Annotated in this window: 47 protein-coding genes and 1 pseudogene (2 of these 48 running past the window's edge); 32 read left to right on the top strand and 16 right to left on the bottom strand. The window is 69.5% G+C overall.

The annotated features are described in order from the left end of the window. The 3 genes in view from OG329_RS23895 to OG329_RS23885 are tightly spaced (at most 11 nt apart) and all read left to right on the top strand, a layout consistent with a single transcriptional unit that may run on beyond the window. On the top strand, window positions 1-72 hold the end of the coding sequence (locus OG329_RS23895) for a hypothetical protein (protein ID WP_405797930.1). The gene continues 1,137 nt to the left of window position 1, outside the view; 72 of the gene's 1,209 nt are visible here — the last part of the coding sequence; its start codon lies beyond the left edge, outside the window; it ends in the stop codon at window positions 70-72. A gap of 11 nt (window positions 73-83) precedes the next feature. Beyond that, window positions 84-974 (top strand): lactate/malate family dehydrogenase, encoded by an 891-nt coding sequence (locus OG329_RS23890; RefSeq protein ID WP_405797929.1) that lies wholly within the window; start codon window positions 84-86, stop codon window positions 972-974. Further along, window positions 971-2,158, top strand: a complete 1,188-nt coding sequence (locus OG329_RS23885; RefSeq protein WP_405797927.1) for a hypothetical protein — start codon at window positions 971-973, stop codon at window positions 2,156-2,158. The genes OG329_RS23890 and OG329_RS23885 overlap by 4 nt, the downstream gene beginning before the upstream one ends. Here the strand turns inward: OG329_RS23885 and OG329_RS23880 are convergent. Then, window positions 2,117-2,635, bottom strand: a complete 519-nt coding sequence (locus tag OG329_RS23880; protein WP_405797926.1) for an Imm21 family immunity protein — start codon at window positions 2,633-2,635, stop codon at window positions 2,117-2,119. The genes OG329_RS23885 and OG329_RS23880 overlap by 42 nt on opposite strands. Window positions 2,636-2,793: 158 nt before the next feature. Between OG329_RS23880 and OG329_RS23875 the strand changes: the two genes are divergently transcribed. The 11 genes from OG329_RS23875 (at window position 2,794) to OG329_RS23825 (ending at window position 22,956) form a co-directional block, all read left to right on the top strand. Further along, a complete protein-coding gene (locus OG329_RS23875) occupies window positions 2,794-4,176 on the top strand; it encodes a hypothetical protein (protein ID WP_405797924.1) in 1,383 nt (460 codons plus the stop codon). A 333-nt stretch (window positions 4,177-4,509) separates the two neighbouring features. After that, a complete protein-coding gene (locus OG329_RS23870; protein WP_405797923.1) occupies window positions 4,510-5,334 on the top strand; it encodes an IclR family transcriptional regulator in 825 nt (274 codons plus the stop codon). An 89-nt stretch (window positions 5,335-5,423) separates the two neighbouring features. Next, entirely contained in the window at window positions 5,424-6,017 is a 594-nt protein-coding gene (locus tag OG329_RS23865; protein ID WP_405797921.1) for a LuxR C-terminal-related transcriptional regulator, read from the top strand. A gap of 160 nt (window positions 6,018-6,177) precedes the next feature. Beyond that, the gene (locus OG329_RS23860) at window positions 6,178-7,722 is read left to right on the top strand and encodes an acyl-CoA carboxylase subunit beta (protein ID WP_405801985.1); all 1,545 of its coding nucleotides are present in this window, start codon (window positions 6,178-6,180) and stop codon (window positions 7,720-7,722) included. Then, window positions 7,719-9,086, top strand: a complete 1,368-nt coding sequence (locus OG329_RS23855; RefSeq protein ID WP_405797919.1) for a wax ester/triacylglycerol synthase domain-containing protein — start codon at window positions 7,719-7,721, stop codon at window positions 9,084-9,086. The genes OG329_RS23860 and OG329_RS23855 overlap by 4 nt, the downstream gene beginning before the upstream one ends. A 153-nt stretch (window positions 9,087-9,239) precedes the next feature. Continuing rightward, complete coding sequence (locus tag OG329_RS23850; RefSeq protein ID WP_405797917.1) at window positions 9,240-10,703, top strand: MFS transporter; 1,464 nt, start codon at window positions 9,240-9,242, stop codon at window positions 10,701-10,703. A gap of 66 nt (window positions 10,704-10,769) precedes the next feature. Next, complete coding sequence (locus OG329_RS23845) at window positions 10,770-12,119, top strand: NAD(P)/FAD-dependent oxidoreductase (protein ID WP_405797915.1); 1,350 nt, start codon at window positions 10,770-10,772, stop codon at window positions 12,117-12,119. Window positions 12,120-12,231: 112 nt separating this feature from the next. Continuing rightward, window positions 12,232-13,788: an acyltransferase domain-containing protein gene (locus OG329_RS23840; protein WP_405797914.1), complete on the top strand. Its 1,557-nt coding sequence runs from the start codon at window positions 12,232-12,234 to the stop codon at window positions 13,786-13,788. 168 nt (window positions 13,789-13,956) lie between these two features. Then, entirely contained in the window at window positions 13,957-20,040 is a 6,084-nt protein-coding gene (locus OG329_RS23835) for an SDR family oxidoreductase (protein ID WP_405797913.1), read from the top strand. Next, window positions 20,037-22,478: a KR domain-containing protein gene (locus tag OG329_RS23830; RefSeq protein WP_405797912.1), complete on the top strand. Its 2,442-nt coding sequence runs from the start codon at window positions 20,037-20,039 to the stop codon at window positions 22,476-22,478. Before OG329_RS23835 ends, OG329_RS23830 begins: the two co-directional genes overlap by 4 nt. A 58-nt stretch (window positions 22,479-22,536) precedes the next feature. Further along, complete coding sequence (locus OG329_RS23825; protein ID WP_405797911.1) at window positions 22,537-22,956, top strand: ester cyclase; 420 nt, start codon at window positions 22,537-22,539, stop codon at window positions 22,954-22,956. A gap of 51 nt (window positions 22,957-23,007) precedes the next feature. On the opposite strand, the gene OG329_RS23820 is transcribed toward OG329_RS23825, so the two are convergent. After that, complete coding sequence (locus tag OG329_RS23820; RefSeq protein WP_405797909.1) at window positions 23,008-23,487, bottom strand: nuclear transport factor 2 family protein; 480 nt, start codon at window positions 23,485-23,487, stop codon at window positions 23,008-23,010. Between the two features lie 133 nt (window positions 23,488-23,620). Between OG329_RS23820 and OG329_RS23815 the strand changes: the two genes are divergently transcribed. Together OG329_RS23815 and OG329_RS23810 are read left to right on the top strand one after the other, a co-directional pair. Beyond that, a complete protein-coding gene (locus OG329_RS23815) occupies window positions 23,621-24,550 on the top strand; it encodes an SDR family NAD(P)-dependent oxidoreductase (protein ID WP_405797908.1) in 930 nt (309 codons plus the stop codon). Continuing rightward, window positions 24,547-26,025, top strand: a complete 1,479-nt coding sequence (locus OG329_RS23810) for a cytochrome P450 (protein ID WP_405797907.1) — start codon at window positions 24,547-24,549, stop codon at window positions 26,023-26,025. Before OG329_RS23815 ends, OG329_RS23810 begins: the two co-directional genes overlap by 4 nt. Here the strand turns inward: OG329_RS23810 and OG329_RS23805 are convergent. Both OG329_RS23805 and OG329_RS23800 read right to left on the bottom strand, forming a co-directional pair. After that, window positions 26,010-27,110: a methyltransferase domain-containing protein gene (locus OG329_RS23805; protein WP_405797905.1), complete on the bottom strand. Its 1,101-nt coding sequence runs from the start codon at window positions 27,108-27,110 to the stop codon at window positions 26,010-26,012. The genes OG329_RS23810 and OG329_RS23805 overlap by 16 nt on opposite strands. Window positions 27,111-27,207: 97 nt before the next feature. Then, window positions 27,208-30,078 carry an FAD-binding and (Fe-S)-binding domain-containing protein gene (locus OG329_RS23800; RefSeq protein ID WP_405797904.1) on the bottom strand — a complete coding sequence of 957 codons (2,871 nt, stop codon included), beginning with the start codon at window positions 30,076-30,078 and terminating at the stop codon, window positions 27,208-27,210. A gap of 82 nt (window positions 30,079-30,160) precedes the next feature. On the opposite strand from OG329_RS23800, the gene serC reads away from it, so the two are divergent. Then, window positions 30,161-31,279, top strand: a complete 1,119-nt coding sequence (serC, locus tag OG329_RS23795) for a phosphoserine transaminase (RefSeq protein WP_405797903.1) — start codon at window positions 30,161-30,163, stop codon at window positions 31,277-31,279. A gap of 176 nt (window positions 31,280-31,455) precedes the next feature. Then, window positions 31,456-32,073, top strand: coding sequence for a Uma2 family endonuclease (locus OG329_RS23790; RefSeq protein WP_405797901.1), 618 nt, complete (start codon window positions 31,456-31,458; stop codon window positions 32,071-32,073). Between the two features lie 3 nt (window positions 32,074-32,076). On the opposite strand, the gene OG329_RS23785 is transcribed toward OG329_RS23790, so the two are convergent. Continuing rightward, window positions 32,077-32,922 carry an ABC transporter permease gene (locus OG329_RS23785; protein WP_405797899.1) on the bottom strand — a complete coding sequence of 282 codons (846 nt, stop codon included), beginning with the start codon at window positions 32,920-32,922 and terminating at the stop codon, window positions 32,077-32,079. Continuing rightward, window positions 32,919-33,917, bottom strand: a complete 999-nt coding sequence (locus tag OG329_RS23780; RefSeq protein ID WP_405797897.1) for an ATP-binding cassette domain-containing protein — start codon at window positions 33,915-33,917, stop codon at window positions 32,919-32,921. Before OG329_RS23780 ends, OG329_RS23785 begins: the two co-directional genes overlap by 4 nt. A 92-nt stretch (window positions 33,918-34,009) precedes the next feature. On the opposite strand from OG329_RS23780, the gene OG329_RS23775 reads away from it, so the two are divergent. Beyond that, complete coding sequence (locus OG329_RS23775) at window positions 34,010-34,795, top strand: TetR/AcrR family transcriptional regulator (RefSeq protein WP_405797896.1); 786 nt, start codon at window positions 34,010-34,012, stop codon at window positions 34,793-34,795. 35 nt (window positions 34,796-34,830) lie between these two features. Here the strand turns inward: OG329_RS23775 and OG329_RS23770 are convergent, their stop codons facing one another. After that, window positions 34,831-35,814 (bottom strand): WD40 repeat domain-containing protein, encoded by a 984-nt coding sequence (locus OG329_RS23770; RefSeq protein WP_405797894.1) that lies wholly within the window; start codon window positions 35,812-35,814, stop codon window positions 34,831-34,833. A 65-nt stretch (window positions 35,815-35,879) separates the two neighbouring features. Between OG329_RS23770 and OG329_RS23765 the strand changes: the two genes are divergently transcribed. Then, window positions 35,880-36,614, top strand: coding sequence for a GDSL-type esterase/lipase family protein (locus OG329_RS23765; RefSeq protein ID WP_405797893.1), 735 nt, complete (start codon window positions 35,880-35,882; stop codon window positions 36,612-36,614). On the opposite strand, the gene OG329_RS23760 is transcribed toward OG329_RS23765, so the two are convergent. Continuing rightward, window positions 36,550-37,152, bottom strand: coding sequence for a carboxymuconolactone decarboxylase family protein (locus OG329_RS23760; RefSeq protein ID WP_405797891.1), 603 nt, complete (start codon window positions 37,150-37,152; stop codon window positions 36,550-36,552). The genes OG329_RS23765 and OG329_RS23760 overlap by 65 nt on opposite strands. A gap of 62 nt (window positions 37,153-37,214) precedes the next feature. Here OG329_RS23760 and OG329_RS23755 point away from each other — a divergent pair, with 62 nt between their 5' ends. From OG329_RS23755 to OG329_RS23745, 3 genes are all read left to right on the top strand, one after another. Continuing rightward, window positions 37,215-37,694, top strand: a complete 480-nt coding sequence (locus tag OG329_RS23755) for a MarR family winged helix-turn-helix transcriptional regulator (RefSeq protein ID WP_405801984.1) — start codon at window positions 37,215-37,217, stop codon at window positions 37,692-37,694. 191 nt (window positions 37,695-37,885) lie between these two features. Further along, window positions 37,886-38,878, top strand: a complete 993-nt coding sequence (gene pip, locus OG329_RS23750) for a prolyl aminopeptidase (RefSeq protein ID WP_405801983.1) — start codon at window positions 37,886-37,888, stop codon at window positions 38,876-38,878. A gap of 88 nt (window positions 38,879-38,966) precedes the next feature. Further along, window positions 38,967-39,950: an aldo/keto reductase gene (locus OG329_RS23745; protein WP_405797890.1), complete on the top strand. Its 984-nt coding sequence runs from the start codon at window positions 38,967-38,969 to the stop codon at window positions 39,948-39,950. 144 nt (window positions 39,951-40,094) lie between these two features. On the opposite strand, the gene thpR is transcribed toward OG329_RS23745, so the two are convergent. After that, the gene (gene thpR, locus OG329_RS23740; protein WP_405797888.1) at window positions 40,095-40,685 is read right to left on the bottom strand and encodes an RNA 2',3'-cyclic phosphodiesterase; all 591 of its coding nucleotides are present in this window, start codon (window positions 40,683-40,685) and stop codon (window positions 40,095-40,097) included. A 98-nt stretch (window positions 40,686-40,783) separates the two neighbouring features. On the opposite strand from thpR, the gene OG329_RS23735 reads away from it, so the two are divergent. Next, window positions 40,784-41,386 carry a Uma2 family endonuclease gene (locus OG329_RS23735; protein ID WP_405797887.1) on the top strand — a complete coding sequence of 201 codons (603 nt, stop codon included), beginning with the start codon at window positions 40,784-40,786 and terminating at the stop codon, window positions 41,384-41,386. A gap of 82 nt (window positions 41,387-41,468) precedes the next feature. Beyond that, window positions 41,469-42,071, top strand: coding sequence for a Uma2 family endonuclease (locus OG329_RS23730; RefSeq protein ID WP_405797886.1), 603 nt, complete (start codon window positions 41,469-41,471; stop codon window positions 42,069-42,071). Between the two features lie 16 nt (window positions 42,072-42,087). Here OG329_RS23730 and OG329_RS23725 read toward each other — a convergent pair whose 3' ends face one another. Beyond that, on the bottom strand, window positions 42,088-43,422 hold the full coding sequence (locus OG329_RS23725) for an MFS transporter (RefSeq protein WP_405797884.1): 1,335 nt from the start codon (window positions 43,420-43,422) through the stop codon (window positions 42,088-42,090). 87 nt (window positions 43,423-43,509) lie between these two features. Continuing rightward, complete coding sequence (locus OG329_RS23720; RefSeq protein WP_405797883.1) at window positions 43,510-43,965, bottom strand: MarR family winged helix-turn-helix transcriptional regulator; 456 nt, start codon at window positions 43,963-43,965, stop codon at window positions 43,510-43,512. A gap of 165 nt (window positions 43,966-44,130) precedes the next feature. On the opposite strand from OG329_RS23720, the gene OG329_RS23715 reads away from it, so the two are divergent. Next, window positions 44,131-44,313 (top strand): ribbon-helix-helix protein, CopG family, encoded by a 183-nt coding sequence (locus tag OG329_RS23715; RefSeq protein WP_405797882.1) that lies wholly within the window; start codon window positions 44,131-44,133, stop codon window positions 44,311-44,313. A gap of 28 nt (window positions 44,314-44,341) precedes the next feature. Here the strand turns inward: OG329_RS23715 and OG329_RS23710 are convergent, their stop codons facing one another. Next, window positions 44,342-45,760 (bottom strand): NCS2 family permease, encoded by a 1,419-nt coding sequence (locus OG329_RS23710; RefSeq protein ID WP_405797881.1) that lies wholly within the window; start codon window positions 45,758-45,760, stop codon window positions 44,342-44,344. Window positions 45,761-45,940: 180 nt separating this feature from the next. On the opposite strand from OG329_RS23710, the gene OG329_RS23705 reads away from it, so the two are divergent. Together OG329_RS23705 and OG329_RS23700 are read left to right on the top strand one after the other, a co-directional pair. Next, on the top strand, window positions 45,941-46,222 hold the full coding sequence (locus tag OG329_RS23705; protein WP_405797879.1) for a DUF2530 domain-containing protein: 282 nt from the start codon (window positions 45,941-45,943) through the stop codon (window positions 46,220-46,222). A 99-nt stretch (window positions 46,223-46,321) separates the two neighbouring features. Then, the gene (locus tag OG329_RS23700; protein ID WP_405797878.1) at window positions 46,322-48,778 is read left to right on the top strand and encodes a cation-translocating P-type ATPase; all 2,457 of its coding nucleotides are present in this window, start codon (window positions 46,322-46,324) and stop codon (window positions 48,776-48,778) included. A 282-nt stretch (window positions 48,779-49,060) separates the two neighbouring features. Here the strand turns inward: OG329_RS23700 and OG329_RS23695 are convergent, their stop codons facing one another. After that, a complete protein-coding gene (locus OG329_RS23695; RefSeq protein WP_405797877.1) occupies window positions 49,061-49,300 on the bottom strand; it encodes a helix-turn-helix domain-containing protein in 240 nt (79 codons plus the stop codon). A 63-nt stretch (window positions 49,301-49,363) separates the two neighbouring features. Here OG329_RS23695 and OG329_RS23690 point away from each other — a divergent pair, with 63 nt between their 5' ends. Both OG329_RS23690 and OG329_RS23685 read left to right on the top strand, forming a co-directional pair. Further along, complete coding sequence (locus OG329_RS23690) at window positions 49,364-51,082, top strand: DNA methyltransferase (RefSeq protein ID WP_405797876.1); 1,719 nt, start codon at window positions 49,364-49,366, stop codon at window positions 51,080-51,082. 114 nt (window positions 51,083-51,196) lie between these two features. After that, window positions 51,197-51,790, top strand: a complete 594-nt coding sequence (locus OG329_RS23685) for a hypothetical protein (protein WP_405797874.1) — start codon at window positions 51,197-51,199, stop codon at window positions 51,788-51,790. A gap of 128 nt (window positions 51,791-51,918) precedes the next feature. Here OG329_RS23685 and OG329_RS23680 read toward each other — a convergent pair whose 3' ends face one another. Further along, window positions 51,919-52,323 carry a type II toxin-antitoxin system PemK/MazF family toxin gene (locus OG329_RS23680; RefSeq protein ID WP_405797873.1) on the bottom strand — a complete coding sequence of 135 codons (405 nt, stop codon included), beginning with the start codon at window positions 52,321-52,323 and terminating at the stop codon, window positions 51,919-51,921. A 186-nt stretch (window positions 52,324-52,509) separates the two neighbouring features. Between OG329_RS23680 and OG329_RS23675 the strand changes: the two are divergent. After that, window positions 52,510-53,517 (top strand): annotated as a pseudogene (locus OG329_RS23675) (IS701 family transposase); the annotation flags it as partial. A 432-nt stretch (window positions 53,518-53,949) separates the two neighbouring features. Next, window positions 53,950-54,768 (top strand): class I SAM-dependent methyltransferase, encoded by an 819-nt coding sequence (locus OG329_RS23670; protein WP_405797871.1) that lies wholly within the window; start codon window positions 53,950-53,952, stop codon window positions 54,766-54,768. 108 nt (window positions 54,769-54,876) lie between these two features. On the opposite strand, the gene OG329_RS23665 is transcribed toward OG329_RS23670, so the two are convergent. After that, complete coding sequence (locus OG329_RS23665; RefSeq protein WP_405797869.1) at window positions 54,877-55,725, bottom strand: DUF5707 domain-containing protein; 849 nt, start codon at window positions 55,723-55,725, stop codon at window positions 54,877-54,879. Window positions 55,726-55,863: 138 nt separating this feature from the next. After that, window positions 55,864-57,671 carry the 3' portion of a sacsin N-terminal ATP-binding-like domain-containing protein gene (locus tag OG329_RS23660; RefSeq protein WP_405797868.1) on the bottom strand. It continues 1,303 nt past the right edge of the window, so the window shows 1,808 of its 3,111 coding nt (coding positions 1,304-3,111); its start codon lies off the right edge, out of view; it ends in the stop codon at window positions 55,864-55,866.

Raw genomic sequence — 57,671 nt, 5'->3', positions numbered from 1 at the left:
ACAATGGCAGGACCCCGGCTCCTGGACGTCGTGTTCTCCGAGGTCGAGCAATCCACCGGCGGCGTCCGGTGACCGCCGCTGTCATGGGGATCGTCGGTGCGGGCACCATCGGGCAGACCCTCGCCGCCGGCCTCGTCGCCGCCGCGCTCCCGGACCGGCTCCTGGTCGTGTCCCGGCAGCCGGACCAGGTCCGTGCCCTGACCGCCGATCTCCAGGACCTCGCCCACGCCGCCCGCTCCCGTACGGCGGTTGAGCCCGGCGAAGTGGATGACCTCCAAGGGTGCGACGCGGTGATCGTCACTCTCCGGACGTCCTTCACGAACACGGCCGAGCGTGACATACGGCGTGGCGGTGCCACCGCCAACGCCCCCGCCCTCGGCACCCTGGCCCGGCAGTTGCGAGGCTTCGGGGGCACCGTTCTGGTCGTCACCAACCCCGTGGACCTGATGGCCCGTCGCTTCGCCGAAGTGTCCGGCTGCGCCCAAGTCTTCGGGATCGGGTCGAACCTCGACTCGGCCCGGTACCGGATCCTGCTGGCCCGGTACGCCGGCGTGCTTCCCGACCGCGTGCACGGCCACGTGATCGGCGAGCACGGCGACCGCGCCGTCATCTGCGCCTCAACGACGACCATCGATGGCCGGCCCGTCCACGTACGGACAAGGGCGGTCGTGGACGAACTTCAGCGGCGGCCGGCGCTGATCCGTGCCGGCATCGGCCGTACCCGCTGCGGGCCCGTCGGCGCGGTGCTCTCCACGCTCCGTAAGAGCCTTGGTCTGGCCGACGGCGTCGAGGAGTTGTCGGTGCCGTACGGGGATGTCTGGCTCGGAATTCCGATGCGCTTCACAAGCGGTACGGCCCTACCGTGCCTGCCCCGGCTCTCCCCCTCCGAACGTCTGTGTCTGGACTCTGCGGCCAGCGGTCTCCGCGACGCCTACACCCATCTCCCCGCTCCTACCGAGAGGACCGCTCCATGATCAGCGCCACCCGACTCGACGCCGCCACGGCGGCCGTCACCGTGCTCAGCAACCGCGCCGAGGTCACGGACTGGGCCCTGCGGTACTTCGGCCCGTGGTGGAACGCCACGTCAGCGGACGCCGCCGCCCTCCGCGTCGGACCCGTCGTGATCGCGGACGTCGAACCTGCCGACTACGAGGAGATCACCCGACTCGTCCACGACGGCCGGCCCACCGAGGAGGTGGACTACGCGAAGCACACCATGCTCGTGGCGCACGACGGCGAGGACATCATCGCCACGTCGCCCGAGGAGGGGATCGCGTACCGCAGCACGCCGGTGTCCGGTCGGCTCGTCCTCGCCGGTGCCGACGCGCGGGCGCTCGCCCTGGCCGCCGCGCGACTCGCGCGCGAGTCGATCCGTGGTCAGCTCCTGCGGGACGGCTGGGCCGTCCTCCACGCCTCGGCCGTTGTGCGGGAGGGCGACAGTGCGACGGTCCTCACGTTCGGCGACAAGGGCGCGGGCAAGACCACCACGGCTCTGCTGCTCGCCTCGCACGGCTGGCAACTCCTCGCCAACGACCGGGTCCTGGTCCGGCCGGCCGGCGCGCGGGACGTCCAGGTCCTTCCCTGGCCGTCCGCCGCCGCGCTCGGCCTCGGGCTGCTGCACTCGCTCGGCTGGGATGTCAGGGCGCGGGAGTACCTGCGGGCCGGGGCCGGCTTCCATCCGACTCAGCACGAGTCCGTGACCGAGGCGCTGCTCGCCGGCGATCACACGCCGCTGTGGGACGGCAAGGGCAAGGAGCGGAAGGTCCAGGTCTGCCCGGACCAGTTCCCGGCACTGTTCGAGGTTCCGCTGGCCACCGGAGGGCGGGCCGCCGCCCTGCTGTTCCCCCAGGTCGACGCCGACGCGGCGCCCGGCGTGGTTGACGCAGTACGCGCCCTCGGAGAGGCGGACTTCATGTCCGGGGCCACCGAGGACCGCTACCCGGACGTCTTCGGGCTGGCCCAGGGTGTCGACGGCGGCGGCCGGGACAGCGTCCGTACGGAGGTGGCCCTGCGTCTCGCCGCGCTGCCGCATCACGCGGTCCGCCTCAACCACGACATCCCGGCCGGCGCCGCCCTGTTGGGCAAGGTCGCCGACACGGCAACGCGACCGGGCGCGTCACCGCTGCGGGAGACGTCGCATCCGTACAAGGACCGATGAGGTCAGCGGATCGGGCTCCACGTACGCCCAGCTCACCGCGTACCGGCCGGACTCCAGGTCCACGCGCGCCTGGTCCTGCCCCGCCAACTCCCTTCCCGACCAGACCGGATCGAAAAGGAGCACGGCTCCTGAGAGGTCCCAGTAGATCTCGGGCTCCCACGCGGCCGCGTCCAGAGCGGGGCCGATGCTCTCAAGGAACTCAGCTTCGGACTCACCGGCGCACCAGCGCACGAAGAGGCCCGGCCCAGGAAGGAATGCGGTCGAGGCGGGCTCACCACCGAGGACCAGGGCAACCTCCGATCCGACAGCGATGAGGCCAACCCACCCGTCGACCTCGCACGCTCTGTCGTAGTCGGTTTCCTGCTCGTCGCTGTCCGACCCGAGCCAGGACGGCAATGCCCCCGCCGGGACCATGACCAGCGGCCCGCCACTGGATTCCACCCACTCGACCGCACCCGGATCCGCGTACCTGACCATGCGGGCAAGCTACACACCGGCAGTGACAGGCGCCCGCCCGCGCCCACCGGTCGGGGTCGCCCACGGGCCGCTCCGGGAGGGGGAACCGTTCCGCCGGATTTCGCGTGGTGTCCTGACGTGTTGTCGGTTGGTGGTGGCGTGCGACCGAAGGGGGAGCGGTGAGCAGCGTTCGGGTGCGGGCGATGGCGGGGGTGGGGGTGGCGGTGTCGGCCTCTTTGGCCCTCGTCGCGTGTGGGCCGGAGAAGCCGAAGGAGTACACGGGCGCGGACCCTTCGGAGGCGTCCGCGACCGCGGCGGCCCAGTTCGCGCCGCTCGTGCGGCTCCACGAGAAGGAGTCGCTGATGCCGATGGACGCGACTCGGTTCATCGAGCGGTCGGTGCTGCGCTTCGACCACGACGGCTTCTGCCGTGAGGAGGAGCCGGTGGCCGATCCCGTCGACCCACGGCGATTGGGCACGCGTGCCGCCGCCCCCTACCGACACCAGGATGTCGAGCCGGGGAAACCGTCGTCCAAGCCGGTGAGCTGCCCCGGGCACGCGTCGGACAAGGAGCACGCCGCGACCGATGTCGGCGCGGGCTTCTATCTCGACCCGCCCGAGGAGGTGCGCGAGGGGGAGGGCCCCGGCGCGCCCGCCTACTGGGAGTACCACAAGCACAAGAGCGATCCGGCGCGCTCGGCGTACGTGTACTGGTTCTTCTACCCGTACAACAACCTGCTCGTGGGCAACAGGCACGAGGGCGACTGGGAGCGCGTCGCGGTCCAACTGCGCGACGGCAAGCCGCGGGCCGTGACGTTCGCGAAGCACGGCGACACTCCGTGCAGCGTGAAGTGGGCGGACCTGAACCCGAGCGACGGGCATCCGACGGTGTACTCGGCGCTCGGTTCGCACGGTTCCTACCCGGCCTCCGGAGTCCACCGGGTGTCACACACGGTCGACCGGACGTCCGACAAGGGCGCCGAGTGGCGCACGTGGGACAACGTCCGCCCCGTCGACGGACAGCCCTGGTGGGGGTACGGCGGGTGGTGGGGCGCGCAGGAACACGTGAAGGGGTTCAACGGACCGATGGGCCCGTACCCGAACCGTCAACTGCCGGGCGTGTTCAGCGACGAGCCTTGCGGGGACGCCGACAAGCCGCCGGCGGACCCGCCCGCCGACCCGCCCGAGGAGCAGCCCGAGGAGCAGCCCGCGCCCAGGACGAAGGAGGGGGCGATCAAGCGTTACGAGCAGTTCCTCCACGCCGTGGGCCGCGAGGACATCGACACGGTCTGCGAGGTGGCCGGGCCCGCGGCGAAGCAGGCCGAGGACCAGGGGTTCGGGCCGTGCGAGGTGACGTTCCGCATCACGTTCCAGATGATCCCGCCCACGCAGAAGAAGGCTCTGCAGACGGCGACGGTCGACCCGCAGGGCGTCATCGAGCTGGCGCCGGACCGGTTCGAGATGCCGACCGCGGCGGTCAGGGCCTCCGTGACGTTCTCCGACGACGAACTCGGCGACTCCACCATGGAGTACATGAAGGACGAGTGGTACGTGGTCGACTGACCGGTCCTGTTCCCCGGGCAGTTGGCCGCTGATCAAACGCTCAAGACCCACCACAGGCAGGCCGCCGGCTCAACCTCCGGCCGGTGGCCCCCGGTCAGCGAAACACGCGAACTCGACAGTGGGGGATTGCGTGATCGTTCGCGCGACCCGGCATATGCGGCCGTAGGCTGACAGGGCGGCCCGCTGAGTGACGGTGGGGCGCCCCGCATGCGAGCGCGGCGACCGTACTGACCATGCGGAACGGCAACCAGTCATCTGCCACCCACTCCGATGCCGGGCTTGTAGCAACCCCGTGTCGGGCGTGGCAGGACGTCTTACGGAGGAACGGGGATCATGACCAAGAGCGGTCATCGAGGGGGAAGCAATCACGCCGTCCGGGTCTTCCGGGTCCAGAGAGCCTTCACCGAGCTGGAAGGACAGGTGCACGGTCCCGGGGAGTTGGCCGAGGCGACCGGGCTGGACGACTCGACCGTCCATCGCATTCTCCAGTCCGGTATCCACGACGGCATGTTCGTACGCGAGGGGCGCGGGCTTTACCGGCTCGGTCCCGGCGCCGCGCGGCTGGGGCTGAAATCGCTCAGCCACGCGCCCAACACCGAAGTGGCGCACGGGGTGTTGGAGGAGTTGCGGGAGGCCACCGACGGAGGGCTCGTGTTCCTCTTCGCGCTGGCCCCGTTCGGCGGTGCCCGCAAGCAGTGTCTGGACATGGCCGTGGGCGATTCTGACCTGGCGGAGCTGGGCATCAGCCGGCGCGCGCTGCTGACGGTCTTTCAGTCGCTGCGTACGGGCGCGGGCGGGCGGGCGATCCTCGCCCATCTGCCGGAGGTCATCCAGGAGGCCGTGCTGGCCGAGCCGCCGCCGGTGGAGGCGGGGCCGGGGGTGTTCCGGGACAAGGGAACCCTGCTCGCCTCCCTCAAGGCCGTACGCGAGCAGGGCATGGCCGTCGAGTCCGAGGAGTGTGCCGCAGGCTGGAACGGCCTTGCCGTGCCCATCCGTTGGGACGGCCTGATCATGGGGTCGCTGGCGGTGCTCACACCGAAGGACGGTGTGCCGCACTGGCCCAGCAGGGTCCTCAGAGCCTTCGAACTGGCCGCGGAGGCGTTCTCCGAGGCGGGCGGGCACGGCGCCTGGTCGTCGGAGACCACCAGCTCCTTCTGACGCCGGACCCCTGCCCCTGACGCGCGCGGTTCTCACGCAATCAAGGTGTCACCGCGCCGTCACATAAACCGCCGGGCGGTGCGCCGGAGGTGACCGGCGTTCACGGGGTCTTCACTCCCGGTATATGCGAAACCGCAGCCGTTTCTCATGTGCCGGGAGTGGGTCCGCTCGAATTCTCATCCTGCGGGAGAGCATTTTATTTTCTTGACAGACCCCGGTGCCGGTACTCAATACTCAAGACAGGGAGAGCCGGAGTTCTTGCGCTTCGGATTTACTGTCACGGGGAGTTTGCCTTGGTCCGCGCCGTCGTTTCCCGTTCATACACTTCGGAAGAGAGTCGGGCGCGCTGCGCGCCGGACGCCCTCGCCGCAGGCTGTTCCACAGGCCAGGCTGCGAGTATCGCCTGTTCGGCAGCGACCGAACCGCCCTCCTGGGAGGCGGAGTTGGATCGCGTGCCGTTACTCTCCGCGCGTGAGGCCGACGTATTCGAACTGCTCGGCGAGGGCTATTCGAACCGCAGTATCGCACGGAGACTTTCCATCACCGAACGCACAGTCAAGTTTCATGTGGCGCAGGTGCTTTGTAAATTACGCGTTGAATCCAGGTTACAGGCCGGGCTGGTCGCGCACTCTTATCGGCGACTGTACCAAAGTACAGTTCCCCGCCGAATGAATGCTCGATAGTTTATTGCCGGAAGGAAAGACCAGAGGCCATGGGCCCGGTTTTTCTTTGAGGACTTTTCCGGGAAAGGACGAGCCCATGCCGGCCCAGCCCGCCGCTGTCGCCGAGAGCCCGGCGCCGCCCCGTACGGCACCCGCCGCCTCCCATCCCGCCCCGCCCGGCATGCGGGAGAGCGTCGAGACCCTGCACGCCACCCGACTGGCCGCCGAAGAGGGCCCCGGTCCGCACGCCACCGAGCAGCAGCACGCACGGGGCAAGCTGACCGCCCGTGAACGACTCGACCTGCTTTTCGACCAGGGTTCGTTCACCGAGGTCGAGCAGTTGCGCCGGCACCGGGCCACCGGATTCGGTCTGGAGGCCAAGCGGCCCTACACGGACGGTGTGATCACCGGGTGGGGGACCGTGCACGGCCGTACCGTCTTCGCGTACGCCCACGACTTCCGTATCTTCGGCGGCTCGCTCGGCGAGGCGCACGCCACGAAGATCCACAAGATCATGGACATGGCCGTCCAGGCGGGCGCGCCGCTGGTGTCGCTCAACGACGGCGCGGGCGCCCGTATCCAGGAGGGTGTCTCCGCGCTCGCCGGATACGGCGGGATCTTCCAGCGCAACACCAGGGCTTCGGGGATGATCCCGCAGATCTCGGTGATGCTCGGCCCGTGCGCGGGCGGCGCCGCCTACTCGCCCGCCCTGACGGACTTCGTCTTCATGGTCCGCGAGACCTCGCAGATGTTCATCACCGGACCGGACGTCGTCCAGGCGGTGACGGGCGAGGAGATCACCCAGAACGGCCTGGGCGGCGCCGACGTCCATGGCACGGTCTCCGGCGTCGCCGGGTTCGTGTACGACGACGAGGCCGAGTGCCTGGACGAAGTGCGCTTCCTGCTGTCGCTGCTGCCCTCCAACAACCGGGAGCTGCCACCGGCCCTGGAACCGGACGACCCGGCCGACCGCCGGACCGACGCGCTCGTCGACCTGGTCCCCGCCGAGGGCAACCGGCCGTACGACATGCGCGCGGTGATCCAGGAGATCGTGGACGACGGCGAGCTGCTGGAGATACACGCGGGCTGGGCCGGCAACATCATCTGCGCGCTGGCCAGGCTGGACGGGCGGACCGTCGGCGTGGTCGCCAACCAGCCAGCCCAGTTGGCCGGAGCGCTGGACATCCACGCCTCCGAGAAGGCCGCCCGGTTCATCTCCATCTGCGACGCCTTCAACATCCCGCTGGTCACCCTGGTCGACGTGCCGGGCTTCCTGCCCGGCGTGGACCAGGAGCACAACGGCATCATCCGGCACGGCGCGAAGCTGCTGTACGCGTACTGCAACGCCACCGTGCCGCGTATCTCCCTCGTGCTGCGCAAAGCGTACGGAGGCGCGTACATCGTCATGGACTCCCGCTCCATCGGCGCCGACCTGGCCTACGCCTGGCCGACGAACGAGATCGCGGTGATGGGTGCCGAGGGCGCGGCGAACGTCGTCTTCCGGCGGGAGATCGCCGCGTCCGACGACCCGGAGGCGACGCGGGCCCAGTTGGTCAAGGAGTACCGAACAGAGCTGATGCACCCCTACTACGCCGCCGAACGCGGGCTCGTCGACGACGTCATCGACCCCGCCCGGACCCGCTCGGCGCTCATCGAGGCGCTGCGGGTGCTGCGTACCAAGGACGTCAGCCTGCCGTCGCGCAAGCACGGCAACCCGCCGACGTGACGGCCGCCCAGGACACCGCGCGCACGGTGCCGGGCGGACGTACCGCCGCCCTCGATTCGGAGCCGTCAGTGAACCTTCCGCTCAACCCGATCGATGAGGTCTTCCTCGCCATGGACGGGGAACAGACCCTGGTGCAGGGCCAGTTCCTGCGATTTCACGGGAAGGCACCGTCGCTCGACCAGCTTCACGACCATCTGGCGGAGCGGCTGCCGAGACTGCCCAGGCTCACCCACCGGCCCGTGACCGACCGACGCGGCGCCTTCCGGGTGCCCAGCTCCGGCTTCGACCTGCGCGACCACGTACGGCTGATGAGACTCCCGGCGGGCACCGAGCTGGACGACGTGCTCACCGCCCTGGTGCGCCGGCCGCTGGGCGACAACGGCCCCCTGTGGTCGATCGATCTCGTCCACGGATACGCCCCCGGTGAGTACGCCGTCTGCTACCGGGTCCACCACTGTCTGGAGGACGGACTGGGAGCGGCCCACGTCGCCACCGTCCTGTTCGGCGACACCCCGCATCCGGGGCGGACTCCCGCGAGCGGGGAGCGCGAAGGGCGGCGGCGCGGACCGCTGTTCACCGCCGGGCCCGGTGAACTGCTGCACGGCGTGGCCAGCGTGGGCAGGGGCATGGTGCGCGGGCTGCTGCCCGGCCGGCTCTGGCCACGGGCACAGTGTCCGGCCCCGGAGAACCTGGCCATGTGCAGCACCAGCGCGACGCGGCGTGAACTGGTCAAGCTGGGAAGGGAGTTCGGCGGCACCGTCAACGACGCCTTCCTCATGGCGCTGTGGGGCGCGCTGGCCGCCTGGAGCACCACGGACGACGGGTGCCACGACGTGCGCTCGGTGTTCCGCGCGTCGCCCGTGCCGGTACGGATGCCGTTGAGCACCCGGCACATCGGCGAGGAGGACGCAGTCGGCAACCACCTCACCACCGTCGTCGTCACACTGCCCCGGCGGGAACTGCCGCCCGCCCAAGCCTTCGCGCAGTTGGTCGACAGCACCCAGCGGATGCGCCGCAACGGTCTGCGCCCGGCGAGCAGGGCGCTGCTCGCCCTGCTGCCCGGCGGTCTGATCCGGTGGACGGTCAAACGGCTGCTCAGCCCCCGCGCGTCACCGCTGTACGCCTCCAACTACTCCCTGCCCACCTCCCTCTCCTTCCGCGGCGACCCGGTGGTCGACGCGATACCGCTCGGTGTGCTGCTGCCGGGCAACGCCCTGTCGGTGACCCTGCTGTCCTGCGGCTCCCGGGTCCAGGTCAGCTTCCTGTACGACCGCAGACTGCCGGGCGCGCAGCGACTCGCCGCCCTGTGGCGCAAGACCCTGGACGACGAACTCCACGCACTGGGCGCCCTGCCGGCCGTGTAGGCGGCGGTTCGCCGCTCGCCTCGGCCGGCCCCGCCACTCGTACTCCCTCTTCTCCCTCTTCTCCCTCTTCTCCCTCTTCTCCACCTTCTCCACCTTCTCCACCTTTCTGTCGGCGCACCCCCGCCACCACCCACCCCCCTCGGAGGGTTTTCGATGTCAAGTCGGTCCAGTTCACGCGGACATTCCGTATGGACCCTGATCGTGACCGGACTCGCGGTCTTCATGGCGGCGCTGGACAACCTCGTCGTCATCACCGCGCTGCCCGCCATCCAGAAGTCGCTCGACACGAGCCTCCAGGACCTGGAATGGACGGTGAACGCCTACACCCTGTCCTTCGCCGTCTTCCTGATGGCCGGTGCGGCGGCCGGCGACCGTTTCGGCCGCCGCCGGATGTTCCTGATCGGGCTGGTCGTCTTCACGGCGGCATCGGCGGCGTGCGCCCTCGCCGACACCTCCCAGCAACTCATCGTCGCCCGCGCGGTGCAGGGCTTCGGCGCCGCCATCGTCATGCCGCTGACCCTGACCCTGCTGACCGTCGCCGTACCGGCCCGCCGCCGTGCCCTCGCCCTGGGCGTCTGGGGCGCGCTGAGCGGACTCGCCGTCGCGCTCGGCCCGCTCATCGGCGGCGCCGTCGTGGAGAAGATCTCCTGGGAGTGGATCTTCTGGGTCAATGTGCCGATCGGTGTGCTGGTGCTGGCACTGAGCCTGTGGAAGCTCGACGAGAGCAAGCGCCCGGAGACCACGCTCGACCCGGTGGGCACCGTCCTGGTGAGCCTCGGCATGTTCGGCGTGGTGTACGCCCTCGTACGGACCACCGAGCACGGCTGGACCAGCGGTGAGGTGCTGATCTATCTGATCGCCGGAGTGCTGCTCATCGCCGCCTTCGTCCTGTGGGAGCTGCGCGCCCGCCATCCGATGCTGCCGATGCGGCTGTTCCGCAACCGCTCGTTCAGCGCCGTCAACTCGGCCAGCCTGATGATGTTCGCCGCCATGTTCGGGCTGGTGTTCCTGCTCACCCAGTTCATGCAGAACATCCAGGGCTTCTCGCCGCTCGAAGCGGGTGTACGGATGCTGCCGTGGACCGCGATGCCGGTCCTGGTCGCGCCGCTCACCGCCATGCTGACGCCGAAGCTGGGCAACCGGCTGGTGGTGGCGGCGGGGCTGCTGTTCGAGGCGGTCGGCCTCGGCTGGCTCGCCATGGTCACCGAGGTGAACACCGACTACGCGGACCAGGTTCCCGGCCTGGTGCTGGGCGGCATCGGACTCGGGCTGTTCTTCTCGCCCGTCGCCGAGATGGCCATGAACATCGTCTCCCCGCGCGACCAGGGGATCGCGTCCGGAGCCAACAACACCTTCCGGGAGCTGGGCGGTGTGCTCGGAGTGGCCGTACTGACCTCGGTGTTCACCGCGCAGGGCGGCTTCGGATCGCCCCAGGACTTCGTGGACGGACTGGTCCCGGCCACCTGGATCGGCGCCGCGATCGCCGCCGTCGGCTGTCTGTGCATCCTCGCCGCACCGCGCCGCTCCAAGGAGAACAACGGCGCGTGGCAGGAGAAAGAGCTTGACGACACCGAGAAGGCGGGCCCGGGTGACCGGCTTGAGCCGGCACCCCGCTGAGAACGGACCAACAACCGCCCAGCAACCGCCCACCAGTCGATCAACAACCAGTGGCAGGAAATCGAGATGTACGACGCGATAGTTGTCGGCGCACGGATCAGCGGCGCCTCCACGGCCATGCTCCTCTCCAAGGCGGGCTACAAGGTGCTGCTTCTCGACCGGGCCGTGTTCCCGGGCGGCAAGGCGGCGGCCACCAACCTGGTCCACCCACCGGGCATACTCCGGCTCAAACGCTGGGGTCTGCTGGACAGACTCACCGCCACCGGCTGCCCGCCCATCACGGAGTACGGCCTGCGCAGCGGCCCGGTGGAGCTGATGGCCCAACTGCCTTCCGTGGACGGCGTGGGCGAGGCGTACTCCCCCGAACGCAGCAAGCTCGACCAGATCCTGCTGGACGCGGCGGTCGAAGCCGGCGCGGAACTGCGTACCGGCATCTCGGTCCGGGAGCTGACCACCGACGACGCGGGCACGGTGACCGGGGTACGGGGGGAGACCTCGGACCGTACCCCCGTCGTCGAACACGCCCGCGTCGTGGTGGGGGCCGACGGCTCCAACTCCACCGTGGCCCGGCTGGTGGACGCCGCGAAGTACGACGCGCACCCGGTCCTCAACAAGAGCCACTGGTCGTACTGGGAGGGCCTGCCGCACGACGGACGGGTCCGCACCTACCGCCACGCGGGCAAACACGCGTTCACCTGGCCGACCCATGACGGGCTGACCATCGTGGGAGTGGCCCTGCCGGTGGCCGACTTCAAGGCGACGAGCGACGAGGACCGCGACCGTACGGTGATCTCCGCGTTCGAGGAGGTGGATCCCGAGCGCGCCGAACTGCTGCGTACGACCAAGCGGGTCGACCGCTGGATGACCGGGGCCGTCCCCAACTTCCTGCGCCGCTCGCACGGCGCGGGCTGGGCCCTGGCGGGCGACGCCGGCTACACCCGGGACCCGATCACCGCCGCCGGGATCACCGACGCTCTGCGCGGGGCCGAACTCCTCGCCGAGGCCGTCGGGTCGGCCCTCGCCGGGAGCGAGCCGCTGGACGACGCGCTCGCCCGTTACGCCCGCGCCCGCGACGAGTTGGTCACCGGCCACTACCGCTACACCCGCGACCACGCGACGATCGCCGACCACACCCGCGAGGAGCTGGCCTTCATCCGGGCCATGAGCCGCAGCCCCACGCACGGCCGGGCGATGGTCGGCATGTTCGCCACGATGGTCCACCCGGCGGAGTTCTACTCGCCGGCCAGCATCCACTCCCTGCTCGACCATCTGGAGCCGGGCAGCGGGCCGGGCTGGAAGCTGCGGATGGTGCGCTGGCTGGCCCGTGGGGTTCCCCGGCATCTGCCAGCCGCGACCCGGACGGCCGACCGGCTGGTGGCCAAGAACCTGGGGCCCATGGGGCAGTACCTGGTCTGAGCCGCGCCCCCGTTCGCACTGTCAGCACCCTCCGCACCGCCTGCGTCGTCCGCACCGCCCGCGTTGTCCGCACTGTCAGCACTGTCCGCACCACCACCATGGAGGCAGCATCATGACGGTCCACACATCCACCGATCTGCGCACCACCTTCCTCTTCCCCGGCCAGGGCGGCTTCGACGGCCCGGCCCTCCAGTTGGCCATGGAGCGGTACCCGCAGGTCAGGCGGGTCTTCGAGCGTATCGACGCGGAGACCATGAACCTGTTCTCGCGCCGAATAACCGATTCGCTGTTCGGCGCGCGCAGCACGGACCTGCGCGAACTGCTGGACGACGACGCCTGGGCCTCGCAGGTGGCCATCTACGCCGCCGGTCTGGCCGCGTACGAGATCCTGGACGCCCAGGGGGTACGTCCGGACGTCCTGGCCGGCCACAGCCTCGGTGAGATCACCGCGCTCGTCGCCGCCGGGGCGTACTCCGTCGAGGACGGCGTACGGATCGTGGCCCAGCGGGTGGCGGTCATCCAGCGGCAGAACGGCATCGAGGGCCGCATGGTGGCCCTGTCGGCAGGCGCCGAGCGGACCAGCAGGCTCCTGGAGCTGCTGGGCGACCCGATGCTGGCCGTCGCCACGGAGAACCACGACGAGCAGACCGTGGTGAGCGGTCCGGGCGAGGTGCTCGACCGGGTGGTCGCGATCGCCGAGCAGTTGGACATCGGCGCCATCGAGATCGACGCGCCCTTCCCCTTCCACACCCCGGCGCTCGCCCCCGCCGTACCCGAATTCGCCGCGTACGTCGGCAAGTTGGACCAGCACCCGCTGCGGCACGCGGTGTACTCGCCGATCCTCCAGCGCTACTACGAGCCGGACGACGCGCTGGCCGACCTGCTCGCCGAGCACTTCGTCACGCCGGTACGGTTCGCCGCCGCCGTACGGCACCTCCAGGCCGCCGGTGTCAACACCTTCGTGGAGGTGGGCGGCCGGGCCGCGCTGTCCAAGCTCGTCACCCGGCTGACCAAGGGGTCCGCCGTACGCGCCCTGCCCTCGCTCGCCGTCGACGCCGACGGCGGGCTCGCGCTGGACGCCACCCTGCGGATCCTGCGGGACGCCGGACTGGCCGGTACGGCGGGTGCCCCGGGCCTCGCTGAGCTGCTGGCGCCCTCGGTGCCCGCCGGGGTCTTCGAGGCGTACTGGACCCGGCACGGTGACCAGGTGCTACGGCGCATCGCCGACGAGCTGGGCGCGTTCAGCGAGCAGTCGGTGAAGGAGTCGGTACGGGAGTCGGTACGGGAGTCGGTACGGGAGTCGGCGGACGACGGTCCGGCTGCGGTGCCTGTGTCCTCGCCCGTCACCGTCGCCGCCCCCGCCGCCCCCGCCGCGCAGGCACCGTCCGGCGGCGCTCCGGACCGCGCGGAGATCCACGCCGAACTGCGGACCCTGTACGCCGAGGCGCTGGAGTACCCGGAGGAAGTCTTCGAGGACGGCGTGCAGTTGGAGGCCGAACTGGGGGTCGACTCGGTCAAGCAGGTCGAACTCCTCGCCCGCGCCTCCAAGCGTTACGGCCTGCCGACACGTGAGGCCGGCTTCCGGCTGGAGAACTACAACACGATGGACCGGATCGTCGACTTCGTGGTCACGGAGCTGTCCGGACGCCAGACCGTCGCGGCGGCCTGACGGAGCCAAGTGCTGTGGCCGGAACCAATCCAGCCCGTCCGGCGATTGAGGACGAACCGGCCCGCCGGACGGACCCGGTGAACCTCTCCGGCCACAGCACCAGACCCCCTGCTTCCGCCCGGTATCCCGGCTCCTCCAGAAGGCTCGCTCCAGAAGGGCACGCGTTCCATGAAAGACCTCACAGACAAGGTGGCCCTGGTCACCGGCGGATCGAAAGGGATAGGTAAGGCCATCACGCGCGAACTCGCCGCGCGCGGGGCCCATATCGTCCTCAACTACTTCCATTCGCACGACCAGGCCAAGCGGACCCGCGACGAACTCATCGCCGCCGGCCACCGGGTGGATCTGGTCCGCGCGTCGGTGGCCAGGCAGGACCAGGTCGACCGGATGTTCGCGGAGATCGACCGGCTGCACGGCCGGCTCGACATCCTCGTCAACAGCGCCGCCGACGGCGCGCTGCTGCCGCTGGACGAGATCACCGACACGCACCTCGACAAGGCCATCGAGATCAACTACAAGGGCGGGCTGCGCTGCGCGCGTGCCGCCGCACCGCTGATGGCCAGGGGCGGCGGTGGCGCGATCGTCACGGTATCCGCCCTCGGCGGTTCGCAGATGGTGATGGCCAACTACCTTGCCTGCGCACCGGCGAAGGCCGCGGCCGAGGCCGCCTCCCGGTATCTGGCCGTGGAGCTGGCACCGCTGGGCATCCGGGTCAACACGGCGTCCGCCGCCATGCTGACCAGCGAGGTGGCGGACAAGTTCCCCGACGCGGCGCGGATGCAGGACGTCATCGCGCGGGCCACACCCTCGGGACGGCTCGGCACACCGGAGGAGTTCGCCACCGTGGTGGCCTTCCTCGCCTCCGACGACGCGCGCTGGATCACCGGCCAGGTCATCCTCGCGGACGGCGGCCTCACGCTGGGTGCGGCCCTGCTCTCGCCTCCGGCGGAGCGGCACGACGAAGCGCCGGTGGCGGAAGCGGACGTAGCGGAAGCCGAGAGCCCCGCGTCCGAAACGCCGCTCACCGAGGCCGAGTTCGGGGACGACTCGATCGCCGTCGTCGGTATGGGGCTCGCCGTCGCCGGTGCCAACAGCCCGGAGGAGTTCTGGAAGCTCCGCATGACGGGCGACGAGCTGTTCGTCAAGGTTCCCGCCGACCGCTGGCAGCACGAGAGCTTCCACTCGCCGGACACCGAGGCGCAGGACAAGGCGTACGCCGAACACTGCGTGTTCATCACCGACTTCGAGCCCGCCCCCGGCGCCCTCGACGGCATGGAGGGCGGCCCCGACGATCAGGAGCTGACCACCCAGTGGCTCCGCCACAGCCTCGTCCAGGCGCTCGACGGCGTACGCCGCGGCGACAGCGACAACTGCTCCTTCGTCGTCGGCTACACCCCGGACGGCAGCCAGCACCTGGAGGAGGCCGGGGTCCTCGACAGCATGACCCGGATGACCCACGACATCGTCGATGACCTGGCGATGTCCGACGACGAGCGGGCCGAGCTGCGCGCGGGCATCGACGCCTCGCTCACCCGCCGCTACCGGCGCGGCGGCCAGAACCCGTCCCGGTTCCTGCCGCACCGCGTCGGCGAAGTGGCCATGCGGGGCATCCTGCCGTCGTCCACCGAGCTGCACATGGTCGACACCGCGTGCTCCTCGTCGCTCTACGCCATCGACATCGCGGCCAAGGGCCTGCTGATGGGCAAGCAGGACATCGCGGTGTGCGGCGGGGCGTTCGCGCTCGCGCCGCGCGGCACCGTGCTGTTCTCCAAGCTCCAGGGGCTGTCCAAGAGCGGCAAGGTGCACTCCCTGGACGAGGCGGCGGACGGTGTGATCTTCGCCGACGGCGCCGCCCTGGTCGTACTGAAACGGCTGAGCAAGGCGCAGGCGGACGGCGACCGAGTACTCGGTGTGCTGCGGGCGTTCGGTTCGTCGTCGGACGGCAAGGGCAAGGCGATCTACGCGCCGAACTCGGCCGGCCAGAGCCTCGCCGTACAACGCGCGCTGGAGAACGGCGACGTGGACGGCGACGAGGTGGACTGGATCAACGCGCACGCGACCGGCACTCCCGCCGGTGACCTCGCGGAGTTCTCCACCCTCCGCGAGCACTTCGGCACGGCCCGGCCGACCGCCGTCACCTCGAACAAATCCCTTATCGGGCACACCGGTTGGGCGGCCGGTGTCGTCTCGCTCATCGAGAACCTGAAGGGCCTTCAGAAGCAGACCATTCCCGGCCAGTTCCGCTTCACCAACCCGCGCGAGGACTTCCGGCTGGCCGATACGGAGCTGGACATCCCGTTCGAGGCGGCGCGGTGGCCCGCGCGCGGTGACCGGCCCCGGCTCGCCGCGGTCTCCGGGTTCGGGTTCGGCGGGACCAACGCACACCTGATCGTCGCCGAGAACCAGCCGCGCGTGGAGGCACGCGTGGAGGCGCCTGTACCCGCCGCGACACTCGCCCCCGCCGCCGCCCCCGCCGGGACGATCCCGGCCACCCGCAAGCCGGACCCCGACAGCCGGGTCGCCATCGTCGGCTGGTCGTCCCATCTGCCGGGACTGGCGGGCCGCGAGGCGGTGTCGGGCTGGCTGGCCGGCGGGGAACCGCCGCTGAACAGCTTCGGTGCCACGTACCCCTCACCGCCGTTCAACGAGGTACGGCTGCCGCCCAAGACCATCAGGGCCCTGGACCGCTGCCAGTTGATGATCCTGCGGTGCGCCCACCAACTGCGGGACCAGATGCCCGAGTTCTGGGGCGAGCAGGCGGCGAAGACCGGTGTGTTCGTCGGGCACATGGGCCCGACCCGGGCCGCCATGCTGTACGCGAACCGCTGCTATCTGGACGACATCGGGCAGGCCGTCGCCGACTCCCCGCTCGCCGGGTCCCCGGCCGCCGCCGAGGTGCTGGACCAACTGCGCGCGAACGTACGGGCGATGATCCCGGAGTCCAACGAGGACGCGTTCCCCGGCCAGATGCCCAACATCATCTCCGCGCGTGTGTCGAACTACTTCGACCTCCACGGCCCCAACATGACGATGGACTCCGGCTTCGCCTCCGCGCTGTCCTCGATCACCTCCGCGAGCCGCTATCTGCGCACCGGCGAACTGGACTTCGCGCTGGCGGGCGGCATCAACGGCAACAGCCTGCCGGAGTACCGCTCCCTGATCGGGGACCTGCTCCCGGCTCAGGAGGACGAACTCGCCGAGGGCGCCTTCCTGTTCGCCCTCGCCACGGAGGAGCTGGCGAAGCGCGAGGGCCTGCCGATCCTGGCGTACGTGGACGAACCCCTCGGCAGCCAGGCGGCGGGGGCCGACGCCGTACCGGAGCGGGAGTCCGTACGGTGCACGGCACCCGAGCACGCGCGCTATCTGGGGGCGGCCGGAGGGCTGGCCGTGCTCAAGGCCCTGCACGGGCCCGCCGGCACGGTGGAGGTCTCCTGCGACCAGAGCGGCGGCGCACCCGGTGCCCGGCTCCGGCTGACCGTCCCGGGCGTCCCGAGCATCCCGGACGTCCCGGACGTCCCGGACGTCCCGGACCCCGACGCCGCGGAAGAGGCAGACGGCTCGGTCACCGGCACCCTGTCGGAGAGCTTCGTGTCGGCCACGCACACCGGGGAGCGGGTCCCGCTGCGGGTACGCCGCCAGATCCCGGTGCTCGAGCCGACAGCGGCCCGGCAGGTGCGGGAGCCGATTCCGTTCCTGCCGGACGGCGCCCTCGTCGTCACCGACGCGCCGGGTCAGCTCGCCGAAGCGGTGGGCCCCGACACCGCGCTGACCGCGCTGACCGTGCTGTCCACCGTCCCGCTGCCGGCTCCGCGCCCCAACTGGCACCATCTGCCCGAGGTCACCCCCGACGCCGTACGGGAGGCCCTGGGCGGCACCGGGCAGCCGGTCACGCATCTGCGCGTGCTGGCCGACCTGGGGCGCTCGGCGCCCGCCGCGGACTCCCTCACCGAGGGATCGACCCGCCTGCTCGCCCTGCACGACGCGGTCTATCTGGCGGTCCAGCACGCCTACGACGGGCTGGCCACGGCCGGGTCCACGTTCGTCATGCTGTTCCTCGACGCGGTGCCGGACGGCACCCCGCACCCGTTCTCCGGTCTGTTCACCGGCCTGCTCAAGAGCGCCGGCCGGGAACTGGCGGCCGGTACCAGCTTCGCGCTGCTCACCTCGGCCACCGAAGTGACCGAAGCGGTACGGCTGGTGGAGGAGGAGAGCGGCGCGTACCGGGACTTCCCCGTCGTGATCGACAACGGCGGGGTGCGCGGCACCCACCGGCTGCGCGACGAGCCGATCACCCTGGGCACCTCGACTCCGGCGGCCCTGGACCGGGACTCCGTGGTCGTCGTCGCCGGTGGCGCGCGGGGCATCACCGCCGAAGTGCTCAAGGCGGTGGCGGCTGAATTCGGCCCCCGTATCTATGTGTTCGGCAGCAACGACCTGGACGGTCACCCGCCGTCGGTCTACGCCGGCGGTGACGAGGAGTTCGCGGCGGGCCGCGCGGCCTACATCTCCGCCGAACTCGCCAAGAGCAGGGGCAAGGGGAAGAGGAAGGGCAAGGCTACGAGCAAGCCCCGCTCGGTGGCGGACCTCAACAAATCCTTCGACCGGATGCTGAACGCCCGCGACGCCCGGCACAACCTCGACGCGATGGAGGAGCACAGCGGCCCCGGCCGGGTCACCTACGTGCGGTGCGACATGCGGGTCGGCGCCGAGGTGGAGAAGGCGGTCGGCAAGGTGCTCCAGGAGCACGGGCGGATCGATCTGCTGATCAACGCGGCGGGGCTCCAGCGCTCGGCGCTCATCAAGGACAAGGACTTCTCGGAGTTCACCTCCATCCGCGATCTGAAGGTCGAGTCCTATCTCAACCTCAAGTACGCGCTGCGCGACGCCCCGCCCCGCGTGTGGTGCAACTTCGGTTCGCTGCTGGGCTACTTCGGGCAGCTCGGCGAGTCCGACTACGCGTCGGCCAACGACTTCCTGGGCAGCGCGGCCACCTACGCGGCGGCCACCTATGCGGCGGCCACCTCGGAACACCGCGAGTTCACCATCGGGTGGACGCTGTGGGCCGGTGTCGGGATGGGCGCCAACGAGCTGACCAAGGCGTACTACGAGCGGGCCGGCTCCTACAGCAGCATGGCCGTCGCCGAGGGCGTGCACCACTTCGTACAGGAACTCCACGCGCCCGGCCGGCGACCCTCCCTCGTACACCTGGGGGAAGCCGAACGGGCCACGGTCGAGGAGTTCTACCCCGGCTATCTCACCGGCGGGCAGGGGCATGACGCGGCTCCCACGATCGGTGGGACTCCCCCGGCCGCACCCGGCTTCTTCCTGCGCCGGGTGGTCGAATCGACGGCGGCGTCGGCCGAGTTCGAGTGCCGCTTCGATCTGGCCACCGATGCCTATCTGGAACACCACACGGTGCGCGGCGAACCGACCCTGCCGGGCACGTTCGTCACCGAGATGGCCGCGGAGGCCGCCCGCCACCTGGCGCCCGACCAGCACGTGATCGCCTTCGAGGACCTGCGGTTCGAGCACTTCCTGCGTGTCTACCGTGGTCAGTCCGCGGCCCCCAAGCGGCTTCACGCGCGGATCGTCGCCTCGACCGCCGGCACGACCGCCGTCGAGGTGCGGATCAGCGGGGACGTGGTGTCGCCGGCCGGCGTCGTACTGGTCAGGGACCGGGTGCACTTCACGGCCCGCGTGCTGCTCGCCGACACCTTCCCCGCCGCTCCCCACTGGGGGGCGTGGGACACCGCCGACGACACACCGGTGCCCGATCCCTACCATCAGCCCGGCTCACCGGTGCGGCTGACCGGACCGTTCGTCTCCACGACCGACACCCGCGTCCACCCCAACGGGAAGCGGGGCCGCTGCGCCCTGTCGCTCCCCGCCGACGATCCGACGTGGCGGCGGTTCACCGTCCCGAGCATCCTGCTGGACGGGCTGGCGCGGGTCGGCGTACTGGACCTGGTCGACGGCCATCTGATCCCCGTCGCCGCGCCGCTGTCGATCCGCCGTATCGACCTGTACGAGGAGACGAACGACCTGTCCCTGTCCGGGGGCGGCGAGGAGATCGAGCTGTACGCGACGCCGCCCGGGTTCGACCTGGCCGCCGATCTGATCGACAACCGGTTCGTCGCCACCCGGCCCGACGGCCGGATGCTCCTTCAGATGAAGGACATGCGGGCGACGCTGATCGGCTATGTCGACGCCCGGACCGGCGAAGCCGTCGCGACGAAGGAAGCCGCCGCATGACATCCGTACGGGAAGGGCCCCCGCCGGGGCCGGCGGACACCGCCACCACTACCGGGAGCGACAACGCCCCGGTGCAGGCGGTGAGCCGGATGGAGTGGCAGCTCACCGCCCTGCCCGCGGCCCCCGCCGACCCCGCGCGCCTCGCGGGGATGCGGGTGCTCCTGCTCGGCGGGGACCGGGACACGGCCGCGGCCGTGGAGCGGGAACTGACCGGGCACGGTGCGCTGGTACGGCGCCGTACCGCGGGCGGCGGCGCTGTGGACGCCATCGTCGACCTCACGGTGGGCGCCGAGGCACCTGGCACCGGGGCACCTGGCACCGAGGTCTGGCGCGAGCCACTGCTGGAAACGGTGGCCGCGCTGCGCGAGCAGTACGACGACTGGGCCGCCGAGACGTCCGCGCGGCGCCTGTACTACCTGGCCGTCACGTATCTGGGCGGCGGCATGGGGCAGCACCCGCAGGACGACCTGGCACAGCCGCTCGGCGGTATCTGGGCGGGGCTGGCCAAGACGCTCCACCGTGAGCTGCCGAACTGCAACGCGCGCGTCGTGGACACGAGTCTGACCGCCGCAGCCGAACTGCCCGGCATCGTCGCCGCCGAACTGGGGCGGCCCGGTGAGCTGGAGGTCGGCCACCGCGACGGGCAGCGGCTGACGCTCAACCCGGTCGCCCGGCCCGCCGGGGAACCGTCCGTCGCACTGGGCCCCGACGACTGCGTCCTGATCTCGGGCGGCGGCCGGGGCATCGGCTGGGAGCTGGCCCGCTCCCTCGCCGCCACCTACGGCCTGCGCGTGGTGGTGACGGGCCGGGAGGACTTCCCCACCGGCGACGAACCGTGGTTCGGCACCGACGAGAGTCAACTCAAGGAGTACGAGAAGCAGTTGTGGACCGGGCTGCGGCAGGGCACACCCCTGGCGGAGATACGGCGGGACATCGCCCGCACCCGGCGCCTGCGGGAGTTGGCCACCAACATCACCGAGGCCAGGTCCCTGGGGCTGCGCGTCGACTACGCCCGGTGCGACTTCACCGACGCGCGCCAGGTGCGGGCCCTGCTGGAGCGTGAAGGCGCCGCGCTGACCGGCGTCGTGCACAACGCGGGCGTGGACACCGCGGCGAGGCTGCCCAAGAAGACCGACGACGAGATCCTGAGGACGGTCCGTACCAAGATCGGGGGCTTCCTCAACCTCTTCGCCGAACTGCGGGACCACCGGCTCAAGTTCTTCTGCAATGTGGGCTCGCTGACCGGCCGACTGGGCGGGATGGTCGGCCAGCTCGAATACGCGGCGGCCAACGAAGGGCTGGCCCGGCTCGGCCGGTGGGCCGGCCGGCAGGCGGACTTCCCCGTGATGACGCTCGCCTGGCCGACCTGGGACCGTATCGGCCTCATCTCCAACTTCTCCGCGACGCTGCGCTACATGGCCGCCATCGACATCACCGACGGCCTCGCCAAGTGGCAGGCCGAGCTGCGCGCGGGCTCCGAGGGTGAGGTCACCTTCGTGGGGCCGCTGGGCCGGGCGATGAGCCCCGGCCAGGCGACCGACTATCCCGTCGTGCCTGATCTGCCCGGGTTCACCGGCACCTTCCCGCGGATCTTCCATCTCGGGGAAGTGACCACGTACCAGCCTCACGTCCGGATGGTGTCGCGGGTGACGTTCGACCGCGAACGGGCGCCTGTCCTGGGCGACTTCCTTGTGGACGGCGGCGCGGCGGTCCCGCTGAGCATCCTGCTGGAGAGCGCGGTGCGCGGCGCGGAGTGGATCGTCCCCGAGGACTTCCCGGAGCTGCGGGCGAGCTGCCTGGAGGAAATCGTCGTACCGCTGGACCTGCTACGGCTGGACGCGGGCCCGACCGTGTGGGAGCGCGAGGTGCGCGGCGCCCACGAGGGAGACACCTGGGTGGTCGAGGTGCGCTTCCGGCGGGCGCCTCCGGCATCGGACGGGGGTACGGGGCCGGGTGACGGTACGGGGCCGGAGGCGAGCCTGCGCGTCGTGCACGAGCCGGGGGGCACGCGGTCGGCCGCCCTGCCCCGGCCCGATGTGAAGCGGACGACGACCTGGCGTTCGGGGCAGCCACTGCTGAGCTGGCGCTCGTCGGTGGTGCCCGCCGCCGACTGGACCGCGGGCCCGGACAACCGCCGTACCGCCGTGGTGCGGCCGTGCGCCCCCAACGACCTGTGGGCGACGCTCCACGCACCACGGGCGGTGATTTCCGTTTCCGCGCTGGAGAACGTGGTCCAGGCATGTGCCAGACAGAGCGAGGGGTTCTCGGTCGCGGACGATCCCTTGGTCGTCGGGCGCGTCGCGCTCCATTCGCAGGAGCGCGGGGATTCGATTGTCGAGGGGGATCCGACCCTCGGTGTATGGAAAGTAAGAAATGCGGAATCAGGGGCTCCGGTGATGACCGTTTCAGGCTTCCGCGGAACGGTCGGCAACGGTTGAATTACGGGATGAATTCCCGCCACACATCCACCAATCAATCCATAAATGGAAGGTCCACATGTCGAATCTGCTGGAGAACAAGGCCGTACTGGAGCGCTACTACGAGGAATGCCTCAACAAGGGCAACCTCGACGTGATCTACGAGGGCGCCGGTGACGACCACATCAGCCACGGAACGGCCCCCAACGGCAAGGAGGGCGTCGAGCATCTCAAGGAGTGGGTGCGGCTCCAGCGCGCGTCCTTCCCCGACCTCCACGTGACGGTCGACGACTGGATCTTGGAGGACGAGAAGGTCGTCAGCCGGTTCACCGCTCGCGGTACGCACACGGGCGAGCCTTACGAGGGGGTGCCGGCCATCGGGCGGGAGTTCGCGGTCAGCGGCATCGTGATCGACGCGTTCGCCGACGGGAAGATCGTGGAGAGCTGGTTCTCGCTCGACGGGCTCGAACTGGCCAAGCAGTTGGGCGCGTTGGGCTGACGGCGCCGGCCCCGGCACCCGCCGGTGCCGGGGCCCTGGTCACCCCTGCGATCAGCCCTGCTTGCCGGAGCGCGCGGACGCGTCGGTGATGGGCTCGGCGTGCGCCTCCGCGTTGCCGGAGGCGGCGATGGAGTCCAGCGCCCGCTGGAGGACGACGGTGTCCTCGAGCGTGTGGATCTCGGTGATCCTGCCCCACTTCAGATACATGAACTGGGTCATGATGTTGTCGTAGCGCGTGCCGTCCGGCAGCGGCCCGCCGATCCGCACGCGCGTGGCGACCTTGGTCAGCCAGGGGCCACCGGAAATCACGATTTCCAATGGCTCGAAACCGGCGTCGGGAATCAGCCGGAATACCCGCTGCCACCACAGGCTCATCGCTTCGACCGTATGCCGCTCGCCGGAGAGCGCGTGCTCACCGTAGAACACATAGGTGAATTCGGGCGCCAGCGTGTCCACCATGGACTGCCAGTTACCGGCGTTGATGTCGGCAAATGCTTTACGGAGCTTGGCGGCGACAATCCGATGGTACATAAACTACCTCCCGAGCGTATGAGCCGCTTTGTCGTTGCAGCCCCTGAATAGTTTCTGCGAACGCCCCAATTGATACCACGGCACCCCGCACAGGGAATACCCCGACCATCGGGGCCGAGAATAGGAGAGTGATATGACGGCAACTTCGCCCGTGCTCATCACCGGCTGTTCCTCCGGTATCGGTCTCGCCAGCGCACTGCGGATGCACCGGGCCGGTCTGACCGTGTACGCCACGGCACGCAGGCCCGAAACCCTTACCCGCCTAGCGGCCGAAGGAATCCGGACGCTGCGCCTGGACGTCACCGACGAGGCGAGCATGCGGGCGGCCGTCGATGTCGTGGAGGCCGCGCACGGCTCGGTCGGCGCCCTGGTCAACAGCGCCGGATACGCCATGTCGGGCGTCGCGGAGGAGGCCGGACTGGACGACATGCGACGGCAGTTCGAGACGAATGTGTTCGGGCTGGCCCGGCTCAGCCAACTGGTACTGCCCGCCATGCGCGCCGCGCGGCGCGGGACCATCGTCAACATCTCGTCCGTCTTCGGCCGTTACGCGGTACCCGGCGGCGGCTTCTACCAGGCGTCCAAGCACGCGGTCGAGGCGTTGAGCGACGCCCTGCGGCTGGAAGTGGCCGACTTCGGCGTCCGGGTCGTCCTCATCGAGCCGGGCCCGGTGCGTACGACGGACTTCGGTGCCACCTATGTGGCCAACCTCAAGCCCATGACCGAGGACTACGACGAATTCCGCCGACGCACGGCCGAGTACTTCGACGCCATCTACACGGGCAGCAGGCGCACCCTGGCCGGGACCTTCGCCATCCAGTCCGACGACGTGGCCCGGGTCGTGGAACGGGTGGTCCGCAGCTCCCGCCCGCGCGCCCGCTACCCCGTCGGGCTCCTCGCCCGCTCCACCATCGCCCTGCGCAGGCTGGCCCCGGACGTCGTCTTCGACAACCTCTTCGTGCGGCGGGTGTTCCCGGTGCCCCGCGACGAGTCCCGCAGGCAGCCACCGCGCCCGCAACCCAGCCCGAGCCCCAGCCCCAGCCATGAAGGAGACCGCCGATGACCACGACCACAACCCCCGCGACCGCCCCCACCGGCACCACCACCCGGGCCCCCGGCCCCAAGGGAGTCCCGCTGCTGGGGAGCCTCGGCCCCTGGCGCCGTAACACCGCCGAGTTCCTGCTGGGCCTCCAGCGCGACCACGGGGAGACCGTACGCATGCGCCTCGGACCGATGACGGTCCATCAGATAACCGGCCCCGATGCCGTGCGGCAGGTCCTGGTCAACAACCACGCCAACTACGTACGCGGCCCGCTGTACGAGCAGTTCAGCGTCGTCATGGGCAAGGGGCTGCTCACCACGGACGGCGAATACTGGCGCGGGCACCGGCGGGCGGTCCAGCCGGCGTTCCAGAAGAACGCCATCCTCGACATCGTCCCCAACATCGTCACCGCCACGACGGAGATGCTCGACGAGTGGGAGGTCAAGGCCGCGCGCGAGGAGCCGGTCGACCTGATGACCGAGATGCTCAAGCTCACTCTCATCACGCTCAGCCGCTCGCTGTTCGCATACGACATCAAGCCCTCGTCGCGAATCCTCAAGCGCATCGTGGACGACGTGGTCGAGGTGATGTTCCGGCGCGGCTCGGCGTCCGAGATGATGCCGTCCTGGCTGCCGACCGACCGCAAGCGCAAGATCACCCGTATCCACCAGGTCTTCGACAAGATCGTCGCCGACGTCCGGGAGAGCTACGCGCGCACCGGCGAGGGCTCGCTGATTTCCCTGATGGAAGAGGCGAAGGACCCCGTCACCGGCGAGCCCTGGACCGATCAGGAGCTGCGCGACGAACTCCTGACCATCTATCTGGCGGGACACGAGACGACCGCGGTGTCGCTGTGCTGGACGCTGCTGTCGATCGCCAACCACCCGCCGGTGCAGGAGGAGTTGGACAACGAGATCGGCGAGGTCCTGGGCAGCGGGCTGCCGGACACACAGAACACCGACGCGCTGACGTACACCAAAATGGTGGTGGACGAGAGCCTGCGGATGCACCCACCCATCTGGATCTTCCCGCGCGCGGCGGTCGGCCCGGACAGCCTGGGCGGATACGACATCGAGGCCGGCTCGTCGATCCTGCTGTCCCCACTGGTGTCGCACCACAACCCGCGCCACTGGGACAACCCGCTGGCCTTCGACCCGTACCGCTTCACCCCTCAGGCGGTGAAGGAACGCCCCCGCATGGCCTACTTCCCCTTCGGCGCGGGCCCGCGCCAGTGCATCGGCAACACCATGGCCCTGCTCGAACTGCGCACCATCGTGACGATGATCAACCAACGCTTCAAACTGAGCATGATCCCGGGCCACGCGCTGGCCTACGGCTCCCCGGTGATCTCGCTCCGCCCCCTGGACGACGTCATGATCCACCTCACACCCCGCACCCCCACCGGCCCCGGCAACGGCACGGCCGTACCGGCACCAACACCTGCACCGCCGCTCACCTGCCCGGTCACGGGAGGCAAGGCTCAACTGGCCGACTGAGCAAGCCCGGTGACCGCCCACCGCGGCCCGGTGTCCCGGTCGTGGCTCCATACGTACTGGCTGTCGGGGGTGCGCGTCATGCCGAAGTCGTAGAGGTCCGGCCGGTCGTGGTGCTCCCAGCGGGCGACGGCCGTCTCGATCTCCTTGAGCAGGCGCCGCGGCCCGCCCTGGTACGCGGCGCCCGGCCCGTCCCCGTCCCCGGACGCGGTCAGAGTCGCCCAGGAGGTACGCCCGTCGTGCACCCAGGCCACCGGCCCGTCCCGGTCCCCGACGATGACCTCCACATCCGGCAGGACCACCCGCAGCGCGAACAGCAGGTGCGGATCGGCCAGTTGGGCCAGGTCCAGGGTGTGGGAGTCCTCGTCGTCGGCGGAGGCGTGGCCACGTACTTCCTGCCAGCCGAGGCGGGCCGGTACGTCGCGGGCGGGCATGAACAGGGCGAGCCCCTGGAACCAGCCGGTGGCGGACCGCCCGTCGTCCGCGACGGTGAGAGCGACATGCCCCATGCGCCCCCACGGGGTGACGATCCGTCCGCCGGGCCGGGTCTGGGCCACCCACTCCCACGGGACGGTCTCGACCGCGTACGTCGACTCGACCCGGTCGTACGGGCCACCCGGCGCGTGGCCGCGCTGCCCGTCCCCGGTGACCACGGTGACATCCGCCCCCGCCGCCGCCAAGCGGTCGCGCGCCGTCGCCGCGAGGCCGGGGTCGGCCTCCACGCTGATCACCCGCCCCGGCCCGGCGCGGCGGGCCAGGAGCGCGGCGTTCCAACCGGTGCCGGTGCCGAGTTCGAGCACCCGGTGGCCCGGGGCAGGCATCAGGGAGTCGAGCATGTCCACCACCACGGACTGACAGGACAAGCTGGAGGTGGCCCGTCCGTCCGTCACCTGGGTGACGGCCGGATCGCTCGGGCCGCCGTAGACCTCGTCCGCCCACCGCTCGGGCTCCGTCGCGCGGCTCACCGAGACGTAACCGTCACCGTCCCAGCGCCACAGCGTGTCGGGTGCGAACAGATGCCGGGGAACGCCGTCGACGGCCCCCCGCACCCACGGCGAGCCCTCGGGCCACCCACCCCGCACCGCCATGGCCTCACCCAACGCACCCCGCCGCTCGCCGTACACCCGGACCCTCCCTCTACGAGATCGTTCGGATACAGAGTGCTACATCGCAGGCCGTCGTCAACTAATCCCTGTCGTCCGAGGCGGACCGGCCGACCGGTCCCAGCGCCTCCGCCAGCACCTCCGCCAAGTGCCTCGCGCCCCCGCCCGCCAGTTGGTCCAGTTGCGTACGGCACGAGTAGCCGTCCGCGAGGAGTTCCGTTCCCTCCCCCGCCGCGCGGACCGCCGGCAGCAGTTGGTCCTCCGCGCAGGCCACCGAGACGTCGTAATGGCCCTTCTCGAAGCCGAAGTTGCCCGCCAGGCCGCAGCAGCCGCCGCTCAACTCGCCGGTGAGGCCCGCGCGTTCGCGCAGGCGGCGGTCCGGTGCGTCGCCGAGCACCGCGTGCTGGTGGCAGTGGGTCTGGCCCGCGACCGGGCGGTCGACGCGTGGGGGGTGCCAGTCGGGGGCGCACTCCTCCAGTGTCTCGGCGAACGTCCTTACGGACGCGGCGAGTCGGGCCGCGCGTGGGTCGTCCGCGAGGAGTTCCGGCAGGTCCGTCCGGAGCGCGGCGGCGCAGCTCGGTTCCAGGACGAGTACGGGTACGTCCATGTCGAGCAGCGGTTCCATCCGGTCCAGGGTGCGGCGCATCACCGCGCGGGCCCGGTCGAGTTGGCCGGTGGAGACGTACGTCAGGCCGCAGCAGACCTTCCCGGACGGCAGCGCGTGTGTGATACCGGCCGCGTCCAGGACCCGGACGGCCGCCTTCCCCACGGAGGGGGAGAGATATTCGGTGAACGTGTCCGGCCACAGGATCACCGCCGGGGCGCTCGGGCGCTGCCGTTTCTCCCGCCGCAGCCACCGCGTGAACGGCACCCGCGCCAGTCGCGGCAGTGAGCGCTCCGGCGCGATCCCGCCCATCCGCTTGGCCGGCGCGGCCACGCCCGGCACCCGTACCGCCGCGTTCAGCGCGGCCGCGAACGGCGCCGCCGCCCGCAGCCAGCGCGGCAGTTGGCCCATCGCGTAGTGCGCGGCGGGCCGCCGCCGGCCCGCGTAGTGGTGGTGCAGGAATTCCGCCTTGTACGTGGCCATGTCGACGCCCACCGGGCAGTCGCTGCGGCAGCCCTTGCAGGACAGACAGAGGTCCAGCGCGTCTTTGACCTCGGTCGAGCGCCAGCCGTCGGTGACGATCTCCCCGGCGAGCATTTCGTGCAGCAGCCGGGCGCGCCCGCGTGTGGAGTGCTGTTCGTCGCCCGTCGCCCGGAACGACGGGCACATCACCCCCGCCCCCGAACTCGGCCCCGCCACCCGGCATTTGGCGACGCCCACACAGCGCCGTACCGCCGCCGAGAAGTCACCCCCCTCGGCTCCGTCGTGCGGGTAGGCGAAGGCGACCTCGACGCGTTCGCGCGGCAGGACCTCGAAGCGCAGGTTCTCGTCGAGCCGGGCGGGCCGGGCGATCGAGCCGGGGTTCATCCCGCCCGCCGGGTCCCACACGTCCTTGAACTGGCCGAAGAGTCCGGTCAGTTCGTCCCCGTACATCGTCGGCAGCAGCTCCGAGCGCGCCAGCCCGTCGCCGTGCTCGCCGGACAGCGAACCGCCGTGCGCGACGACGAGAGCCGCGACGTCCTGCGAGAAGCGACGGAAGACCCGCACTCCCCGCGTGCTCAACAGGTCGAAATCGATGCGCACATGGATGCAGCCGTCGCCGAAGTGCCCGTACGGCGTGCCGCGCAGCCCGTGTTGGGCGAGCAGCGCGCGGAAGTCCCGTAGATACGCGCCGAGTCGGTCAGGCGGTACGGCGCAGTCCTCCCAGCCCGGCCACGCCTCTCCCCCGTCCGCGCTACGGGTCGCGGTGCCCGACGCGTCCTCCCGTACCCGCCACAGCGCCCGCACCCCGGCCGGGTCGGCCACGACCGTGCCGTCCAGGGCGTCGGCGGCCCGCATGATCCGCTCGGCGTGCGCCCGCGCCTCGGCGACGGTGGCGCCGCCGGTCTCCACGAACAGCCAGGCGCCGCCGCGCGGCAGATCGTGCGGGCCGGGGACGAGGTCGTCGGCCATGCCCTCGACGGTGAGCGGGTGGTACGGCAGCAGCCCGGCCGCCGCCTCGGCCGCCGCGCTCTCGTCGGGGTAGCCGAGGACCGCGAGCACCCGCGCGGGCGGCGACTCCACCAGTCGTACGACGGCTTGCGTGACGACGCCCAGCGTGCCCTCGCTGCCGCAGAACGCGCGGGCGAGATCGGTGCCGTTCTCGGGGAGCAGCGCGTCGATCGCATAGCCGGAGATACGGCGCGGGAGGCCGGTGGGGTAGCCGGTGCGCAGGAGGGCGAGGTTGCGCTCGACCAGCGGGCGCAGGCCGGTGGGGGCGCCGTCCCACCCCTTGCCGAGGCGCAGGGCAGCGCCGCCGTACGCGGTGACCGACAGCTCGTGGACGTTGTCGGCGGTCGTCCCCCACGCGACCGAGTGCGACCCGCACGAGTTGTTGCCGATCATGCCGCCGAGGGTGCAGCGACTGTGCGTGGAGGGGTCGGGCCCGAACGTCAGACCGTGCAGGGCGACGGTGTCGCGCAGTTGGTCGAGGACGACGCCGGGCTGCACGACGGCGGTACGCGCCTCGGTGTCGACCGACACGATCGAGCGAAAGTGCCGGGTGAGATCGAGGACGACGCCGACCCCGGTGGCGTTCCCGGCGATCGAGGTACCGCCGCCGCGCGGCACGACGGGGACGCCGTGCGTACGGCACACCTCCAGGGCCGCCGCGACGTCCGCCGCGTCGCGCGGGGCGACGACGCCGACCGGGACGCGGCGGTAGTTGGACGCGTCCATGGTGACCAGGGCGCGGGCGGCGGCGCGGAAGTCCACTTCGCCGCGGACGGCTCCCTTCAGATCCGCGGCCAACGCGGTGGCGTCCGCCGATGCCGATGCCGCCGCCTTCCTCTTCGTGCTGTGCTCAGCCATTCCCTCAGCATGCCCCGCCGACCGTGTCTCACGACGTGACCGCCCGCCGGACAACCGGCGGAAAACGTCTAGGCTGCCGCCCGTGGCCGATATTCAGATTCCCGCTGACATCAAGCCCGCCGACGGTCGTTTCGGCGCTGGCCCCTCCAAGGTGCGTACGGAGGCGGTCGACGCCCTGGCCGCCACCGGTACCTCTCTCCTCGGCACGTCCCACCGCCAGGCCCCGGTGAAGAACCTGGTCGGCGCGGTGCGCGACGGTGTGCGTGAGCTGTTCCAGCTCCCCGAGGGGTACGAGGTGATCCTGGGCAACGGCGGCTCCACCGCCTTCTGGGACATCGCGACGCACGGTGTGATCGAGAACAAGTCGCAGCACCTGAGCTTCGGCGAGTTCTCGTCCAAGTTCGCGAAGGCGGCGAAGCTCGCCCCGTGGCTGGCCGAGCCGAGCGTCATCTCCTCCGAGCCGGGCACCCACCCGGCCCCGGCGGCCGAGGCGGGCGTGGACGTGTACGCGCTCACGCACAACGAGACCTCCACCGGTGTCGCCGCGCCGATCAAGCGCGTCGCGGGCGCCGACGAGGGCGCGCTCGTGGTGGTCGACGCCACGTCCGGCGCGGGCGGTCTGCCGGTGGACATCGCCGAGACCGACATCTACTACTTCGCCCCGCAGAAGTCCTTCGCCTCGGACGGCGGCCTGTGGATCGGCGTCTTCTCGCCGGCCGCGCTGGAGCGCGCCGCGCGCGTCCACGGCTCGGGCCGGCACGTCCCGGAGTTCTTCTCGCTGCCGACCGCGATCGACAACTCGCTCAAGAACCAGACGTACAACACCCCGGCGCTCGCCACGCTCTTTCTGCTGAACGAGCAGTTGACCTGGCTGAACACCCAGGGCGGCCTGGACTTCTCGACCACCCGCACGGCCACGTCGGCGCGCACGCTGTACGGGTGGGCGGAGTCGTCCAAGTACGCGACCCCGTTCGTGGTCGACCCGGCGCAGCGCTCGCAGGTCATCGGCACGATCGACTTCGCGGACGAGATCGACGCGTCGGCGGTCGCCAAGGTGCTGCGCGCCAACGGCATCGTGGACACGGAGCCGTACCGCAAGCTGGGCCGCAACCAACTGCGGGTGGCGATGTTCCCCGCGATCGACCCGGCGGACATCGAGGCGCTGACGGCCTGCGTCGACTACGTGATCGACAAGCTCTGACGCACGCGTAGCCCCACGTACGCCCCGGCCCGGTCGACACCGACCGGGCCGGGGCGGACGTGTTTCACGGCATCGACGGGGGCCATCACTCTTACGCGTGAAGGATCACGCTCACGACGTATCGGGCTGTCGCGACATACGATGATGGTCTCGACACCAGCCATCAGGAGGCCCGCATGTCTGCCGCAGCAGCCGAGCACCCCTGGGACGGCCCGCCGGAAAGCCAGCTTGAGGCCGCCGACAGCGTCATGGAGCGGCTTCCCGGCTACCGCGTCGAGATCATCGGAGGCGTCATCGCCGTGACCCCACCCGCAGACGGCGCCCACGCACGGCCCATCAAGAAGCTGACCCGCTCCTTCGAGGATGCTGGACTGGACGAGGGGGAGTCCGAGGTATATCAGGGGATCGGCGTGTGGCTACCCGCCGGTCCGGGGGGGTTCGCCATCCCGGACCTCTCCCTTGTGGACGCCGACTTCGAAGACCATCTGATGCATAACAAGTGTTACGACCCCGCCGTCTTCCGTCTGGTCCTCGAAGTCACCTCCAGCAACTACCAGCAGGACCTGCGGAGCAAGGTCACCGCTTATGCCGAAGCGAAGATCCCCGTCTACCTGATCGTCGACCGCAAGCACGGTCGGCTCCACGTCCTGACCGAACCCGTCGCCGGCGACTACACCAGCCACCGCATCCACGCGCCCGGCGAGCAGGTCGTCCTCCCCGACTCCATCGGCGCCGAGGTGAAAGTCGACGTCTCCGCCCTGCTCAAGGCAGGGGAGCCCCGGAAAGCGACCTGACGCTCACCGGCTCAGCCGCTGGAACCTCCGTACCGCCAGCGGTACGCACACCAGCGTGATCACCGCCGGCCACGCCACCGACAGCAGCAGCGCGTTTTCCTCCGGCCAACTGCCGCCGCTCGCCACCGGGTTGCCGAACAGTTCGCGGATCGCCGTCACCGTCGCCGACACCGGGTTCCATGCCGCGACCACGCCCAGCCAGTCCGGCATCAGGGACGGGGCCACGAAGACGCTGGAGATCATCGTGACCGGGAAGGCGACGGCGAAGAGGCTGCCGGCCTGTTCGGGGCCGGGGACCACCAGGCCGAGCCAGACGCCCAGCCAGATCAGCGAGAAGCGCAGCAGCAGGAGCAGGCCGAAGCCCGCCAGGGAGGCGAGCAGGCCGCCGTCCGCGCGCCAGCCGATCGCCAGGGCCGTGAGCGCGAGGATCGCCAGTTCCGCGCCCGCCGTGATCAGGTCCACGACGCCCCGCCCGGTGACCACGGCGGACGGTGCCATCGGCATCGACCGGAAGCGGTCGTGCACGCCCTTCCCGGCGTCGGTGACGAAAGCGGTCGCGGTGTTCATGAAGCCGAAGGCCATCGTCATGGTGAACATGCCCGGCATCAGGAACTCCCGGTAGTCCCCGCCGCCCGGCACCTTCATCGCGCTGCCGAAGACATAGCCGTAGAGCAGCACGGAGACGAGCGGAAAGCCCAACGTCCAGAGGATGAAGGCGGGTTGGCGCTGGTAGTGGGTCAGGCTGCGGCGTACGAGATTCCAGCAGTCGGCCGCCGCCCAGTAGGCGCGGCCGTGGGTGTCGTCCACCGCCAGGCTCACGCCCGTCAGTTCCCCGGCGTCCGTACTCATACCGGCACCTCCGTCTTCGTCTCCGCCGCCGTCACATGGCCCGTCAGCCGCAGGAACACGTCGTCCAGGCTCGGCCGGCGCAGCCCGATGTCCTCCACCGCGATCCCCCGGTCCCGCAGCTCGCGCGCGACCTCCGTCAGCGCGGCCACCCGGTCACTGACCGGCGCGTGCACCCGGCGGGCCACGGTGTCCGTCGCGGGCACCGATCCGGCGACGCGCGCGACCAGCTCGGCCACCGCCGGGAGTTCGCGCTCCTCGTACGCGACGACCTCGATCAGGTCGCCGCCCACGGTGTTCTTCAGCCCGTCCGGGGTGTCGTCGGCGATGGCCCGGCCCCGGTCGATGACCGTGATGTGCGAGGCGAGCTTGTCGGCCTCGTCCAGATACTGCGTGGTGAGCAGCACGGTCGTACCGCCCGCCACCAGCGCCCGCACGGCGTCCCAGACCTCGCCCCGGCCGCGCGGATCGAGCCCGGTGGTCGGCTCGTCGAGGAACAGCACCCGGGGGGCGAGGATCATCGACGCGGCGAGGTCGAGCCGGCGCCGCATGCCGCCGCTGTACTCGCGTACGCCCTTGTCCGCCGCGCCCACCAGGTCGAACCGCTCCAGCAGCTCCCCGGCGCGCAGCACGGCCCGCCGGCCGCCGAGATGGAAGAGGCGGCCGAACATCTCCAGGTTCTGCCGGCCGGTCAAGATCTCGTCCACCGCCGCGTACTGCCCGGTGAGCCCGATCCGGCTCCGCACGGTGCGCGGGTCGGCGCGCACATCGATCCCGGCGACCGTCGCGCGCCCGCCGTCGAGCCTGAGCAGGGTGGCGAGGGCGCGCACCGCTGTGGTCTTGCCCGCGCCGTTGGGGCCGAGCAGCCCGTGCACGGTTCCGGTGCGTACGGCGAGGTCGAAGCCGTCGAGGGCGTACGTGTCCCCGTACCGCTTCCGGATGCCTTCGGCGTGCACGGCGTATTCGGCACGTACGGCGTGTTCGGTCACTGCTCTCACTGCCCCCACTGGCCCCTCCAAGGAATTGAGTACGGCGTACCCAAGAAGCGTACATGGTACCCAATTAATCGTCGGCCGATTACGCTGAGCCCATGGCTACGACGGAAAGCAGCGGCAGCGGCGATGTGTCCCGCAGCATGGAACTCCTCTGGGGCACCGGCGAGCGGGCCACCCGGGGGCCGAAACCGGGGCTCACGCTCGACCGGATCGTCACGGCGGCCGTCGAACTCGCCGACGCCGAAGGGCTCTCGGCGGTCTCGATGCGCAGGCTCTCCACGGAGCTGGGCGCGGGAACGATGTCGCTCTACCGCCATGTCCCCGGCCGGGCCGAGCTGGTGGACCTGATGCTCGACCGCGTACAGGGCGAGTCCGGTACGCCGACCGCCGGTACGCCGACCGCCGATGCGGCGCCCGTCCCCCACAACTGGCGGAAGACCGTCGAGACGGCGGCCCGCGAAGAACTCGCCCTCTACCAGGCCCACCCCTGGCTGCTCTCCGTCAACCAGACCCGGCCCGTCCTCGGCCCCGGCGCGATCGGCGGCATGGAGACGATGCTCGCCGGGCTCAAGGACATGGGGCTGAGCGACCCGGAGCTGATCTCCGTAATGATCATGGTCAGTGGTTACGTCTCCGGGGTCGCCCGCACCCAGGTGCACGCCGTCGAGGTCCAGCAGGTGACCGGTATCAGCGACGACGAGTTCTGGAAGGCGCAGGAGCCCGTCCTGTCGGCGGTGATGACCAGCGGGCGCTACCCGCTGATGGCCGCGCTCTCGGTGGAGGCGTTCGGCCCCGACTTCGACCACTTCGAATTCGGGCTCCAGCGGCTGCTCGACGGACTGGAGGTGCTGGTCACACAGCGCACGGGCGGCGGCCGGTGATCGCGTACGTCAGGCGCGTACGTCAGGCGCGTACGTCAGGCGCTTGGCTTCCTGCGCCTGAACACGAGGAACAGCACGGCGACACCGACAAGCACCACCGCGCCGATCGTCACGTTCCCGGCGTCACCCCCGGCGCCGTCCTGCGCCGTACGGTCCCCGGTGCTCCCCGCGCCCGCCGACGAGCCGCCGTCCTTCTCGATGTCGACGCGTCTGACCTCGCTGCGCGTCCCCTCCGTGCCGAACATCAGCGCCGAACCGTCCAGCGTGTACGTCACCGACTCCGACTGGCCCTGGATCGGCGCCGAGACGCGGTGGTCCTCGCCCAGGCGGCCGTCCTTCCATACGTAGCCACGGGCGCTGAAGTACGAGCGCAGTACCAGCTCCTTGCCGTCCGGCGAGAACGCGCCGTCCGTCACCCACGGCACCTCGCCGACGCGCTTGAAGGTGTTCGTGCCGCCGGTGGTCAGCTTGGCGGGGCCCTCGTAAAGGCCGCCGCCGTTCTCGTTCTTCGAGGCGATGTAGACGCGGCCGGTGGTGGGATGGACCATCAGCGCCTCGGCGTCGCGCGGGCCGTCCGCGTACTTCACGTCGTACTGCGTCGCGTCGACCGTCGTGTCCGCGAGCCGCTCCGGCTCCGGGAAGCGGTAGATCCAGACGTGGTCCCAACTGCCGTTGAGGTTGTCGCCGATGTCACCGACGTAGATGTCGCCGTCCGCGCCGACGGAGATCGCCTCCATGTCGCGGGGCTCGCCGACCCCGCGCATGGTGATGGTCGCGACGGTCTCACCGGTGCGGGAGTCGACGCCGTAGATGAGGGGCTTGTCCTGGTCGTTGTGCGTCCAGTAGACGCCGGGGTGCGCGCGGCTGGCGGCGAGACCGCTGGACTCGGTGATGCGCGGGTCCGTGATCCGGAAGCTGCGGTCGGGGTCGGCGGCTGAGGCTGCTGGGGCGGACAGGGCGAGCGCCGCCGCGATGACGGCGCCGACGAGACGCGAAGACGGGCGTACGACCTTGACCATGACCCAAGACTGCCACCTCACGGGCCGGGCGCGGTGGCCCGTCGGCCGTCGTGGATGATGATCCGATGCGTTTCATGTTCGTCGGCGACTCGATGACCATCGGCCGCGCCGGCGACTTCACCTGGCGTTACCGGATGTGGCAGCACCTGAACGCGTCGTACGGCGGCCCGTACGCGATCGTCGGCCCGCGCACCGGCCTGTACGACCCCGACTCCGCTGTGTCGCACGCGTACGGCGCCGCCGACTTCCCCGCCAAGGCGTGGCGGCATCTCGCGGGCTGGGGTGAGGGCTGGCAGCACATGGCGCCGCTGATCCGTGCCGCCGTCGCCGCGCACCGCGCGGACGTCCTGCTCGTCTCACTGGGCCTGATAGACCTCGGCTTCTACACCGACAGCGACCAAACGGCCGTCTACGTACGGGAGTTCATCGCCGAGGCACGGGCGGCGAACCCGCGCGTGCGGATCGTGGTGCTGCCCGTCATACCCAACACGCGCGCGGACACCGACCCGGCGTTCGCCGCCGAGGTCGACCGCTTCAACGACCTGCTGGCCAAGACGGTCGCCGACCTGGACGACGCGGCCTCCCCCTTGCTGCCGGCCTCGCGCCCGGCGTCGTACGACATCCACCGCGACACCTACGACGGGACCCACCCCGCCCCTTCGGGGGAGCATCTGCTCGCCGGGGCGTTCGCCGACGCGATACATCAGGCGTGGGGACTGGGCGCGCCGTACGCAGTCACGAGGAAGCGAGTTGAGGGTCGAGTTGGGGGTCGAGTTGGGGGTCGAGAGGGGCGCGGGTGAGGCGGTTGGCGAGGGTGGAGAGGGTGTACGTACCGATGCCGAGGACGACTTCGAGGGCGTTGCGTGTCGTGTAGCCGTGGGCGAGGAACGCGTCGAGCGTGGCGTCGTCCACCGCCCCGGCGGTGTCGAGGACGGCGAGGGTGAACTGCCTTACGGCTTCGAGCTGTTGGTCCGCCACCGCGCGCCGCTCGCTCAGTGCGGCTATCAACTCCCCCTCGGCGCCCAGCTTCCGCAGTCTGCCGCTGTGCATGGCCACGCAGATGTGGCACTCGTTGCGCGTGACGACGGTCATGACGACGACCTCGCGCGCCACCGGGTCGAGCGTCGTGCCGTCGAAGAGGGCGGTCAGCTTCTGGAACCCTTCGAGCAACTGGGGCGAGTCGGCGAGCCGCGCGACGGCGGACGGCAGAAAGCCCAGATGGCGGACGGTGGCCTCGATGGCACGGCGGGAGTCGGGGGGCGCGGTGTCGGGGGTGTGATCGACGAAGGTGGCGCTGGCTCGCACGGGAGCCTCCCTGGAATTTAGAATGGACAACATGGTTGACGAAAAAAAGGTAAACCAAGTTGTCGATTTCCGCAACGGGCGCGGTGCCGCTCGTCATGTCTGAGCGCGCGGGCGACACGCCCGGATACGAGCTGCCGCTGCTCCTCTTCGCCGGATTCCGGTCCCTGATCGACCAGTTGCACGCGGAACTGGCCCGCCAGGGCCACCCCGACGCCCGGCCCGCGCACGGCTTCGCCATGCAGGCGATCGGCATCGACGGCGCCACCGCCGCCACCGTCGGCCGCCGCCTGGGCGTCTCGAAACAGGCGGCGGGCAAGACGGTCGACCGCCTGGAGGCCCTGGGCTACGCGGAACGCACCGCCGACCCCACGGACGCCCGCCGCAAACTGATCCGCCTCACCCCGCACGGCCTCGACGCGCTCGCCCGCTCGGCGCGGATCTTCGACGACCTGCGCGCCCGGTGGGCGGCGGCCCTCGGCGGCGACAGGCTGCGCGCCCTGGAGTCGGACCTGCGGGCGGTCACGCCTCCGGACGCGTTCGGGCTGGACGCGGAGGGCTGGCTGGGCGGCCCGTGAGCGGCCTGCCGCACCCGCCGCAGGTCACCAACTCCAGGTCGTCGTTGAGCCGGCCGCACTCCTCACACACCAACTCCAGCATGCAGGGCGGCTCGCCGCCCTCGTCCTCTTCACTCGTCGTCAATCTCGTCAATCTCGTCACCCTCGTCACCCTCGTCAACCTATGCACCGCCCCCGAAGGAGACCACCTCGTGGACCACGAACCCGGTGAGCTGTATCCCCCGATCGAGCCCTACGACCACGGCCTGCTCGACGTCGGCGACGGCAACCTCGTCCACTGGGAGGTCTGCGGCAACCCCGACGGCAAGCCCGCCCTCGTCGTGCACGGCGGCCCCGGCTCCGGGTGCAATCCGCGCGTACGCCAGTACTTCGACCCCGACCGCTACCGCGTCGTCCTCTTCGACCAGCGCAACTGCGGACGCAGCACCCCGCACGCGAGCGACCCCGCCGCCGACCTGCGGCACAACACCACCGGTCATCTCCTCGCCGACATGGAGCGACTGCGCACGCACCTCGCCATCGACAAGTGGCTGCTGTTCGGCGGCTCCTGGGGCTCGACGCTGATCCTGGCGTACGCCGAGCGGCACCCGCAGCGCGTATCGGAGATCGTCATCCCGAGCGTCACCACCACCCGCCGTTCCGAGATCGACTGGCTCTACCGGGGCGCCGGCCAGATCTTCCCCGAGGCATGGGCCCGCTTCCGCGCCGGCGCCGCGACCGACGCGACCGCCTCCACCGCGTCGAGCGCGGACACCCCCACCCTCCTCGCCGCCTACGCCCGCCTCACCGAGAGCCCCGACCCCGCCGTACGGGCCAGGGCCACCGCCGACTGGTGCGCCTGGGAGGACGCGGTGCTCTCGCAGGAACCGCACGGCTCCCCCGACCCGTACAGCGGCCGTCCCCCCGCCGCCCGCCAGGCACTCGTCCGGATCTGCGCGCACTACTTCTCCCACGGCGCCTGGCTGGAGGAAGGCGCGCTGCTGCGCGGCGCGGGCCAACTGGCGGGCATTCCGGCGGTGTTGATCCACGGCAGACACGACCTGGGCGGCCCCCTCGGCACCGCCTGGGACCTGGCCGCCGCCTGGCCGGACGCGCGCCTGATCGTCGTGGAGGACGCCGGTCACAAGGGCAGCGCGACGATGCGCCGCGAGGTGCTGGCCGCGCTCGACGCGTTCGCGACGTGAGCACCCGCCCGATGACCTGGGCACGGGCGCCCGGTGCACCCGTTGAGCCCTTGCTTCGAGCGCGCTCGAAGGCGTTGGCTGTGGAGTCATGAAGTACACGCAGCTCGGACGCACCGGACTCAAAGTCAGCCGACTCGTCCTCGGCACCATGAACTTCGGCCCTCTCACGAACGAGGCCGACAGTCACGCCATCATGGATGACGCGCTCGGCGCCGGCATCAACTTCTTCGACACCGCCAACGTCTACGGCTGGGGCGAGAACAAGGGCCGTACGGAGGAAATCCTCGGCACCTGGTTCGCCCAGGGCGGCGGCCGTCGCGACAAGGTCGTGCTCGCCACCAAGGTGTACGGAAACATGGCGGGCGACGGCGAGGCGTGGCCCAACCACGACAAGCTGTCCGCCCTCAACATCCGCCGCGCGGTCGACGCCAGCCTCAAGCGGCTCCAGACCGACCACATCGATCTCTACCAGTTCCACCACATCGACCGGGCCACCCCGGTCGAGGAGATCTGGCAGGCGATCGACACCCTGATCCAGCAGGGCAAGATCCTCTACGCCGGTTCGTCCAACTTCCCCGGCTGGAAGATCGCCCAGACCAACGAGACGGCACACCGGCTCGGCTCGTACGGCCTGGTCAGTGAGCAGTGCCTGTACAACCTCGCCGAGCGCCGCGCCGAGATGGAGGTCATCCCGGCCGCGCAGGAGTACGGCCTCGGGGTCATCCCCTGGTCGCCGCTGCACGGCGGTCTGCTCGGCGGCGCGATCCGCAAGGAGCGCGAGGGCGGCACCGGAAAGCGGTCCAGCGACCGGCTCGCGGACACGAAGATCCGTGAGCAGGTGCAGGCGTACGAGGACCTGCTCGCCAAGCACGGTCTCGAGCCGGGCGAGGCGGCGCTGGCCTGGCTGCTGACGCGTCCCGGTGTGACGGGCCCGATCGTCGGCCCGCGTACGGCGGAGCAGTTGGAGTCCGCGCTGCGCGGGATCGAGCTGGAGCTGTCGGACGATGTGCTGGCGTCGCTGGACGAGATCTTCCCAGGTCCGGGACCGTCGCCGGAGGCGTTCGCCTGGTAGTCGCCGGGGGTGCGGCTCTCGCGCCGCGCCGCGCCGCGCCCCCGCCTGCTAGCCGAACGCCGCCGCGACGGCGACGATCACGAACATCAGCACCAGCGCGGCGGCCATGATCCGGTTCCGTGTTTTGGGGTCCACGCGTCGAGGTTAACGGCCCCGCGCCGCGGGCCTCGCGGTGGGGCAGCGCACCAGCGTCTCGTACCGCGGCTGCTCGCCTTCCACCCCGGCGACGGGCAGCCGGCTGCGTACGAGCGCCAGCTCACCGACCTCCCACGGCATGCCCTCGAACCCGTCGAGCGCGGCCACGTACGGCCTCAGGTCGGTCTCGGTCCCGGTCCGCGTACGGGCCAGGGTGAGATGCGGCCGGTAGGTACGGTGCTCCTCCATCGGCAGCCCGGTCCGGCGCGCGGCGGCGTCGGCCCGCTCGGCGAGGCGCCGCAACTCCGCGACACCCCCGGCGACACCGGCCCACAGCGCGCGCCCACCGAAGCGCCCGCCGCCGCGCAGCCGCAGCGAGAACGCCTCCGTCCGCCGCGCCGCGCGCTCCAGCCGCTCGGTCAGCTCGGGCACCAGCGCGTCATCGACCTCGCCCATGAAGGCGAGCGTGAAGTGCCACCCCGCCTCCCCGGTCCACCGCATCCCCTCGGCCCCGGGCAGCCCGCGCACCCGCTCCCCGACGGCCACGGCAAGCTCGTCGACGACATGGGCGGGCGGCAGCACGGCGGCGAAGAGACGCATGGCGGCCAGTCTGACAGCCCGGCGTGACCCGGTCACCGTGGTTATCGTTGTACTGCGCGGCTGCCGAATTTCGTACGGCAGCGGGGAGGAGCGCCACGATGACCGTCGTAGAGACCGACAGGATCGCCATGGCCGACGAGAGCGACGCAGAAGACAAGCTGACTCTGGACAGGATGTTCGAGTGGCTTGAGAAGTTGCCCGTCCCCGAGGGTTACAAGGCCGAGATCGTCGGGGGGAACGTCTTCATGTCGCCGCAACGGGACACCCATTGGGAGATCATCGCGGACATCTACGATCAACTACGCGCTTCCGGGTACGCGCGCAGCCGGGTCAAGTCCGATGTCCGCTTCGACTTTCCCGGACATCTCAACGGCTTCGCCTGCGACGTCGTCGCACTGTCCGACGATGCCGTCAAGAACGCGAAGGGCCTCTGGAACTACGAAGACATCGAGTTGGTCGCCGAGGTGATCTCCAAGTCCACCGCGGCCAACGACTACGGCCCGAAGAAGGCGGTATACGCGACCGCCGGAGTCCCGATCTATGTGATCGCCAATCCCTACACCGGCAGGTGTCACGTCTACACGGATCCGAAGGACGGGGATTACACCGCCGACCAGACCGTCCCGTTCGGTACGGACATCGATCTGACGAAGACGGACGTCGGCCTGACTTTCAAGACCGACGAGTTCCCCCGTAACTGACCCGGGCGTGACCCGGTCACCGTGGTTATCGTTGTACTGCGCGGCTGCCGAATTTCGTACGGCAGCGGGGAGGAGCGCCACGATGACCGTCGTAGAGACCGACAGGATCGCCATGGCCGACGAGAGCGACGAGAGCGACAAGCTGACTCTGGACTCACTCTTCGAGTCCCTCGAAGCAATGCCCGTCCCCGAGGGATACAAGGTCGAGATCGTCGGGGGAACTATCACCATGTCGCCGCAAAGGGACACCCACTGGACCATCATCCGGCGCATCGTGCGGGCACTGGAAGACAGGTTCGGCATGGACGTGGCCGTTCTGTCGGACGTACGCATCGACTTCCCCGGCCACCTGAACGGGTTCGCGCCGGACGTGGTCAAGCTCGCGGACGGCGCCAAAAAGGACGCGAGCGGCAGGTGGAACCCCAGCGACGCGCGGTTCATCGCGGAGGTGCTGTCGCGAAGCACCGCGGTCAACGACCACGGCCCGAAGAAGACCGCGTACGCGACGGCCAGCGTGCCCGTCTACCTGATCGTCGACCCGTACGTCAGGCGGTGCCACGTCTACACCGAGCCGAAGGACGGCGAGTACACCGTCGACCGGACCGTCAAATTTGGGCAGGAGATCGATCTGACCGGCACCGATATCGATCTGGTTCTCAAGACCGACGGCTTCCCCCGCGACTGACCCCGACCCAACCCCCTCACGCCACCGTCGCCAACGACTCCCGCTCCCGCTGCACGAACGTCACATGCTGGTGCCCCCGCCGCAGGTCGATCTTCACCCGCAGGCCGCCCACCCGGGCCAGCATCACGCCCACGCCCACCGCCGCCAGCGCGGCGACCACGCCGCCGGAGGCGAAGCCGACCCTGGCTCCGTAGGTGTCGGTGACCCAGCCGACGAGCGGGGCGCCCAGTGGCGTACCGCCCGTGAAGACCATCATGAACAGCGCCATCACCCGGCCTCGCATGGCCGGGTCCGTGGTCATCTGGATGCTGGAGTTGGCGGTGACGTTGACCGTCAGGCCGCACATGCCGACCGGCACGAGCAGCGCCGCGAAGAGCCAGAACGTCGGCGCGAACGCGGTCACGATCTCCAGCACTCCGAAGAGGACCGCCGCCGCGACCAGCAGCCGCATCCGGGAGGTGCCCCGGCGGGCGGCGAGCAGGGCGCCGATCAGGGAGCCGATCGCCATCAGGGTGTTGAGCAGGCCGTACGTACCGGCGTCGGCGTGGAAGACGTCGTCGGTGAAGGCGGAGAGCCAGATCGGGAAGTTGAAGCCGAAGGTGCCGATGAATCCGACGAGCACGATCGGCCAGATCAGCTCGGGTCTGCCCGCGACGTAACGCAGCCCCTCCCGCAACTGGCCCTTGCCGCGCGGGGTGCGCTCGACCTTGTGCAGTTCCGAGGTGCGCATCAGCAGCAGACCGGTGAGCGGGGCGATGAACGACAGTCCGTTGAGGAGGAAGGCGTAGCCGCTGCCGACGGCGGTGATCAGCACACCGGCGACGGCCGGGCCCACGAGCCGGGCGGACTGGAAGTTGGCGGAGTTCAGACTGACGGCGTTACGGAGCTGGTCCGGGCCGACCATCTCGTGCACGAACGACTGCCGCGCCGGGTTGTCGACCACTGTGACCAGGCCGAGTACGAAGGCCGTGGCGTACACATGCCAGACCTGGACCTGGCCGCTGAGGGTGAGGGCGGCGAGCGCGAGACCGGTGATTCCCATGGCGGCCTGAGTGCCGAGCAGCAGGGTGCGTTTGTTGCACCGGTCGGCTATGACGCCGCCGTACAGGCCGAAAAGCAGCATCGGCAGGAATTGCAGGGCCGTGGTGATACCGACTGCCGTGGAGGATCCGGTGAGGGTGAGCACCAGCCAGTCCTGGGCGATGCGCTGCATCCAGGTGCCGGTGTTCGACACGACCTGTCCGGTGGCGAACAGGCGGTAGTTGCGGATCTTCAGCGAGCTGAACATGCTCGCGGGGGGTTCGGGGGTGGTCGGTGCGGGGGCGGAGTCTGCTCCGGATCCCGTACTCAAAGTTGGTTCGCCTCCTCGGCGTTGACGACGTGCTTGTACAAGCGGCTACGACCTGCGGGCTGCGGGCAAGGGGCTGCGGGCGGTCGGTTACAGATGTGCGAGCTTCTCCAGCACCGGCGCGGCGGCGCGGAGTTTGGACCATTCGTCGTCGTCCAGGCCCTCCGCCACGGCGGTCAGCCAGGCGTTCCGCCTGCGGCGGCTCTCCTCTAGCATGGCCTCGGCCTGCTCGGTCGACGTGACCACCTTCTGCCGGCGGTCGTCGGGGTGCGGCTCCAGCTTGACCAGGCCCTTGGCCTCGAGCAGCGCGACGATACGCGTCATGGACGGCGGCTGTACGTGCTCCTTGCGGGCCAGCTCGCCGGGGGTGGCCGAGCCGCAGCGGGCGAGGGTGCCGAGCACCGACATCTCGGTCGGGCTCAGCGACTCGTCGACGCGCTGGTGTTTGAGGCGCCGGCTCAGCCGCATGACGGCGGAGCGGAGTGCGTTCACAGCGGCCGCGTCGGCTGCGTCGTCGGCCGCGCCGCCGTGGGATAGGTCAGGCATGTTGTTTAGCGTAACTCATTACCTAAGCTAAGGAAAATAGAAAAACGCCCCACCTCACCAGGTCGCACAGATCCCACACATCGAGCGCGGGTAGCTCACTCGTACGAGTGACGAAATCGCGGAAAGTCACCCACCGCCCCGCACCCGCCCGCGACCCTGGTCCGTATGGGATCGACAGTGCTCAGCCTGCGGATAGACGGTGAGCTGCTCGACCGGCTTCGGGAGCATGCCGCCAGACGCGGAATGAGCGTCCAGGACTACGTGGTCGGGACGCTCACGCGCGACGATTTCGACGAACGCTTCAAGGCGTCCGTCGACGAGACGGAGAGGTTCTACGGCGCCGCGTGACAGCCCTCGAAGGCGCGCGGCTTCGGCCTTACGTCAGACCCAGCGCCGGCATCGCGTAGTAGAAGACGAACACGGCCGACACGACGTACATCGCCACCGGCACCTCACGGCCCCGGCCCGCCGCCAGCCGCAGCAGGCTGAAGGTGATGAAGCCGATGCCGATGCCGTTGGTGATCGAGTACGTGAACGGCATCATCACCATCGCCAGGAACGCGGGAACGGCGACGGTGAAGTCGCTCCAGTCGATGTCCTTGACCGATCCGGCGAGGATCAGGAAGCCGACCGCCAGCAGCGCGGGCGTCGCCGCCTGGGACGGGACCATCGTCGCGATCGGTGTGAGGAACAGCGCCAGGGAGAACAGCGTGCCCGTCACGACGGACGCCAGTCCGGTCCGCGCCCCTTCGCCGACGCCCGCCGTGGACTCCACGAAGCAGGTGGTGGCGGAGGACGAGGTCGCGCCGCCGGACGCGACGGCGATGCCGTCCACGAACAGCACCCGGTTGATGCCGGGCAGCCGGCCCTTCTCGTCCATCAGCTTCGCCTCGTCGCCGATGCCGAGGATCGTGCCCATCGCGTCGAAGAACGTGGACAGCAGCACGGTGAAGACGAAGAGAACACCGGTGACGAAGCCGACCTTCCCGAATCCGCCGAAGAGACTGAGATCGCCGACGAGCCCGAAGTCCGGTGTGTCGACGGGGCTGCCCGGCCACTTCGGGGTCGTCAGACCCCAGCTCGGCACCTTGGCGACCGCCTCCACGACGAGCGCGACGACCGTCATCGTCACGATCGAGATCAGGATCGCGCCGGGCACCTTGCGGATGATCAGCGCGAGCGTGAGCAGCGCGCCGAGCGCGAAGACGAGCACGGGCCAGCCGTTGAGGTGGCCGTCGGAGCCGAGCTGGAGCGGCACGGTGGTGTGGGCGGCGTCCGGGATACGGGAGACGAAGCCCGAGTCGACCAGGCCGATCAGCATGATGAACAGGCCGATACCGATGGCGATGCCCTTGCGGAGGCTGGTCGGTACGGCGTTCATCACCCGTTCCCGCAGCCCGGTCGCGACCAGCAGCATCACCAGGAAACCGGCCAGGACGACCATGCCCATCGCGTCGGGCCAGCTCATCCTCGGGGCGAGCTGGAGCGCGACGACCGTGTTCACGCCGAGCCCGGCGGCGAGCGCGATCGGCACGTTGCCGATGACGCCCATCAGGAGGGTGGCGAAGGCGGCGGTCAGCACGGTGGCGGTGACCAGTTGACCGCTGTCGAGCTGGTGGCCGTGCATGTCCTTCGCGCTGCCGAGGATGATCGGGTTCAGCACGATGATGTAGGCCATCGCGAAGAAGGTGGCGAAGCCGCCGCGCACCTCGCGGGCGACGGTGGAACCGCGCTCCGAGATCTTGAAGAAGCGGTCGATGGCGACCGGGGCGGTGGCCTTGTCCTGGACGGGCATGCGCAACCTCAGTCGTCGTGATCACGGGATGTTCGAACGAATGGAACCGGCCATGCGGAACGGGCCATTCGCAAAACCGTTTCAGTATGAACAGATGGCCCGGTGATCGCTATCTCCGCGCGTAGAGCCGTGCGCGGACCGCGCCCCACCAGGCCAGAGGCCGCCGCATAGACTGCCCCCATGGCCAAATGGACCCCGACGCACGAGGCACCCGAGCCCCTGGAGGGGCCGATCGTCCCGACCATCGTCGGCGGCACCGTCATCTGGTTCGCCCTCTTCCTTGTGCAGCTCCCGTTCTACGGCTGGTTCGACGACCACGGACACCTGTGGTGGGTGTGGACCTGTCTGGCCGGTGCGGGGCTGGGCCTGATCGGTATCTGGTACGTCCGCCGGCGCGACGCGGCCATCAAGCGCGCGAAAGCCACCATGGACCCCGTGGGCCCCGTGGACCCCGCGCCGTAATGCCCTGGGACGACTTGTGGTCACGACGCCTCGTACCTCGGAGGGATCTTCCACCCACTCGGCGGGTGAACGCCCCGCTGCGGCCGTAACGTCGACCTCATGACTCAGCGGGCGAAGATCGACACCAGCGACGGCGAGCCACGCGGCCCCTCCATCGACGCGGGTGCGGAGCTGGATCCCGTCCATCCGATGGAGCTGCCCGCGTCGGCCGGTGTCGCCACGGGGCTGACCGCGGCGGAGGTCGCCGAGCGGGTCGCGCGGGGCGAGGTCAACGACGTTCCCGTACGCAGCAGCCGTTCGACCGTCGAGATCGTCCGCGCCAACGTCTTCACCCGGTTCAACGCGCTGATCGGGGTGCTCTGGGCGATCGTGCTGTTCGTCGCGCCGATCCAGGACAGCCTCTTCGGTTTCGTGATCATCGCGAACACCGGCATCGGCATCATCCAGGAGCTGCGCGCGAAGAAGACGCTGGACGGTCTGGCGGTCATCGGCGAGGCCAAGCCCGTCGTACGGCGCGACGGCGTCACGGCCGGGATCTCGACCTCCGAGATCGTCCTCGGCGATGTCATCGAGCTGGGCCCCGGTGACAAGGTCGTCGTGGACGGCGACATCGTCGAGGCCGACAATCTGGAGGTCGACGAGTCGCTGCTCACCGGTGAGGCCGACCCGGTGCTCAAGCGCCCCGGCGACACGGTCATGTCGGGCAGTTTCATCGTCGCGGGCGGCGGCGCGTTCCGGGCGACGAAGGTGGGACGGGAGGCGTACGCGGCCCAACTCGCCGAGGAGGCTTCGCGGTTCACGCTCGTCCAGTCCGAGCTGCGCACCGGCATCAGCACGATCCTCAAGTACGTGACCTGGATGATGGTCCCGACAGCCGTCGGGCTGATCATCAGCCAGCTATTCGTCAAGCAGAACGCCTTCAACGACTCCGTCGCCCGGACCATCGGCGGCATCGTCCCGATGATCCCCGAGGGCCTGGTCCTGCTGACCTCCGTCGCCTTCGCGATCGGCGTCATCCGGCTCGGGCGCAAGCAGTGCCTCGTCCAGGAGCTGCCGGCGATCGAGGGTCTGGCCCGGGTCGATGTCGTCTGCCTCGACAAGACGGGCACGCTCACCGAGGGCGGGATGGACGTCACCGAGCTGCGTCCGCTGGGCGGTGCGGACGAGGCGTACGTACGCAGGGTGCTCGGCGCCCTCGGCGCGTCCGACCCCCGGCCCAACGCCAGCCTCCAGGCGATCATCGACGCGTATCCGGACGAGTCGGGGTGGCGCGCCACGGCGGCGCTGCCGTTCTCCTCGGCCCGCAAGTACAGCGGCGCGACGTTCGACGGGGAGAGCGGCCCCACGAGCTGGCTCCTCGGCGCGCCCGACGTCCTGCTGCCGGCCGGTGACCCCACCCTCGACGGGATCGACACCCTCAACCAGCAGGGCCTTCGGGTGCTCCTGCTGACCCGCGTCGACGGCGCCGTCGCGCTCGACGCCCCCGACGTGGCAAACGGCGCGGTGCCGACCGCCCTCGTCGTCCTGGAACAGCGGCTGCGGCCCGACGCCGCCGAGACCCTGACGTACTTCGCCGATCAGGACGTCGCGGCGAAGGTGATCTCCGGTGACAACGCGGTCTCGGTCGGCGCCGTGGCCGCGAAGCTCGGCCTGCCGGGCGCGGAACGCACCGTGGACGCGCGCCAACTGCCCGGCGACCGCGAGGAGATGGCGCAGGCGCTCGACTCGGCCTCGGTCTTCGGCCGGGTCAGCCCGCAGCAGAAGCGGGAGATGGTGGGCGCGTTGCAGTCGCACGGCCACACGGTCGCGATGACCGGCGACGGTGTGAACGACGTCCTCGCGCTCAAGGACGCCGACATCGGCGTCGCGATGGGGTCGGGGTCGGAGGCGACGCGCGCGGTCGCCCAGATCGTGCTCCTGAACAACAGCTTCGCCACGCTGCCCTCGGTGGTGGCCGAGGGCCGCCGCGTCATCGGCAACATCACGCGCGTGGCGACGCTGTTCCTGACGAAGACCGTCTACTCCGTGCTGCTGGCCATCCTGGTGGTGTGCACGCAGGTGGAGTATCCGTTCCTCCCCCGGCATCTGACGCTGATCTCCACACTGACCATCGGCGTCCCGGCGTTCTTCCTTGCCCTGGCACCGAACAAGGAGCGCGCCAAGCCCAACTTCGTACGCAGGGTGATGCGTTACTCGATCCCCAGCGGCATCATCGCCGCCGCCACGACGTTCGCGACGTACATGCTGGCCCGCTCCCACTACAGCGGACCGGGTTCACTCTCCGCCGAGACGAGCGCGGCGACGCTGACGCTGTTCCTGGTCTCGATGTGGGTCCTGGCGATCATCGCCCGCCCGTACACCTGGTGGCGGGTGGGCCTGGTGGTGGCGATGGGCTTCTGCTTCCTGCTCGTCCTGGCCGTCCCCGCGCTCCAGCACTTCTTCGCCCTGAAGCTGGTGGGCACGACGATGCCCTGGACGGCGGTCGCGATCGCGGCGGTGGGCGGGGTGCTGCTGGAGGTGGCCTGGCGGCTGGTGGACCGGAAGTACCCGGTGTAGACGACGGGGGGCGGCGATCAGGCCACGGAGCCGGTCGCCAGGTGGATGGCGGCGACCGCTTCGGGCTGAGGCTCTAGATCAGTGCCGTTGGGTTCTGCGGTGGCAATAAGCCTGAGTGAGCCCAGACCTTCGGGGCAGCGCTTCGCACTACACTGCGGGGATCTGAGCGAATGTTGTGCCGATGGGAGTAGGCCCAATGAGACTCTGCGGCAACTGCACACCGCGACCCGACGGCGACCGAGCATCATTATTTGGTGAGGGCGAGGAAGTGGTGCCGCATCGTCAGACCTCTTGCAACAGTACCGCCGCCGGAACGTCGAGGGCCTGGGCCAACGCGACAATATTGTCCAACCCGACGTTGCGGTTGCCTCGTTCGAGGCTTGACACGTATGTGCGGTGCAGGCCTGCTGCATGAGCCAGAGCCTCTTGCGAATAGCCACGCTGCTCCCGCAGCGCGCGGACCCGCCTACCAAAAACCAGCCGATGCTCTGGGGCACTCGCCTTGGCACCGTGCGTAGTCATGATGCTCCGGACACTAGATCCACTCAGACCACGAGGCTACAGACTATGAGTAACACTTCTCGCGTGCCGGAGGAACTTGCCGTAGGCAGGAGTGATCCGGCGTATATGGCACACGCCTACCTGACGAAGGTACCCGTTCCCGCCATCACGCCCTTCATCGAGGCGTACTCCAAGCCAGGCGACACGATCGTTGACCCATTCGCCGGCTCAGGAATGACTGGCGTGGCTGCGGCCATGCTCGGGCGAACTGCCAAGTTGTTTGACATCAGCGTTCTGGGCCAACACATCGGAAGTAATTACGTAAATCTAGTACCCCCCGATCAATTTCAAAAGCATGCCCAGGAAGTAGTCGAAGCATCCAAGAGGAGCCTCGGCAACCTCTATAAGGTTAAGTGCTCCAGATGCGAATCCGAGGCTGAGCTCACGAAGTCCGTCTGGTCTTTCACCATTGAATGCCGCGAGTGCAAGAAGCCTGTCAACTACTACCACTCACTCAAGGCTGCGGGCTGGGATAAGCCGAAGATGGCTTGTCCTCATTGCCGATCCGCCGTATCCAGTAGGGATCGCCGCGTAGGTGAGCAGCAGGTCCTGGACTACGTGAGCTGCTCCTGTAGCCCCACACAAATCGAGCAGCAGCCCCAGAATCCTCCATCGTTCGACGTGAAGTCGCTCGCGTATCCCAAGGTAGAAATCACCCCCGATCGCCAGATGTATAAGGCTTCGGCGCTCGGCAAGAGCGGCATGACCTCGATCGCCTCCTATTACTCCGAGCGGAACCTTGCTGTTCTCACCACGCTGCATAAGCGAATTGTCGAGACCGAGGACAGGAGAATAAGGAGTAAGCTACTCTTTTCCTTCACTGCATGCTTGACACGCGCATCAAAGCGCTATCAATGGTCTAAGGCAAGGCCTCTCAACGCAGCCAATGCGAACTATTATGTGGCTTCCGTATTCTACGAGTGGAACGTGTACGACCTCTTTCTCCGGAAAGCCTCGGCGGCTCTCAAGTCCGATGAGTGGATCCACGGGACTCGGAAAATCTACGCAGGAACCGAGGGAGTAGATTCCCCCCAGGTCACCTACGAAGTAAGTAGCGCAGAAAAAATCCCACTGCCGGACAACAGCGTGGACTATGTTTTCACTGACCCGCCCTTCGGGTCGAACCTTTTCTACGCCGACATGGCACTTTTCCAAGAGGCGTGGCTGGATGGGTTCAGCGACGTCCAGCGGGAGGCCGTGGTGGATCGTCGTGGAACCAAGGGGGCAAGGACCGCCGATCGCTATGAGCAGATGCTCTCGCAGGCACTTTCGGAGTGCCGGCGAATCCTGAAACCGGGCGGCAAGGTCAGCATGGTGTTCGGTAACTCGTCCGGAGAAGTCTGGGCCTTGGTCCAGCGCGCAATTTCTTCAGCCGGCTTGCAAATCACCCCGGACGCGCTGGTAGTACTCAACAAGGGGCAGCGATCTGTCAAAGGGCTGGCATCCGGATTCGAGCACGTGGCTACTCTGGATCTAGTCATCACGATGGAGGCATCAGAGAAGCAGGAGGAGGTTGCCGCCCTGCGGCATGTTGACGCCGATCTCGTTGGAACACGAATTCGCGCCATTGCAGCGGCCAACCCCGCAACCCCCAGCCACCTGTACCTTGAGCTCCTCCGAACGGGCATCCGCGAGGGTTGGCGCCTGAACGAGATCGATCTCAGCGTCGTCACCGCCGCACTCACGGAAGGAGGCTGGACTGTCGAGACTAAATCTGGCCGCTTGCAGCGCATGAAGGGATAGCAGATCGACGTCACCTTTATGCGCAACTTGGCGTGCTCGGTGGACTTTATCTCCACCTGACATGTTACTCATAGTCTGTAGACTTTCCGCCAATGGCGGGCGAACGTTTCCGATGTGACTGACCATCCATCAACAGAACACCCGCCTACAGACCTCCAGAACTCCTTCCTGCGGCCGCACGGCGACATTCAAGACATCGTGCAGCTCGGACTGGAACTTCAGAGGCACGCATCCAAACGCCGAATTCATAACGTATTCGATGATGGCGGCTACAAAGAACTACTACTCCTTGAGCTGTTTAATCTCAAAAAGGGTGGCGGGCGCACAGGTAACGATGCCCTGGATGCTTTTGATCGAGAGTACGAAATCAAAACGGTCGCGCGAATCAGCACAAAAGGGGAACGTAAAAGCTCGCTTTCTGTAACTACGGAGCACACACTCACCCTGGAAAATATCGACAGATACAGAAAAGTCCACCTCTGGCTCATTGCGATATTTGAGCAATCAACACCGGAAATGATCTACGAAATTCAGCCTTCGAAGCTAGAGGCGGACTACTTTTCAAGATGGGAAGTAAAGCTACGCAATCAGATAGAGTCTCTTCGGGATGGCGGAGCTCGCCCACACCTTAATAACCCAAAGATTCCGCTGAGCTACATCGCGAAGCATGGTGTAGTCGTCTGGCGGGCGGATGGTCAGCACCAATGACACTACCGAACTCCATTGAGTCCGGGCTTGAAGAGGCGCAGCAACTCTCGGGCTGACCAACCCGGTGTGGCAGGGGCTAGTACTCCAGGCGTAGATCGTGATCTCGATGGTGAGTGGCGCCTCTCCGCCTACCCGAGTTCACCGAGACGGAGGGCGTCCCTTATCTTGCTGAGCTTCGCGGTTGTCGCCGGGGTCCGTTCCTTCGCCTGTTCGCCGAGACGGAGGGCGTCCTCAATCTCGCTGAGCTTCGCGGAGGACAAGACGCCCGCCCGCTCGATCAGGTCGTCCCGGGACACGGTGGTCAGCCACGTGCAGGGGGTAAAGCCCAGGCGCGGGAACGCGAACCGCAGCACGCCTTCAAAGGGCAGTCCTTCCATGGCACCTACTTGCACTTCGACGCCCAGACCGCTGATGTCGACGCCCGCAGGAGTGACGACCTGCATCGCCCGGATCCTGGACGCGTCGTCTGCCGCCAGCAGTACGACCAGCCGCCGCTCGTCGAACTCCACCCACCAGACTTCACCACGTTGCACATGTCCTCCTGACTCAGGACGGCAGCCGGAACTGCGCGACCCTGACGCGTTGTGGAGACGGGTGCGGCCACCGTTGATCATCGTGAGTTGTGTGGACTGACGAAGAGACGGTGGCCGCAGGTCACAGCAGAAAACCCGCCCGTTGGCGGGACGCGTTCGAGGGCCTGATGGGCCGGATCGCGGGGCGTGCACGACGACCGGGCGGTGCTGGTCGTCGACGAGACCGGCGATGTGAAGCAGGGCACCGGCACGGTCGGCGTCCAGCGCCAATACACCAGTACTGCCGGCCGGATCGAGAACTCCCAAGTCGCCGTCTACCTGGTTTACGCAGGCAAGCGCGGCCACGCCGCAGTGGACCGGGAACTCTACGTTCCGCGCTCCTGGACCTCCGACCCCGACCGCTGCCGCGCCGTGAACCTTGCCGAGGAAACCACCTTCGCCACCAAGCCGGAGCTGGCCACTCGTATGGTCGTCCGGTTCCTGGACGCTGGCTACCAGGCCGCATGGGTTGCCGGCGACGAGGTTTACGGCGGCAACCCGAAGCTGCGAACCGCACTGGAGGAACGCGACACCGGCTACGTCCTCGCGGTGGCCTGCTCGCACGAAGTCACCACCGGTGCGGGGAAGTTCCGTGCGGACATCTTGGCCAAGAAGGTGCCCAAGCGGGCCTGGCAGAAGCTCTCCACAGGGGCCGGGGCCAAGGGCCACCGCGTCTACAACTGGGCAGTCACCGACCTCCCCGACCCCCGCCCCGGGAGTCGTCAGCTACTGATCCGCCGTAACCGCGGCACCGGCGAACTCGCCTACTACCGCTGCTACTCGCCCGCGTCCGTGCCGCTGACCGTGCTGGTCAGAGTCGCCGGATCAAGATGGCGGGTGGAGGAGTTCTTCCAGTCAGGCAAGGGCCTGGCCGCACTCGACGAGCACCAGGTCCGCCGCTGTACCTCCTGGTCCCGCTGGGTCACCCTCGCCATGCTCGCGCACGCTTTCCTCGCCGTCGTCCACGCAGACACCCGCCCCGCACCCGATGCCCTCATTCCGCTCACCTGCAACGAGATCCAGCGCCTGTTCATCACCCTCGTCGTCCGACCCGTCCACGACACAGCCCACCGACTCGGTTGGTCGAACTGGCGACGCCGCCACCAGGCCCGATCCCAAGCCAGCCACTACCGACGACAAGCCACACAGGAATGAAGATCACCAACTACGGCTGGAGTACTAGGAACGTGCCCAAGTCGGCCATTCGCACGCATCCAGGTGGCGGGGACGCAGTATTGCGTCCCCGCCTTGGCCGGGAACGGCGGCGGAACCGGCCGGTTCCGCCGGATGGAGGCAGATGAATTCAAGTGCGACGGTGCATTCGTGAGGTCTCGTCGGATCAGTCGGTGAGCCGACTTCCCAGACGGTGCTGCGGCCGGCAATTCCCAAGCAGACAACGGACTTGTACGTCATCGCGGCCGCCGGGCGGGCTCTCCGCCAGCATCGTTACGCGACTCGGAGCGCTGGGCCGCGAGTTGAGGAGCGCACAGTACCGTGGATCGCCGCAGATGACCCGACTGTGCGAGCGCATCAAGAGCACCGCCACACCTGCGGCACTCCCCGCCGCCGACCTTCGGAGCCGTTGACGTGACCGACTTCTCCGCCACGCACGACGCCGCCGTCACCGACCGCACCGTCCTGACCAGGAGCGCGTACAACACAGAACACGACCTCGCGGCCCGTCAGTCGCTGTACCAGTGGCAGACACCGCGCCACGACCTACCCGGCCTCGTCGTCCGGCAGCTTCAGCACACTCGCGGAACTGTCGCGGACATCGGATGCGGCAACGGAAAGTTCATCAAGCGGATCCGGCAGGACCGCCCCGACCTCAGCCTGCTCGGCCTCGACGTCTCACTGGGCATCCTGGGCGGCGTACCCGGCCCCGTCGCCGTCGCTGACGCCGGCCACCTTCCGCTGCGGCCCGCGAGCATCGAGGCATCCCTGGCGCTCCACATGCTCTACCACGCCGCCGACATCCCCAGGGCGATCAGCGAACTGTCCCGCATCACGACCCAGGACGGCGTCGTCGTCGCCTCGACCAACAGCGACCGCGACAAGGCAGAGCTCAACCACCTGTGGGAACAAGCCGCAGGCGACGTTCTCGGCATCGAGAAAGGTCCGGCTCGGATCTCACTCAGTGCCCGGTTCTCCCTGGAGAAGGCGCCGACACTGCTCGGCGAGGCATTCACCAGGATCGAGACGATCGAACTGCCCGGCACGATCGCCGTACGCGAACCCGGTCCCGTGATCGCCCATATGGCTTCCTACCGGGCCTGGGCGGACCAGCACGACGTGCCGTTCGAGGAGACCATCGAGCGAGCGCGAGGAATCCTCGAAGACCATATCCGACGGCGGGGAGCGTTCGAGATCACCTGCCTGGGCGGGCTCCTGATCTGCTCGCGTTGATCCGCATCTCGTGCCGGGACGGCGAAGGACCCCGCGCGGGGTGCGCGGGGTCCTTCGTGCGGGCCGTTCGAGCGGTTACCGGATACGGGTTACGGGTTACCGGTTACGTCACTTCACGTCGACGAAGTCGCCCGCCGGGATGATCGCCGGGGTCGTGGACGTGCCGGCGAAGTTCCAGCGCCAGAAGCCGTCCACCGTGGCCTTGGTGGTGGTCTTCAGCGTGCCGGTGGTGGAGGTCTTGACCGTCTTCACCGTGCTGTAGGTGGAGCTGGTCTTCTTACGGAACTGGAGCTGCACGGACTGGGTGGCGTAGCCCTTGTAGGTGCCCGTCTCCCAGTTGGCGCGGGACAGCTTGCCCGTGACCGTGATCGTCTTGCCCTTCTTCACGGGCTCCGGGGCGGCGTTGACGTCCAGCCTGGAGAGCCGCTGGAGGCTCGTCTTGGTGAACTTGTCGTTCTGGGTGCTGTACTCGTCGTTCGCCTGCGTCCAGACGCCGACGTTCCAGGTCCTGGTGTCGCTGTTGATGAGCCACATCGGATCGATCTCGATGTTCTGCGTGCAGGTGGAGGTGGTGGCGCTCGCGGCCGTGCACTTGAACGGGGCGGTGGCTCCGAAACCGAAGGCATCCGGGTCGTCGACGCTCGAGCCGAGCCAGATGATCGCGTCGGCGTCGGCGATGCCGGACGGGTGCGACGCGGTGATCGAGACCTTGACCTTCTTGACGGCCGTGGTGCCGATGGCGATGGGCTTGCCGCCGTTGACCACGGCCTTGGTGATGACCGGGGCCTCGGCGGCAGCCCTGGCGTTGCCCTTCGGCGCGGCGTCCTGGTGGGTGGCGGAGCCGTAGGCCGGCACGCCGGGACGGTCGTCCGCGGGTGCGGCCTGGGTGGCCGGCACGGCGAGGGCGGACAGAGCCAGGGCACCGGTCGCGACGGCAACAGTGGCACGGATTCGCATGCATTTCCCCATTTGTCAGTGAGCCCTGTTGGCTCACCTGTAAGACGAGAGTCAGGAGGGAATGGTTGTACAGAAGGTGCGACTTTCGTGAAGATCGCACCTTCCGTCGCAAGCGTGGGCGATCGCGGTGCGCAGTCCTCAGTCGAACCAGCGGTCCCGCGCCAGCTCCTCCGTGCGCGACGCGTCCTCCAGCAGCGCGGCCACCTCGAAGCGGCGCGGCCACTGGCCCGCCGCCCACGCCAGCCCGGCGGCGACGCCCTCCACCGTGGACGCGTGGACCGTGCCGTCCGGCGTGCGCCGCCAGTGAAGCTCCACGCCGCCCGCGACCAGTTGCTCGTGCTCGGTGTACGTGTCGGGCGTGCCCGCGCCGAGCAGTACGTGGACGGACTCCGGGACCTCGTACTCCTCACCCCGCGTCGTCACCTCCGCCGTGACGCTCTCGCCGAGCCGGGCGACCTGCAACAGCTCCGCGAGATCGGCGGCGCGCGCCGGGGCGACCGGCAGCAGCGGTACTCCGGCGGTCAGCGGCAGCAGGTCGGGCGCGTCCGCGATCACGGCGTCCGCCGCGTCCACGATCCGTACCTCGCCGTCCACGACGGCGCGCAACTCGTCGGGCAGCGTGACCTGTTCGGGGTCGAGCTCGGCGACCGCCGTGTACAGGGCGTGCAGTTGACGTGCCGTCACTTCGCGGTCCGGGTCGGCCAGCCGTCCCAACAGCTCGGCCGCGCCGCCGGGTTCGTCGAGGAGCGCGGCGACCGACGTCCGTACGCCCAGGGCGCGCAGCACCTGGGTGTCCTCGAAGCCGGAGGCGTCCACCGAGTCGTACAGCCCGGCCAGCAGCGGATCGCCGCCCGCCGCGCGCAGTCCGGCCGGGCGGCGCCCGTCGAGCACGGGGTGGTCGCGCAGCCACCAGGCGGTGTACGAGCGCACGCTCTCGGTCGTGCCGTCGGGCAGCAGGACCCGTACCGGCGCGATCAGCGCGTCCCGCAGCGGCGGCTTCGCCAGCAGGGCGAGCGCCTGGGGCCAGGCGTCGTCGTCCACCAGGTCCAGATCGCGTACGGCCACGATCTCGGTGGCGACCGGCGGCACGGGCGTCTCGGGAAGCCGGTCCAGGACGTCCTCGCACCACACGTCGACGGCGTCGAGGAGACCGGGATCGTCGGGCTCGGCGAAGTCGCCGTCGCGGGGCTCCAGTTCGTCGGGATCCAGGACGACGTCCGTGGCGCGTACGAGGGCGAAGTCGGCCAGCACCCCGCAGGCGGCGAGCGGCTGTTCGCCCCAGCGTTCGGCCAAATCGGCGTCGCACAGGGCGAGTTCGTCCTCGCGCATGACGGCGGCGAACGGGCTGCCGGGCAGGACGAGTTCACCGGCGGGGGCCAGTTCGCCGTCCTCGTCGGGCAGGGCGAGGGCGGCCAGCCACGGCTCGTCTCCCGCGTCCAGGTCCGCGTCCCGTACGAGGGCGAGAACGGTCTCGGCCAACTCCTCGGCGTCCAGATGGTTTTGAAGGTCCTCGTCCCACAGCTCCCCGGAGTCCATCGAGGCGGCCACCGCCGCCCGTACCTCCGGGGTCGTCAGTACGGCGCGCGGCGACGCGGGCAGCGCGCCCAGCTTCTCCAGCAGCGGGTGGGCGGCGTCGGGGTGCGCCACCTTCAACCCCAGCCTGGCCAGGTCGGACGGTGTGTCGGCGAGCGGCAGCAGGACCCGCCGGGGGCCCACTGCCGTACGCCCGCTGGCGAGTGGCACCGGCAGTCCGGTCAGCCGGTCCGGGTCGACGCCGGCCAGCGACTCGTACAGCCGCCGCCACCACTCGGGGGCGCGCTCGGCGCCGCCGATGCGTTCGATCGCGTCGCCGAGCGGCAGCCGGCCCACCGTCAGGGACCGTAGTTCCGCACGCCGTTCGAGCCCGGCGGGCAGCAACGTGGGCAGTACTTCGGCCAGTACGCGTA

The organism is Streptomyces sp. NBC_01506 (genome assembly GCF_045040295.1).
Classification (GTDB): Bacteria; Actinomycetota; Actinomycetes; order Streptomycetales; family Streptomycetaceae; genus Streptomyces.
The sequence above is the reverse complement of the archived record's forward strand: the minus strand, read 5'-3'. Positions and strand labels throughout refer to the sequence as shown.

What these genes read in the sequence shown, in the direction of transcription:
- OG329_RS23770 (WP_405797894.1), bottom strand. Translation starts at nt 35,814, where the DNA reads ATGGTCAAGGTCGTACGCCCGTCTTCGCGTCTCGTCGGCGCCGTCATC.
- OG329_RS23820 (WP_405797909.1), bottom strand. Translation starts at nt 23,487, where the DNA reads ATGTACCATCGGATTGTCGCCGCCAAGCTCCGTAAAGCATTTGCCGAC.
- OG329_RS23800 (WP_405797904.1), bottom strand. Translation starts at nt 30,078, where the DNA reads ATGGCTGAGCACAGCACGAAGAGGAAGGCGGCGGCATCGGCATCGGCG.
- OG329_RS23755 (WP_405801984.1), top strand. Translation starts at nt 37,215, where the DNA reads ATGTCTGAGCGCGCGGGCGACACGCCCGGATACGAGCTGCCGCTGCTC.
- OG329_RS23775 (WP_405797896.1), top strand. Translation starts at nt 34,010, where the DNA reads ATGGCTACGACGGAAAGCAGCGGCAGCGGCGATGTGTCCCGCAGCATG.
- OG329_RS23695 (WP_405797877.1), bottom strand. Translation starts at nt 49,300, where the DNA reads ATGACTACGCACGGTGCCAAGGCGAGTGCCCCAGAGCATCGGCTGGTT.
- OG329_RS23715 (WP_405797882.1), top strand. Translation starts at nt 44,131, where the DNA reads ATGGGATCGACAGTGCTCAGCCTGCGGATAGACGGTGAGCTGCTCGAC.
- OG329_RS23850 (WP_405797917.1), top strand. Translation starts at nt 9,240, where the DNA reads ATGTCAAGTCGGTCCAGTTCACGCGGACATTCCGTATGGACCCTGATC.
- OG329_RS23765 (WP_405797893.1), top strand. Translation starts at nt 35,880, where the DNA reads ATGCGTTTCATGTTCGTCGGCGACTCGATGACCATCGGCCGCGCCGGC.
- OG329_RS23860 (WP_405801985.1), top strand. Translation starts at nt 6,178, where the DNA reads ATGCGGGAGAGCGTCGAGACCCTGCACGCCACCCGACTGGCCGCCGAA.
- OG329_RS23890 (WP_405797929.1), top strand. Translation starts at nt 84, where the DNA reads ATGGGGATCGTCGGTGCGGGCACCATCGGGCAGACCCTCGCCGCCGGC.
- OG329_RS23665 (WP_405797869.1), bottom strand. Translation starts at nt 55,725, where the DNA reads ATGCGAATCCGTGCCACTGTTGCCGTCGCGACCGGTGCCCTGGCTCTG.
- thpR (WP_405797888.1), bottom strand. Translation starts at nt 40,685, where the DNA reads ATGCGTCTCTTCGCCGCCGTGCTGCCGCCCGCCCATGTCGTCGACGAG.
- OG329_RS23845 (WP_405797915.1), top strand. Translation starts at nt 10,770, where the DNA reads ATGTACGACGCGATAGTTGTCGGCGCACGGATCAGCGGCGCCTCCACG.
- OG329_RS23805 (WP_405797905.1), bottom strand. Translation starts at nt 27,110, where the DNA reads ATGGCGGTGCGGGGTGGGTGGCCCGAGGGCTCGCCGTGGGTGCGGGGG.
- OG329_RS23730 (WP_405797886.1), top strand. Translation starts at nt 41,469, where the DNA reads ATGACCGTCGTAGAGACCGACAGGATCGCCATGGCCGACGAGAGCGAC.
- OG329_RS23760 (WP_405797891.1), bottom strand. Translation starts at nt 37,152, where the DNA reads ATGTTGTCCATTCTAAATTCCAGGGAGGCTCCCGTGCGAGCCAGCGCC.
- OG329_RS23885 (WP_405797927.1), top strand. Translation starts at nt 971, where the DNA reads ATGATCAGCGCCACCCGACTCGACGCCGCCACGGCGGCCGTCACCGTG.
- OG329_RS23700 (WP_405797878.1), top strand. Translation starts at nt 46,322, where the DNA reads ATGACTCAGCGGGCGAAGATCGACACCAGCGACGGCGAGCCACGCGGC.
- OG329_RS23745 (WP_405797890.1), top strand. Translation starts at nt 38,967, where the DNA reads ATGAAGTACACGCAGCTCGGACGCACCGGACTCAAAGTCAGCCGACTC.
- OG329_RS23825 (WP_405797911.1), top strand. Translation starts at nt 22,537, where the DNA reads ATGTCGAATCTGCTGGAGAACAAGGCCGTACTGGAGCGCTACTACGAG.
- OG329_RS23710 (WP_405797881.1), bottom strand. Translation starts at nt 45,760, where the DNA reads ATGCCCGTCCAGGACAAGGCCACCGCCCCGGTCGCCATCGACCGCTTC.
- OG329_RS23790 (WP_405797901.1), top strand. Translation starts at nt 31,456, where the DNA reads ATGTCTGCCGCAGCAGCCGAGCACCCCTGGGACGGCCCGCCGGAAAGC.
- OG329_RS23815 (WP_405797908.1), top strand. Translation starts at nt 23,621, where the DNA reads ATGACGGCAACTTCGCCCGTGCTCATCACCGGCTGTTCCTCCGGTATC.
- OG329_RS23840 (WP_405797914.1), top strand. Translation starts at nt 12,232, where the DNA reads ATGACGGTCCACACATCCACCGATCTGCGCACCACCTTCCTCTTCCCC.
- OG329_RS23785 (WP_405797899.1), bottom strand. Translation starts at nt 32,922, where the DNA reads ATGAGTACGGACGCCGGGGAACTGACGGGCGTGAGCCTGGCGGTGGAC.
- OG329_RS23870 (WP_405797923.1), top strand. Translation starts at nt 4,510, where the DNA reads ATGACCAAGAGCGGTCATCGAGGGGGAAGCAATCACGCCGTCCGGGTC.
- OG329_RS23705 (WP_405797879.1), top strand. Translation starts at nt 45,941, where the DNA reads ATGGCCAAATGGACCCCGACGCACGAGGCACCCGAGCCCCTGGAGGGG.
- OG329_RS23830 (WP_405797912.1), top strand. Translation starts at nt 20,037, where the DNA reads ATGACATCCGTACGGGAAGGGCCCCCGCCGGGGCCGGCGGACACCGCC.
- OG329_RS23880 (WP_405797926.1), bottom strand. Translation starts at nt 2,635, where the DNA reads ATGGTCAGGTACGCGGATCCGGGTGCGGTCGAGTGGGTGGAATCCAGT.
- OG329_RS23810 (WP_405797907.1), top strand. Translation starts at nt 24,547, where the DNA reads ATGACCACGACCACAACCCCCGCGACCGCCCCCACCGGCACCACCACC.
- OG329_RS23735 (WP_405797887.1), top strand. Translation starts at nt 40,784, where the DNA reads ATGACCGTCGTAGAGACCGACAGGATCGCCATGGCCGACGAGAGCGAC.
- OG329_RS23835 (WP_405797913.1), top strand. Translation starts at nt 13,957, where the DNA reads ATGAAAGACCTCACAGACAAGGTGGCCCTGGTCACCGGCGGATCGAAA.
- OG329_RS23720 (WP_405797883.1), bottom strand. Translation starts at nt 43,965, where the DNA reads ATGCCTGACCTATCCCACGGCGGCGCGGCCGACGACGCAGCCGACGCG.